Consider the following 57,671-nt stretch of genomic DNA (forward strand, 5'->3'; position numbering starts at 1 on the left):
GACCTCAGGGGCGGCGGGGGCTTCGGGGGCGGAGGGGGTGCGGCTTCGCTCCGCGCGTCCGCGTCTCCGCCCTCGCTGCCCACTGCCCACCGTTCCTGCTTCTCGCGTGCCATCAGGCACCACTTCCCTTCGGCTTGAGGAGAGGCCCGCGATCCCGCACCGGCGCCGGGTGCCGCCGGCCGTCGGCGCTCGCCGTGGGCCCGGCGACGGCCAGGTCCTCGAACAGGGCGCGCGCCTGCACCAGCGCCTCGCGCAGCTCCTCCGTGGAGGCGGACCCGGAACGCGTCGCCCGCTGGATCGTCCGCAGGCCCTCCACGTGGTGCGGATGATGTACCGACAGGGCCGCGAGCTGTTCGTCGCGCCGGTCGGCGTCCGGGAAGCCCCGGGTCGCGGCGACCCGGGTGAGGAGCTGTTCGGCGTCGGCGACGGCCTGCTTCGGCGCGTCGACGAAGCGCTCCTGGAGCGTGGTCCACTGAGCGGTGTACTGCTCGCGGACCGCCGGTTCGAGCGGCAGCGGGCGGATGCGGCCGTATCGCTCCACCCGATCACGCAGGTCGCGGTGGGCGGCTTCGACGTCGCCGCCGTGCCGTTCGAGGCTGCGATCGTATTCGGGGCCGAAACTGCGCTTCAGGGAGCGCGTGCCGCTGCCCGTGCCCGTGCGGGCCCGGATCAGGACACCGGACACCATTACCACCGCGACCAGCGCCACGATGATGAGAACTGTGGTCAGGGTCGACATGACTGCCTTCCTGGACGGGGACTCCTGGCTGGCTGTTCGGGACTGCTTGCTGAGCGCGCCTACGCTTCGGCTTGCCGCTTCTGGCGCTGTCAAACCAGCGGGAGTCTTGGTCTCCTGCCGGGTACGGGGACGTGTCACCGCTCTACTGAACCGGTCTTGCTCTTCACGACGCTCCGACCCGTCACGATTCCGCTGGAGATCGGTACGACGGGATCGACCGGTGCTTGGCTACGTGACCACTCACAAACCGGCGATACGAGCGATGAAGAACGCTGCCACCATCAAGGCGCCCACAACGATGGCGGTGAGCAAGATCTTGGGGTGTTCCCAGAGGCCTCCGTCCGGGCGTTCCTGGTGAGCTTCTGCAGTAGACCCTTCAGCGGGCGGGGTTTCGCCCGGCGGCAGGTGGTGTGCGGATGCGGACATGGTGCTCTCCCAAATTTCCGAGCGTGCTCGTGGCGTGTCACACCCGTTCACGAGCCCACGGAGGGCGACCTGCGAGGGCCACCGGCTTGCGCGGCCACAGCCGTGATTGGACGTGCGACGTGCGCGGGGATCGATCCTCCGTGCAGCCACGGGCTGTGAAGCGTTGGAGCTGCTGTGCCTCCGAAGGGTTGCGCTGACGGTGGCACGGCTTGGAGCACTGGCGCCGCCCTTCACGGCCCCCCCCGAGAACCGTCAAGGCCCAGCGGGATGCGACATGGCCCAGGCTGCTTCAGAAACGCTCCCAACCTGGGTGATTTCCATGCCGCAGCCTGTCATCAGATTCTTCCCGGACGGCGGGCCTCTCGGATGCAGGAACTCCGCATCATCTGAGGGACGCCGCTCGCCGACGCCACCAGTAGATCGCCGTCGGCGGCGCCCTGGCGCTGCCGCCGGCCGGGGTCTGCCATGCCGTCCTGATCAAGCCGACGGCGTACGACGCACCGGCGAACGTGCCCAGCCGCCTGCGCCCTGGTGCACACAACCGCGTACCGACGAACGCACTCAGCCGCGTACGACGTCGTGCACGAAGTGGTGTACCGAAGGGACGGCCACAGCGGCTGTGGGCCAGCGGATCCGGTTCCAGACGATCCGGCATACGAGCAGCCACGCCCACACGCCTTGGCCTTCCGGATCTTCTCCAGCTGTTCCGAATCGACCCCCAGAACCGCGGCGATGGCGACGTCCAGTCGCTCGGTGCCCGTCGTCGATGTCGATGCGATGCGATGCGTGGGCAGGACAGTTTCAAAGTCCTGGTGCTCATGAATCTGCGCAGGTCACGGCAGTACGACGATGGCGTCCCGTTGGGTGGTAGGCCATGAGTATCTACGCAGCGGGTCTGGAGTTGGCTGGGACCGCACGGCTCGATATAAGCGATCGCCACCCGGATCCTGATCGCGTTAGCTGTGGGGCATGCCTGAACTGCGCACCGATCGTCTCCTGCTCCGCCGGTGGCGGGAGTCCGACCTTGAGCCATGGGCGGCGATGAACGCCGATTCCGAAGTCCGAAAACACCTGGGAGAACTGCTGACGCGGGAGCAAAGCGATGCCACGGTGGCAGTCATGCAGGCCGAGTTCGACGACCGAGGATTTGGGTGGTGGGCACTGGAAGCAAGGGAGACCGGTGAGTTCATCGGCCGCGTCGGCTTGGACGAGGTGGACGAGGACATGCCCTTCGCGGGGGTGGATATCGGATGGCGGTTGATGCGTTCGGTGTGGGGTCACGGTTACGCCACCGAGGCCGCCCTGACATGCCTTGCCTTCGCCTTCGACCTCGGGCTGCCGGAGGTGGTTGCTTCGACGACCGTCAACAACCTTCGTTCCCAGGCGGTGATGCGCCGGATCGGCATGACCCGGGACCCGGCCGACGACTTCGAGGATCCGAGCGTGCCTGAAGGGCCGCTACGCCAGTGTGTGCTGTACCGGACCCCCGCAGAGATGCTCACGGCCCACGCCACGCGGCGGGACACCATAAGTACGACGGTGTATCGGTGACCCGCCACGCACGCAACGAAGCTCCAGCCGAAGGAGCGACCTTCCCAAGTCGCCCTGCCCAGCCGGAGCTTCGATGTGCCGTCAGTCTGCCAGTGTCTGTCTGATCAAGTCGCCTTCACGTCAGCACCGCGGACTCGTCGGCTTGCCGACTCGGCTTGGGACGCTGGTGGATCCGCGATGCCGGAGGGGGAAGCGTCACCCGTTCGTGAGCGTGCTGCTGGTGGCCTGCTCGGCCGTGGTGGCCGGTGCCCGGTCCTTCGCGGCGATCGGGCAGTGGGCGCGAACTGCCCCACAAGCCGCCTCGCCCGACTCAGCGCCCGCACCGTTTCGGCATTCGGCGTCCGTCTCGCGCCGAGTACGACGACGATCCGCCGGATCATCAACCAGGTCTGCCCCGGCGGCCTGGCCGACCTGCTGGGATGTGACCCCGGCCGGGGCGGACACCCTGGCGGTGGACGGCAAGAGCGCCCGCGGTTCGCGCCATGGCGACACTCTGGCCGCACATCTGCTCGCGGCGATCACCGGCGCCGGGATGACCGTCACCCAGCTGCGAGTACCGGCCAAGACGAACGAAATCACCTGCTTCGCCGCCCTGTTGGCCCCCTACGACCTGACCGGCGTGGTCGTCACCGCCGACGCCCTACACACCCAGCGCGACCACGCCCGTTTCCTCGTTGAGAACAAGAAGGCGCACTATGCCTTCACCGTCAAGGGCAACCAGAAGGGCCTGCACCACCAGCTGCGCGCCCCGCCCTGGACGAAGGCGAGTGCGAAGTTCTACGACCGCACCGAAGGCCACGGCCGGCTGGAGACCCGGTAGTGCAAGCCCTGACCGCCACCAGCCTCAGCACGGACTTTCCGCACGCTGCCCAGGTCGCGAAGATCACCCGGCATCGCACCAACAGCCAGACCGGCAAGCGCACCCGCGAGACCGTCTACGTCATCACAGACCTGACCAGCCGACAGCCATCCCCCGAACGCCTCGCGACGATCGCCCGCTCGCAGTGGACCATCGAGAACCGGCTGCACATCGTCCGCGACACCACCTTCGCCGAGGACGCCTCCAAAATCCGAACCGAGCACGGCCCGGAGAACATGGCCACCCTGCGCAGCTTCGCCATCAACCTCCTGCGAGCAGCCGGCCACATGAACATCGCCGCCGCCCTCCACGAGATGTCCTACGAGCCGTTCCGCCGTCCACTGGACCTCCTCGGTATCAACTGACCAGCACCGATCCAAGATCAAAAGACTTTGAAACCGCCCTGTATGCGTGGGCTGTGCTGCGCCCTGTACACGTGCGCGAACTGAAGGCGGCCTGTGATGGTGCTGCGCTGAGATGCCTGGGATGTGCTGGGAGCGGTTGTGGCTCACTCGGGGTGTGACTCGCTGTACGTGAGTCCGCCGTTGTCGGCGCTCTGGGGGGACCTGAGGAAGACGTGCCATCTCCGCCTGGAATCCGTGAAGGCGGGCCAGGCGCCGCCTGCCGCGTCGTGCCTGCTCCATCTGCAGACGTTCGCAGAGGAACCGAGCGACGCCAGCCTCTTTGGCGGCCGCATCCATCGCACACATCTACTGCCCCTGCTCCCACGACACCGCCACTGGGGGACTCGCGGCGGGAGGGTGTCAGTGAGGGGGAGTCGTGTCGATCAGGCCGGTTGGCTGTGGGCGGTCCGCTTGGCTGGACGTCGAGAAATGTTGGCGGTAGCGGTCCGGGGTGGTGGCCAGGCGGCGGGAGAAGACGCGGTGGAGGGTCTCGCCGTGTTTGTAGCCGACCGTTCTGGCGATGGCGCCGACGGTCAGGCCGGTCGTTTCGAGCAGGCGGCAGGCAGCTTCGATGCGGAGTCGTTCGACAAGTTCGGCCGGGGTGCTGCCGGTCTCGGCACGGAAGGCGCGGGCGAAGTTGCGCTCGCTCATTCCCGCCCGGCCGGCCAGCGCCGCCACGCTGAGGTCTCGGTCGAGATGGTCGGGCAGCCAGTCCTGAACGGCCCGGACGGCTGGGGTGCGCGCGTTCTGCGCGCGCAGCTGGGCGCTGAACTGCGTCTGGCCGCCGGGCCTACGGGTAAAGACGACGAACCCGCGGGCGATCGACTGCGCCAGCTCGACACCGTGGTCGTTCTCGACGAGAGCCAGTGCGAGGTCCACGCTGGCAGTGACGCCCGCGGAGGTCCACCGATCTCGATCGTGCACGTAGATGCGGTCCGGTTCGACGCGCACCTGTGGGAAGCGTTCGGCGAGGAGCTGGGCCGAGCCCCAGTGCGTCGTGGCGCGGTAGCCGTCGAGCAGTCCGGCCGCCGCCAGCAGTATCGAGCCGGCGCAGACCGCGGCCACCCGCCGTGAACGCCCGGCGAGTGCAGGGAGTTGACGGACGACTTCACTGGACACAGCGGCGTCGAAGACCCCCAAGCCGCCGATCACGATCATCGTGTCGATGTCAGCCTCGCCGTGGATGACGTCCTGGAGCGAGTGCTCGACGTGGATCCTCAGCCCGCCGTGGACGCTGACGGCACCGACCCGCGTCGATGCCGTCACGACCCTGTAGACCGCGCCCCCGACCTCGGTGTTCGCGGCGTTGAAGACGTCCATGGGACCGGCGAGCTCGGTCAGCTGGATGCCGTCGTACACGACGAGTACAACGGTGCGAAGTGGGGGCACGTCCCCATCATCGCCGTGATCAGGAGCCCTCGTCACCCCTCGCGCCGCCCTCACCGGCAGCCGACGCGCCGCTTCTCTTCTGCGCGTGCTCCCGGAGGAAGTCGATGAGCAGTTCCGCGACCTGGCCGCTGGACTGCGCATGCGGGTAGTGCCCGGCGCCGTCCACGACGGCGAGCTGTCCTCGACCCGGGGGCAAGGCCGCGACGATCGCCTCGCCCTCGTCCACAGGGTCCGGGAAGTCCGGGTCCTCCGCGCCCATGACGACCAGGGCGGGGCACCTCACCTTCGCCAGCTGCGCCTCGGCATCGGCCGGAGTGGTTCTGGCGGTCTTCATGAACTCCTCCCACCGCCCGGCCCGCCGCAACGCCGCCATCAGCTCCTCGATCTGCCGACTGTAGTCGTCGGGCTTGCCGGGATAGGCGACGTCAAGGTAACTACGCCACACCGCAGGGGACTTGAGTACCTGGGTCCCCATCAACCGCAGGACGCCGCGACGATAGCGCCGGACAGTGAACAGCGCGCCCACATCCAGCTTCGGGACCCTCGTGAACGGATTGATCTCCACGATCGCGGTCACCAGGTCGGGAGCCAGAGCCGCGGCGATGGTGGCAGCACCGCCGGACATGGAGTGCCCGACGATCGTGGCGGGAGCGCCGAAGTGCCTGATGACCCCCAGCAGATCACCGGCGACATCGGTGCGGCTGATGGCCTGCTTCCCCGTCACCGACGGCCACTCGAGGCTGGACTCGCCGTGTCCCCGCATGTCCGCGTTCACCACCTGGTACCCCGCGGCGACCAGAACGGGCATCAGGTGCCGGAAGTCCTGGCGCCATGTCCCCATGCCGTGCGAGAGCACCACCAGCGGGCCCTCGCCGGCTACGTCGCAGGCGATCCGTCCTCCCTCAACCGCCACGAACTCGGTCATCTCCCACACCCTCCACAGTTCGCCCGTCGACGCGACACCCGCGACAAGCCGATTGAAATCCGTCGGGCCGTCATTGCCGACGGCACCGGCCGGAACGGTCAGACAGGAGGCCGGATCAGTCAGAAACTGACCGGAGGAGCCACGGACTGGTCACGAAGCCTCTGATGGCGTTGCGGGCCGGAGGGAGGCCGACATCGTCGAACCACGAGGTGATGAGGTGGGTGTGGCGCCAGCACGGATCGTGGTCGACGAGGCGCTCAGGTAGCGGCGCTGCGCAGGCGTGAGCTGGGTTCCCCGGCCGTATCCGGAAGGAAATGCAGCGCGAGAAGGGGGCCCCAGTCATCGGGGACAGTGAGGTTCCTGCAGAACGGTATGAACCAGGGCGGCCGGTGGGAGTTCTTCGAAGTCGCTGGTGCGGTCGATGGCCGTGGCCAGAAGGGTGTGGCGTAGACGGCCTTCGATGTGGGGAAGCGGGTGTCCGGCCCAGGGGTCGGGCCCTGGTCGGTTCGAGGAACCAGGAGTCGATGGTGGCCGGGTCGATCAGAGCCTTACAAGGACTCCTGGTGGAGCACGGACATGTCCAGCATGCCCAGCGCTCCCGCTTGAATCTCAGGGTCCTCGTCCAGTAGCTGGGCCAGGCGAATCGGAGTGTCCTGCGCTGGGCCGTAGGCGTGCTCCAGCGCAGCGCTGTCAGGGGGCAGGGCTACGGTACGTCGTCGTGGACATTGGTGATCTTGACTATCGGGTCCGGACGCAGTCCGGCTGTATCCCGCCGGATCTGGTCTCCCGGCTTCTCGAGCTCGGCCATGCCGAGGAGGTGGAGTGGTGGGCCGGTCGTGGGGAGTGGTTCTGCGCGCAGGAGAGGGCGCGGCTGTTGGCAGGCCAGGGCCGCGAGGAGCAGGCGCTGGAGGTGCTCGCCCCCTACGTCGCCACGGGATGGTGGACGGCTGTCCGGACCACGGCGGAACTGCTGGAGAGCCGGGGGCGCGCCGACGAGGCGATTGCGCTGTCCCGATCGCGCATGGAGGCCGGGCACCCGCAGGCCCTGGAATTCCACGCACGGCTGCTCGCCCGTCACGGCCGGGGCGACGAGGCATTCTGCCTGCTGCGGCCACACGTTCAGGACTGGTCCATCGCCGCTGCTCTGGCCGACGTCGCGGACAGCATCGCCCGGAACGACGAAGCGGCAGCGCTGCTCGCCGCCCTGATCCCGGACGGGCATCGGTGCGACGACCCGTGGTGCTGCCGTGGCCTCGACCCCGACATGGTGATCGGACTGCTCGCCACGATCCTCGAACGCCAGGGCCACGTCGACGACGCCATCGACCTGCTTCGCACCCGGACCAACAACTCGCTCAACAACCAGGATCAGCTGGCCGACCTGCTGGCCCGGCAAGGCCGCACCGAGGAACTGCACGCCTACGCGGCAACGGAGCTGTTCGGGAACGCCGCTCGGCGTCTGGCGGAACTGCTGGAGGAACGCGGCGACGTGGAGGGCGCGATCGCCGTGTACCGGCAGGTCGGTGACGTCTCCATCTGCCCGGGAAACGTGGCAGTGGATCTCGCCCGGCTTCTGGCGCGCCACGGCCGGGGCGAGGAGGCGGTCGACGTGATGCGGACACTTGCCGACGCTCCTGGCGGTGCCGAGGACTGGATCGTCCACGTCCTCTGCACCCTCTATGCCGACCAGGGGCGCCACCAGGACGCCCTGGCCTACCTCGACGCTCTGAAGGCACGTCGTGGCCAGGAGGAGTGGGAACTCTTCTGGATTCGGCTCCCGCTGATGGCCGCCTGCGACCGCGTTGACGAAGCGGTCGAGGAGGCCATGGCTCACCCCGAAGGCAACACATGTCACACGGTGTCGCACGTTGCCAGGCTGCTGGCCGGCGCCGGACGTCTCGAGGAGGCCGTGGCCACACTCGAACCTCACTCGCCGGCCAACAGCCGCGATCTGGCTGGGTACCTCATCGGCCTCGGTCGCGTGGAGCAAGCCGTAGCCGTCCTCCAGCAGAACCGGCCCAAGCCGCCCCCACCGTCACCCGGCCCCTGGCACGACACACCGCCGTTCTGAACAAACGTGATGGGCATCGCGGTCTGTCTGGCGACGAAGCCTGCTCCCCGTCGTCGTTCTCGACGGGACTATCCCTCCGGCCAGGCCGCTTTCAACGCCCTTAGGGCGGACCGGAGCTGCTCGTCGAACACCATCTTCCCTGCCCGGTTCACGGCGGTGGCATGGTGATCACCCTTCCCGACATCCAGGCCCGGAGAGACGTCGATGTCAGCCTCGCCCGACATGCGCTTTGCTCCCGCGCTCGCCCGTCCCGGGCCTCACCTGCGGCACCAGCGTGTCGGCATCCACGTTACGAAGAGACTGCCCCAGGGCACTCGTGCCTCTCATCAGTGATCTGCCCATGCCTCCGAAACCGGCGACACCACCGATGAGCCGGGCCACCATGCGCACGGGCGATCTCGTGGCGTGCAGACCACGAAGATCCGCCTGGCGGCCGACAGCTGATGCCGTCCTCTGGCCTTCGTCCCCCCGTCAGGCTGGTAACGCCCCGGCATTACCCGAGGTGATGGCGAGGATCCGGGTGCCCCGGCCGGCCGACTGCCGTGGACTGACCAGGAAGCAGTGCCCCACCCCTTTCCGGCAGGGAGTGGGGCGCAAGTGCGTTCTCTGCCGCATGTCGCCCGACTGCCTTGTCCTCAGAGAGCGTTGATTCCGAGGGTCTGCTGGCTGGCATTGCTGGTGTTGGGCTGTTGATGTTGTTGTTGGTTGTGATGTTGTTGAAGAACGGGAGGACGCCGCTGAGGTTGATGGTCAGGATCGATCCGTCACCCCCGTCGCAGTCGCCGCCGGTGATGGTCGTGGAGTCACTTGCCGCGCTGGAGGGACTTCCGCTGCCGGAAACGGTGGCCGTGTTGATGACCGTGCAGGGAGCGTTGGACGCGACGTCGACGGTCACCGTGCCCGTGTAGGTCACCCCGGGTTGCAGAGCGAGTTCGTTCTCGCAATTGATCGCGCCGGGCTCGGTGAAACAGCCGAATGCCTAGTCGGTCCACTCGACGCCGCTCAGCGTCAGCCCTTCCGGGAGGACGTCCCTGACCTCGACGTTCAGCGCATCTTCGTTGCCGCTGTTGGTCACGGTGATGGTGTAGACCCCTTGCCCGCCTCGGGCGAAGTCTCCTTCGTGGGTCTTCGTGATGTCCAACTCCACCACGGCGTAAGCGGGTGAGGCTCTTACGGCAAACGGCAGCGCGACGCCAAGACTCAGCACGTCGCAAGGGCGGACATTCGCCGCCTCAGTGCGTGTCGTGTCATGTCCGGTCACTCCTGTCTCACGCGTGTGAGCATCGAAAGCGGTCACCGTGGCGGATGCCGGGCTGGCTCTGGCCGCACTGGGGTGGGTGGGTGGTGGCTGTGTATGTGGGGCGAGTGCGGGGGCCTGACGCACCTGCCCGGCGCGGCAACAGGGCGCAGTCAGCCAGCCCGGCCGACCGCAAGGTGCTCTCTGGCAACCGGCTTCGGCGATTTGGAAGGCGGCGGCCGCTATCCGGCTCATCAGGCCCGCGAACGCTTCCTGCCAGCGGGCAGGGTCTACGCTGTGACCTGCGGCCACCGTACGATCGTTTGTCTTCACACACCGATGATCAATGGTTGCCGCTCCCGGCTCCACGGCGCATCAGGGTCGCGCAGCGTCTGCCTGCCGTCCTGTATCTGGAGGACTTGTGCAACGTGGCGAAGTCTGGTGGGTTCAGTTCGACGAGCGGAGGCTGGTCGTACTGCTGTCGGGAGAGGACACCTCCGGGATCCGGGTGATGCAGGTCGTCGCTCCGGCAAGCGTGGACATCAGCGGTCTGGGCATCGAAGTGATGGTGGGCGCCGGTGAAGGGCTGCCGTTCGAAGGGGTGCTGCGGCTCGCGTTCCCGCGTCCCGGCTTCACCCCGTGCACGTGGCTGACCACTGTGTCCCCGGACGACCTGATAGAGCGGCAAGCCGTCCTGTCCTCCGCGAAGCTCAGCGAGATTGACGAAGCTCTCCAACTCGCCGAACAAGCGCAGGAGCGAACCCCGGCAACCTCCGCGAAGCTCAGCGAGATAAGGGACACCCTCCATCTCGGTGAACTCGGGTAGACGAAGAAGAAGCCGACGCCCGCGACGGCGTGGGCGGTCTCGGGCGAGTAGTCCACGCTGGCCACCTGCCGCCTCGGTGCCCCTTCACCACCGAGATCACGATCTACGGGTGAAGTACTAACTGGTGGTTTGACATTGACTAATGAAGGCTGAGTGCAGGCGTGGCTGGGCCTTCGAGAGGGGATGTGGTGCGCCATCGACGGGCTTGCGTCGCAGACGGACACGCGCACGCTGTTCGCCGTGGTGCCGAGACCGCGAGCCTGACCTCAGCGATACGTAGCTGCGGCGCAGCGAGTCGCGGCGCCCCCGGGCAAGCCGGTGGCAGCTGCCTCAGCCGGAGATCCGACCTGTCAGCTGCTGGTGAGCCGGGCTCTGCCCTTACTGCAGCGACACACCCCTGCGGACGATTGATCCCGCGGACGATCCTCACCATGAAACACGCGCAGCTGCCGCCGTAAGCGCGCGCATGCGAGCGGTGCGCATCCTCCGCCGGAGGCTGCCGATGCTGTCTCCAGCGCAGGCCCTCGAGTACGTGAGTGCGTTGCTGCACGCCAGCGCCCCAACCCACCTTGTGGCTGTGGCTGTTGAACAACTCATCGAACCTATGAACCAGTGCTCGTCGGCAAGTAGTTGCTACTATGGAAAGTAGATGCCGGAGCGAAAAGAACCTGCTTCGGCGGTGATGGGAGGGGCGTGCCATGTGGGAACAGGCTGATGCAGCCGCCGCATTGAAGGGGACGGCGCGGATCGAGGCGACCGTGCGGGTGCGAAGCCGCTGGTATGTGGGCTACCTGTGGCTGTTCGCCGTCTGGCAGCTGGTCCTCGTTCCTGCTGTGCTGCTGTGGCGCGGACCGACGGGTGCGCTGGTCAGCGCACTTGCAAATGCCCTCGTGGTGGTGGGGTTGTCTCTGTTCGCCATACGTCAGCCGGTGACTCCGCGTGGTTACGGCGGCCTGCACCTCAAAGTGATTGGTGCTTGGACGGCGGCCTACGTTCCGGCCCTCGTGCTCGGCTTCACGGTCTTCGCGAGCAGTGTCGCCTTCGCCGCCGTGGCTGCTTTCGTATGCGCACTGCCGGCTTCCGCGGCGGCCTGGCGGGAAGCGCGCACCGCATGATGTCGGAAGCCTCGGTCGGCGCGGGGCAGGGCTCTCATCCGCGACACGACCTCGCTCCTCTTCTGGCGTCGGCTGTGCGTCTGTCGATTGTCGCGGCTCTCGCTGCTGTGGAGAAGGCCGAGTTCGCCTACGTGCGGGATCTCGTGGAGATCACCGATTCCGCCTTGTCGAAACAGGTCTCGCGCCTGGAGCAAGCGGGCTGGGTGACAGTCGAGAAGGGGCAGGTCGGACGTCGGCCGCGGACCTGGCTGCGTCTGACCGAGGACGGAGCAGATGCCTACCGGCGCCACCTTGCCGCGCTGGCGGCAATCGCGGGCCCACTCCGACGATAGTGTGGCGACAGCATGATGTGACGCTGTCATCCGCGACGGCGACGGCGACATCGTCACCGTCCGGTCAGGGCGCCATTGGTCTAGGAGACATCGTCGCGACCATGCTGGACGGCGAAGCCACGGTCAAGCGCCTGCGCCGCGAGAACGGCCAGGTCTGACCGCCGATGCCTCACAACACGGCGTACCGACGGCTCCCCTGCGAAGTTGCCACTGTTCTCGGCAAGGTAGTCGCCGTCCTGCGCGCGCTCTGACTCAGAGGGCCCCGCGCCGTCGGCGGGCTGCCCGCCACGATACGGCGCAGGCGCCAGCTCCTTCACGGGTCGACAGGATCGGCACCCAGTACCAGCACGACGACGGTACCCACCTTGACCTGATGCCCGGATCACGTGTGCCTGGACGGACCTGGACGGTCCGTGTCACCGGCCTCGCCGACCACACCATGTCCGTCACCTGCAGCACCGCCGGATGTCAGATGCCGCCCCGCTCGAAGGACACCGCGAGCATGCGCCGTTTCGCCGCAGAGCACGTTAGAGCCCATGGCCGGTCGGCCTCCCCTGCTCCCTCGGTCCTGGTAGCGGGCGGGTCCTCCTTGCCGGAGGCCGCTCCTGATCTCTCACCGGGGCGACGTCGTCCTCACGGTTACCACCGCCCTCGCCGGTCACGAAGCTGATCTGGGCGACGCTCTCGCCAAGCCGGTGCGCAGTGGTCGCCCGGGACCAGCGAGAGGCTGCACGTCCTTCGTACTCCCGGTACTCCGCTGCCTGCACTCCGCCTGCAGCCCTTCCCGCCACGGAGCATCAGGACGGCACGGTCCTGGGAACTTATGGAGGTTCCGTTGCCGCCGATCTTCCTCCGCGGCCGACAGCCGGGCGACCCGGTTACACCACAACGCAGGCCCTCGTTCTGACGGACTGTGGACGGACTCCGGGGGAAGTTCGGCACGGGCGCGCCGCTCGTGCAGAATGTGGCGCATGCCCGACCACCTCGAACTCGAACTCGCCGGCGCCGCGATCCGCGTGGAACTCGCCGGCGTCGGAGAGCCGGCCCCCGCACTCGCGACGGCCGCCCCCTCCGAAGACGCCGCCGACCTGCCGGAAGGCTTCGGCGCAGTCATTCCGGTCGCCCGCGGGCGACGGGCCGCCGTGCTCGCCCAGGACGTGCTCCAGTCCGCCCTGCGGCCGCTCGGCCCGCTGCTCGAAGAGGTCCACACAGCGGTCACCGCCACCGCGCACCCGCCTCAGGAGTTGACGGTCGAGTTCGGCATCCAGATCGGCCAGGACCTCAAGCTCGGAATCGTCGGCGCCAACGGCCAGGCGACCATGACTGTCAGCGCCACCTGGCAGAACCAGGGCACCGGCGACACCTCCGCGGCGTAGCCGATGGGCTGGTTCAGTCGGCCGGCAGCGCCGGTCTCCCACGCCGCGCTGCTTCGCGAAGGCGACAGCAAGGCGGCCGGAGCCGCCGCGCTCCTCTCGCCGAACCACCTGCTGACCTGCGCACACGTCGTCAACGACGCGGTGGGGCGGGACCTGCTCTGCGCCGAACGCCCCACCGGCGAGAAGTCTCTGAGAATCGCTTTCCACGGCTCCGGCAAGACCTCTCGGTACGGCTTGGCCCGGCTGTCGGTCTGGGTGGCGCCCGAGCCACGGTCGGGCGATGTCGTGTGGGACGGCGATCTGGCGGTGCTCGAGCTGGAGGAGACGGCTCCCGAGTGGGCCACCCCCGTGGTGTGGCGGGACATGACCGAGGGGTTGGAGCTCCGCGCCTGGCACGGCGGCGGTGTCGGCATCACCTACGCCGACACCGTGGCCGGCTTCCGGGACGGCCCCGGCTGCTACCTCGACGGCTCCCTGACCGGCGCCGCCATCGGACCCGGCTACAGCGGCGGCCCCCTGCGGGTGAAGTCCGACCGCACCGTCGCCGGACTCGTCATCGCCCAGGTGATGCCCGGCCAGGACCCTTTGCGGGCACAGGAGACCGTCCGGCGCAGCTGGGCCTTGCCCTGGCAGACGGTGCGGGAGCGCCTGACCCGCGCGGGCGCCCACGACATCCTCGCCGGATGTGAGGTCGTCACGCCGGATCACCTCGCCTGTACGGGGCCGGCCGAGGACTCCGTACGCCAGCTGGTCCCGCTGCTGCGGGCCCTGCTGGACGACACGGCGCGCCGTGCCGACCACTGCAGGCACCTCGCCGCCGGCCTCGGTCTGGAGGCGCCCTCGGGTGGCGAGCATTCGGCGCCCACGCTGGACGAGCTGGCCACGCTGTTGCTCACGGAGGAACGAGCACTCGCCACTCTGACGGAGTCGCTGACTCCCGTGGTCGGCGGCCACGGCGGCGACCGCACAAGGCTGAACGGCCTGTTGGCGCTCGGCCGCGTCGAGCCCGCGGTCAGGCTGCTCTCCACCACCGAACACGAGCAGCTGCACACCGCCCTGCTCAAGGTCGCCGTGGACGAGCCGGAGCTGATTCCGCGCGCGGCGCAGGAGGCCCTGCGGCTCCTGGAACTCCCGGAAGCCCTGACGCGCTCTCCCCGCCTGGCTCAGACGGACGTCGACGCCGTCGTACGGGCGCTGGAGGAGTACCCGGACGGTCGCGCCGCCACGGCAGGATCGCTGCCCGTCCCCGCGCTGCTCCGGCTTGCGGAGTTCGTGGCTGCCGCCGTCGCCGACCCGGACCGACGGTGGTGGCTGCGCGCCTGGTGCGAACGTGTCGCCGGACGCCTGGGCATCAGCGTCGCCGCGCTCGCGGAACGCCGCGCGGACGCCGAGGCATGGGCCGCCCGCGTCCCCGCGCCCGTCACGCAGGTCATCGTGCGGCTCCACCGGGCGGGAGACGTCGATCCGGACCGCTTCCTGTGCGAGATCTGGCTCGGCCACAAAGGCGGCGCGCGCACGGCGGTGGCCACCCCGGAAGGCCCTCTGGCGTCGGGGGAGATCGGGCGGCTGATACGTCAGACGGCGGACGGCAGCGAGGCGGAGAGCGGCCGTGCTCCGACGCGCGTCGACGTGGTGGTGAAAGCCGACGGACTGGACATCCCCGTCGACGAGTGGGACACGGGCAACGTACTGGGGGACCTCTTCCCCGAACTCGCCGAACCGGGCAAGCCGCTGGGCGGCCGCTACCAGGTCACGCTGCGCTGCCCCGACTTGACCAGCCGTGTTCCTACGGCGGCGAGCGAAATGCGCAGACGCTGGGCGGTCGGGGGCGAGGGGACACTTGTCGTCGACGAGTCGTGCCACGACATCACGAGCCTGCACGAACTCCTGGACGAGCCCCACCGCGACACCGCGCGGGTCGTCCTCCACGGGCCGCCGGAGCGACGACCGCAGCTCCTCACGGTGTGCCTGGCCATGGGAGTGCCCGTCGTGCTGTGGGACCGAGACGCCGAGTCGCATAAGGACGCGCCCCGGATGGACCCCCTCGACCCCAGCGGCCCCCTCGACAAGCTCCCTCGACGACTTCAGGAGTTCCGAATGTCGCAGTACGCCGCTTCGGCCTCGGACGGGGTGGCGCGACCTGCCCTCATCTGGGAGGAAGGCGAACTGGCGCTGCCAGGACCGCTGCGGCTGGCCGACCCGTCATGACGCACCCACCGAACCCCCGCACCATGGAGAAGGACGGACACCCGATGACGGCCCACGAACCCCACGGGCAGCAGGACACGGCCGACGAGCGGCGGGACGCCGACTGGCGGCTGTTCAAGGGCGACGGCCGCGCCAGGACCATCGCCTTCCCCGAGGCCCCGCCCTGGCGGCGGTTCGGCGGCGACGCGGACGGGGAGACGGACACCTCTCACCGCAACCGGCCCTATCTGATCGGCCCCCAGGAAGCGGACGTCGTCAACGCCGCACTGCTGCTCCGCCGACCGCTCCTCGTCACCGGACACCCCGGGACAGGCAAGTCGTCCCTGGCGTACGCCGTGGCCCACGAGCTGTCCCTCGGTCCCGTCCTGCACTGGCCGGTCAACAGCCGCACCACACTCCAGGACGCGCTGTACCGCTACGACGCCATCGGCAGACTCCGCGAGACCAATATGAGTCGTGAACCCCACGGTGGTGACGGCCCCACGCCGCTGGACCCGGGCATCGGCTCGTACGTGCGGCTCGGCCCGCTCGGCACCGCCCTGGTGGCATCGGAGTCGCCTCGTGTGCTCCTCGTCGACGAACTCGACAAGGGCGACGTCGACCTGCCGAACGATCTGCTGAACGTCTTCGAGGAAGGCGAGTTCGAGATCCCCGAGCTCGCGCGGCTCCCCGAGGAACAGTCCTCGGTACGCGTGATGACTGCCGACTCCGGCAAATGGACCGACATCGTCCGTGGCCGCGTCCGCTGCTCCGAGTTCCCCGTCGTCATCATCACCAGCAACGGCGAACGGGACTTCCCGCCGGCCTTCCTGCGCCGCTGCGTCCGCCTCGACCTCCCGGAACCGGACGAGGACCGACTGCGCGCCATCGTCTCCGCCCACCTCGATCCGAAGGACGGCACCGAATCCCACGGCACGCCCGAGATCGACGACCTGATGCGTGCCTTCCTCGCCCGCAGGGCGCGCGGTGAGCTCGCGACAGACCAGCTCCTCAACGCCGTGTTCCTCCGGCGTGGCGGCGTCGAACTCGACGCGGACGGGCTGCTGGACGCCGTCCTGCACCGGCTCGCACGCACTCTGTGACCGGGCCCATGCTGCACCGGGTGCGCGACGCCCTGTCCGGCGACGGCGACCTCCTCGACGCCGAGGAGCTCCGCGACGCGCTGTGGCTCGCGGCCCGGTTGCCCCCGGCGGCGGCCACGGCGCTGGCCCGGCTGGCCCGGCCCACGGCACCCGCCGCCGAGGCGTCGACCCCGGCCGGGTCCGCCGCCGCGCCGCCCTTCCAGGGCGGGGACGAGCACCGGGACCCGCCCCCGAACGACCGCCGGAACGGGGCGGACCTCGGCGCCACGGCGGTGGGCAACGGCGCGCGTACCCCACAGGAGGAGGGGCTGCACGCAGCCCCCGTGCAGCCGAGTCAGGCCGCCTCCTCCGACCGGTCCGCGATGGCCGTACGCGCCCCGGGAATGAAGACGCTCGACGGTACGGAGCTCCTGATCGGGCGCGCCCTGCGCCCCCTGCGACAGCTCCGTCCCGACGCGTTGCGCACCGAACTCGACGTCGACGCGACAGTCTCCGCCATGGCCGAGACCGGCCTCCCCGACGCCGTGCTCCGCCCCGTGCGGACCCGCTGGCTCGACCTGGCGGTCCTCGTCGACGACGGCGTCTCGATGCTCCTGTGGCAGCGGCTCGCGAGCGAGGTCCGGGCCCTGATGGAGCGGTGCGGCGCCTTCCGGGACGTACGCCTCCACGGCCTCGACAGCCGCTCGCCCGGCGGTCCCCGGCTGACCGGCCGCCCCTACGGCGGGCGCGGCCGGGCGCGTCCGATGTCCACGGTCCTCGACCCCTCCGGCAACACCCTGCTCCTCGTCGTGAGCGACGGCGTCGGACGGGCCTGGCGGGACGGGACGATGCACCGGGAGCTCGACCGCGCCGCGTCGACGGGACCCGTGGCCGTCCTCCACGCGCTCCCGCCACGGCTCTGGGCGGGCTCGGGCATCGACGCGCGGCCCTGGCGCGTGACGACCCGCCGCCGGGGAGCGGCCAACCGCTCCTGGCACGTCGAAGACCCCGTCCTGCCGCCGGAACTGGCCCCCTACGACGGCGTCCCAGTCCCGGTGCTCTCCGCGGAGGGGAGCGACATCGGCACCTGGGCCCAGCTCATCGGCTCCCACGGAGAGACCGTGGTGCTCCCGCTCCTGACCGGTCCGGACACGACTGACCCCGCCGTCGGCGCACGGGCGTTCACCCGGCCCGCCGGGTCCGCCGCGGCCGAGGACGCCGTGCTGCGGTTCAAGACCTCGGCGTCCTCGGAGGCGTACCGCCTCGCGGCACACCTGGCGGCCGTGGCGCCGCTCCCCGTCCCGGCGATGCGGCTCGTCCAGCACGCTCTGCAGCCGTCCGTCGACACGGCCCACCTGGCGGAGGTCTTCCTCGGCGGCCTCATGCACGGCGTCGACGGCTCCGCCGACCTCCCGCACCAGAAGACCTTCGACTTCACCGAGGACATCCGCACGGTTCTGCTCGGCACGGTCCCGCCCTCCGCACTGATCAGGACGGCACGGGAGGTCACGGCCCGTCTCGGCGGACTCCCGAACGCGTCGACGGGATTCCCGGCCTGGCTTCCCCACTCCGAGGGTCCCGAGCGCGTCGGGTCGGGCAGCCGCAGGCCCTTCGGCTGGGTCGACGAGACCCTTCGGCGCAGACTCGGCATCGCACCGCCGGCCCCGCCGGAACCCGAATCCGTACCCGAACCGCTCAGCCCGCATGCCGAGCTGCGGGAGCTCCCGGACGGCTTCGTTCTCGATGAGGAGCTGACAGGATGGCGCCGGCTGTCCGTCGCCGACACCCGCTTCGAAGGTGTGAACGGCCTGCCGTACGAGGTGCTCGCCGAGTACGAGGGGGGCTGGTCGGACATCGGGCTGCTCCTGGCCCACGACGGCGAGGGCCGGGTGCTCGTCATCCGCACACCAGAAGTGCGCCAACCCCGGCACGCCGTCGACCTCGTGACGACCGAAGTGACGGCGCTACAGCGGCTGAACGGTTTCTTCGCGCCGCGGCTCCTGGCCTGGGACGCCCACCGCCTCAGGCCCTGGATCGCCGTCGCATGCGCGCTGGACGATGCCTCGGAACCGGCACCCAACCTGCATGAACTCCTAGAACAGGAGGGCCCCCTGCACCGAGCGCGCCTGCTGGAGGTAGCTCGCCAGCTCGCGGCGAGCCTGGCCAACGCCCACGAGAACGGCCTGGTCCACGGCTCGCTCACTCCCCGTCGCGTGCTGGTGGCCGGGCGCCAGATGCAGATCACCGGGTGGATGACCGCTTCCGTGGACGGCAGGACGAGCCCGCACTGGGACGCGTACGGGCCCCGCCCTCGGCACCGTGCCCCGGAGCTGATCACGCCCGGCGTCGAACCGACCCGCGAGTCCGACGTGTACGCGCTCGGTGTCATCCTCATGGACGCGGCGACGGGGGAGGGACAGGGGGACTATCTCTCCGAAACGTTGGCGCTGCCCGCCGGCTTGCTCTCCATCGAATGGGTGGCGATTCTGGAGGCGTGCACGCGGACGGAACCGGCGCACCGGCCGTCTGCGGCCAGACTGCAGCGTGCCCTCGACTTCCTCGAGTTCCAGAGGTCCGGGGGCAGCCCGCCGATGCGGGTCTCCCTCGGGTTTGATCCCGGTCTGGATCCGGTGGGGCTGGACCTGGAGAGCGAACATCGCGGCGGCCAGGGCCCCCACCTCGTGCTCTGCGGGCGTCCGGCCGAAATCCGAAGGAGCGTCCTGCGCCGCGTGCTGGATCAGCTGACGCGGCAGAACCCGACAGGTCTCGAACTGATTTGCGCTGACTACGAAGGACGCAGCGGACTCACCCGCTTCGAGGACGTCGTGCGGGGTGCCTCGTTCCTCCGCCTGCGCGGCGACGACCCGGCGCATGCCCTCTCGTTCTGCGAGAAGCTTCGACAGGAAGTTGCGAAACGCTGGAACATGCTCGGGAGGAACGTCAACGACTCGGACTTCGGGGCGCTCGCACAGGACGCGGACGAGTACGGCATTCCACACGTTCTGCGGCGCCTCGTCGTCGTCGTGGACGACTTCCAGAAGGTGGCACTGGCGCGGGAAGTGGTCACGGTGCTGGGACAGGTTGCGGTGGAAGGGCCACGGCTCGGCATGCATATCATCGTCAGCACTGACGGCACGGCCGAAACCACGATCGCGCGGGTATTCGGGGGACGGCAGCCGGCGCGCATCGATCTGCGGGACCAGCGATGGGGGCACGAGCCCCTGACCGAGTCTTTGAAGGTGGAGGCGACCCTGCAGGTTCCGTCGGCGGACGGGCCGGTGTTCTTCCCCGCGGGAGTGGAGGACGGCTTCGCACCGCCGCCAGGAAACTGATGCCGAACGTAAGACAGTCGATGATCGACCACAAGAGCCCATCCTCGTCCTTGACGCTCGGTCCTGTGCCGGGCCCGGGCCGCAGTTCGCTGTCGGGGCTGTGTGCTCAGCGTGCTCTGTTCGCGCCGGGCCTGGGCCGCGTGTCGCCCCGGACGGCCGGGGCCCGTCCGCCGGCTGCTGTCCGGGTGTAGGGCCGCCAGTGCGTGGCCGCTTGTTAGGCGTGGGGCGCCGCGACGGTAGCCGCTGGGCTGCCGGCCCAGGGCCGTTGCCGTGGCGCTGGAGTTCGGGAGTGGCAGCGGGGGCGCGGATGGGCAGCCCGGATCCGGTGAGGCCGACGGGAGGGAGCGGACGCTGGGGTCCAGTTCCTGGCGATGAAGTGACGGCTGGGCCCCTCGGCGTGGAGTGCGCGGACCTGCTTTCGCATTTCGTCAGTCATGGGTTGGGCGGCCACGGCTCACCTCCTCGCCGAGGACGGGCCGTTAGGCGGTCTTGCAGAACGTTGCGCCGAGCGTCGCGTTGATGGCCTTTGCCTCGACGGTGGTTACTTCGTGGCTGCCGGTGCTGAACCTCTGCTGCGCGAGGGAGTCGACATTGTCCCCGCCGCCGTTGATCGCCGAGCACTGATTGCGCGCGTTGTCGATGGCGTTGTCGGGGTCCTCTGCGAGCGCGGGGTTGATGGTGCGCAGTGCGCCGAGGAGGGCCTCGCGCTCGGCTCCCTCGGGCTTCGGCGGGATACCGGCCGGGCGGGTGTCAAAGGACGCGGTCGCGGTCGCCGTGGACGCCTCGGCGCCGTCCTTGTATGAGGGCGTCGCGGGCGGGTTGTCGACCGTGCACGCGGTGAGGGCGAGCAGGGCGGCGGCGGTCGTGGCGATGGTGGTGGCGGTGCGGTTCACGGGTTGATCCCCCTGGGCGGCGTACGGATAGGTCACCGTGTGTGACTCGTGGGACGTCCGAACGGTTGCACGCGAACGCACCGCCACTGAGGCCCCCATGTCTCTGGTCAAGGTGGCTGGGGCGGTGTCGGGTGGGTCTGGCAGGGTGGCTGTCGTGTGAGATGACGTGTCTGTCCGGGGGCCGGCTGGTGAGGGCATCCGTCCGTGCGACTTCTGTGGTCATCCGGTCGTGATCGACCCGATCGACGAGTGTGGCTGCCCTGCGTGTGCCGAGGAGGCCGAGGTTCAGCCCGACGTGGCCGGCAGACACGATCCGCAAATGATCGTCACGCAGACACCCGGCGCACACCGCGAGAACGTCTTGCAGGTGCTCCGTCAGGTCCACACGAACGCCATGAACCTGGCGAACTACCACCAGTCGACAGGGACCTGCTGCAGAGAGGTCCGCTCCTCGGCCGCGTAGTCGGCCTTCGGGCACGCGAGACGACGGGGTCGTTCGACTCGAAGCCAGGGGGCTGCTTCTCCGCGGACCGGAGCCGACCCTTGACCAAGTTCCGGGTGGCCGGTGCGGGACCGGCGTAGCCGGCGAGGTGGCCGGCGGTATGGCCGGCCTCTAGCCATCACCCTCGCCGCCCTCGGCGGCCGGCGCCCCTCGGCGGTTCTGGCGGGTGGGGGCCGATACGTGTTTGAAACATGGTTGTGGGGCGCTGGAAGCGGTGCCTGGGTCGGCCGGAAGTGTGGCCGCGTGATCGTGTGTCCGTACCCGATGTCCGGTGTACGCGATGCCGGAGGTTGTTGCCATGCCGAGTACTCCCCACCGCCCCGATGCCGCCGTCCACGCGGCGCCTGCCGTTCAGGCGGGGCCGGCCGTCCACACGGGACCCACCGGCCATGCCGAACCCACCGGCCATGCGGGACCCGCTGCCAGGACGGGATCCGCCGTCCCGGCGGGCTCTGTCGACCCCAAGGCGGGGCCGTCTGACCCGGCTGATCCGCCTGGGGGCGATGCACGGTCGCGTCGTGCGGGCTGGATCCCTGCGGGGCGTAGCGACCGGTTGATCGCCGTGTCGGCGCTGTGGGGTGCGTTGCTGATGTGGCTGCACGCTCAGGTCCCGAACGGGTTCGGCCTGGGCAGTTTGCTTGAGACGTTTCTGCCATGGGCTGGGTTGGGTGTCCCCGTGCTGCTCGCGTTCGCGGTGGTTCGGCGTTCCCGGTTCGCGGCGGTGGCCGTGGTCGTCCCCGCGGTCGCGTGGGTGTCTCTCTTCGGCGGTGTGGTCGTCGACAAGACCTCCGCCGGCGGAGACCTGGTCGTGGTCACGCACAACGTGGGCGAGGCCAACCGTGAGCCTGGGCGGACTGCGCGTGCTCTGGCCTTGTCCGGGGCGGATGTGCTTGCTTTGGAAGAGCTGTCGTCGAAGACGGCGCCTGTGTACGAGCGTGAGCTGGCCGCGAACTTCCCGTATCACTCGGTGCACCAGGGTGTCGGGCTGTGGAGTACGTATCCGCTGCGCGACGTGGAACCGGTGCCGATCATGCCGTGGACGCGTGCGGTGCGGGCCACGGTGCACACTCCGAAAGGGCCCGTCGCTGTGTTCGCCGCTCATCTCGCGTCGGTACGAGTTTCCCCGGCCGGGGGGTTTGCCACTGCCCGCCGCAATGAGGCGGGAAGGAACCTCGCTGAGGTCGTGCGGGCGGAGCGGCTGCCCCGGGTCGTGGTGGTGGGTGACTTCAACGGTACGGGCGAGGACACTGCGCTGAGGCCGCTGACGTCGCAGTTGCGTTCCGCGCAGGGGGAGGCGGGCGCCGGATTCGGATTCACCTGGCCGGCGTCGTTTCCGCTGGTCCGCATCGATCAGATCTTCGTCAGGGGAGTGAGTCCCGTCTCTTCCTGGTCGCTGCCGGCCACGGGCAGTGACCACCTCCCCGTCGCGGCCTCGCTGCGGCTGTGACCAGTCGGCCCGGTTTGCCGGCGGCACCGTCCGGGCCGGCTGACTGCGCTGCCGCCGGCCGGCTGTACCGCAGGGCCGGCTGACCACACCGCCGGGCCGGCTGTTTACCATGACAGCTCAACATTTGCCCGCCCATAAGTAGATAGGTGACATGTCGGACATCCGTGTACCCGGCTCCGTCAGTGTTCTCGTTGTCGAGGACGATGCCGCCATCCGCCGCTCCGTCCAGCTTTTCCTGGAGCGCTACGGTTACGTGGTCGCGGTGGCGGAGGATGGACTGGCCGGCCTGGAGGCGTTCCGGGCCGGCGCCCATGATCTGCTGATTCTGGACGTCATGCTGCCCGAGCTCGACGGCATCGGGCTGTGTCAGCGGATCCGGGAAGAGAGCCTGGTCCCGATCTTGATGATGTCCGCGCGTGGTGATGCCCTCGATGTCGTCGCGGGCCTGGAGGCAGGTGCCGACGACTACGTCGTCAAACCCGTCGACACCGCTGTCCTCGTCGCCCGTATCCGTATGCTGCTGCGCCGTGCGAGCTTCCAGCGACCCGAACAAGCACAGAAGCCTGCCATCCGCCCACCGGACACCGGCGCACGCGCCGACCAAGCCGGTGCGGCGACCTCGAACCAAGCCGGTGCAGTGCCCCCGGGCCAGGCCGGAGCGGCGCCCCCCAAGCTGCTGGTCTTCGGCGACGTGACCGTGAACACCATCGGTCTGGAAGTGCACCGCGACGGCCATCCCGTCCCGCTGACCCCCACCGAACTACGCCTCCTCCTTCAGTTCGCCGCGGCACCCGGCATCGTGTTGGATCGCCGGCGGCTGCTCCGTGATGTCTGGGACTACGGGTGGGAGGGCGACACCCGGGTCGTGGACCTGTGCGTCCTGCGCCTCCGCAAGAAGATCGGAACCGGCCGGATCGAGACGGTCCGCGGGTTCGGCTACAAACTCGTCCGTGACTGAGAGACGACCACGGCCCATGGCACTCTTCAACCCACGCGCCCTGCGTTGGAAGATCGCGGCCCTGACCGCGGCCGCCTGCTGCGCGGTTGCCGGGGTCATCGGCGTGCTCGTCCACCAGGCGATGTCCGAACGTGGCGACCGTACCGGCGAACAACGCGTCGCCGCCCGCCTGACCGCGGCGGAGCGCGAGTACTCCCGCACCGGCACCGCGCCTCTCGACGTCGAGATCCGCACGCCCGGACAACTGGACGCGCCCCTGGCACGCGCGCTGGCGGCGAAGGATCCGAGGGGTCTGTACGCGACCTGGTACGACAAGAAGCCCCCCAACTGGTACTGGCTGTGGGCGGTCATGCCCGTCGAGGGGAACCGCGTACTGGTCGCCCGGACGGACATGAGTTCCGAGGTCCGGAGCCTCCAGCTCCTGGACCGCAGCATCATCAAAGCCGTGCTGGCCGCCCTCGCGGTCATCGTGCCGCTCGCCGCCCTGGCCACCGAGCCGATCAACCGTCGGCTGCGTCACGGTTCCCGCACCGCCCGCGCCATCGCCGACGGCGACCTCGACGCCCGGATCGGCCGCCGTGGCCGGGCCCGTGACGAGATCACCGAGATGTCGGCCGCCATGGACGTGATGGCCGAGACCCTGCAGCGCAAGCTGGAGAACGAGAGGCGTTTCACCGCGGACGTCGCCCATGAACTGCGCACCCCGCTGATGGGCCTGTCCACCGCCGCCGAACTGCTCCCGCGCGACGACGAAGCGGCTGAACTCGTACGCGGCCGGGCCCTGGCACTGAACGCTCTGGTCGAGGACCTCCTGGAGATCTCCCGGCTCGACGCCGGGGTTGAACGGGCGCGGACTGATGTGGTGCCGTTGGGGGAGCTGGTGGCCGACGTCGTACGCCGGACCGGCTCGCAGACCCTCGTCACCCTCAGAGACGCCGCTGAGGTGGATACCGACCCGCGGAGGGTGGAACGGATCGTGGTCAACCTGGTGACCAACGCTCACCGTCACGGAGCAGTCCCCGTGGAGGTCACCGTCACGGGCGGGCGGATCGTGGTGCGGGACCACGGGCCCGGTATGCCCACGGCGCTTCTTGAGGAAGGGCCGCAGCGTTTCCGTACGGGGACTTCTGCGCGGGGACGCGGTCACGGCCTGGGACTCACCATCGCGCTGGGGCAGGCCGGCGTCCTCGGAGCCCGGCTGACCTTCGCCAACGACCCCGGTGCAGGTGCGACCGCCACCCTCGACCTGTCTCCGTCCCCGTCTGAAACGTAACCGCAACAAGACCCCGTGGCGACGGAAACGGGGGCGCGCTCGGTCGGAAGTACGAGCCCTCGAAGGTGAGTTCAGGTGCCGATTCGCACCCGTCCCGCCTTTGGAGGTCTCCCATGCCTGCTCCCATGTCCGCCGGCCCCCGCCGTTGCCGCGCCCTTCTGCGCCTGCCTGCCGTCGTGTGCCTGTCCGCCGCCCTCCTCGTGAGCAGCGCGGCCGGCTGGTACACCTTCGCCGGGAATGAACTCTCCGGCTCAGGGCTTCCCGGCCCCGGCGCCGCGGGCCCCGAAACGGGCCCCGTCCCGAGCTGGGCGGCGGACCTGCCGTGGCCGGCGGAAGGGCAGTCGAGCGCGGAAGTCGACGGCATCGGCAGCCTGGGGACCAGGGGCGAGCAGACACCGGTGCCGATCGCCAGCATCACCAAGGTCATGACCGCCTACGTGATCCTCACCGATCACCCGATGTCCGCGGAAGAGCAGGGCATCAAGGTGACCGCCGACCAGCAGGCCGCCGACGAGTCGTACTCCGCAACGGAGTCGACGGCACCTCTCGTGGCCGGCCGGGACTACACGCAGCGTCAGCTTCTGGAGCTCATGATGCTGCCTTCCGGTAACAACGTGGCCAGGCTTCTGGCCCGCTGGGACGCGGGAAGCCAGGAGGAGTTCACCAGGAAGATGAACGAGGCTGCCTCGAAACTCGGCATGGACCACACGGTCTACACGGGCGCTTCGGGCATCGAGTCCAGTACGAAAAGCACTGCGAGGGACCAGCTGACACTCGCCCGCGCCGTCATGAAGAACGAAGCCTTCCGCAGGATCGTCGCCACGCCCGCCGTCACGGCTCCCGGTACCGGTGTGCAGATCCGCAACAGCAACAGGCTCCTCGGCCAGGACGGGGTGATCGGTCTGAAGACCGGTTCCTCGACCCCGGCCGGCGGCAACCTCATGTGGGCCGCCACCAAGAACATCGAGGGAACCCCCCGTCTCATCCTCGGCGTCGTCCTCCACCAGCAGGCCGGTACGCACCCCGCCCAGGCCATGACCGCCGCCTTCAGTACCAGCCGAACCCTCATCACCGCCATCCGCGATGCCCTCCCGCAGGCCTTCGCGGGGCAGTAGAGGGCCTTCGCGACCAGGCGGAAGGCGTCGGCGTTCTCCGGGGACCCGCTGCTGGAGCGGGCCGGCGTTCCGATGACGTGGGAGACCAGGTCGCGCGCCATCAGCAGCTCGTGGTGCACGTCTCCGCCGGTGACGTCGAGCACCGCGTCGGCGGCCTCGGGCCCGAAGACCGCGGCCATCCGCGCCCGAGGCCTGCCGGCGGGTGATCTCATCGTTTGCTGCGGCAGAAGGAGGAGTGACGCGCGCCGCAGCCTCATGGAAGGCGCGCCACCCGCTGGGGCGCCCGGAGTCCTCCCCGGACCGGTCAGGGCCTGGACGGCGGCAGAATGACCGGGCGTTCCCCGGTCCCTGCAGGTGCTGCCCACCGTTACAGAAGCGGAGGCTCTGTCCCACTGGCACGCCTACGAGCTGCCGGTGACCGTCGTGCGGCCGTTCAACACCTACGGGCCCGCCATTCGGCCCGGGCCGTCATCCCCACGATCCTCGCCCAACTGCACTCTGGGGCACGGGAGATCCGTCTCGGTTCGCTGACCCCGACCCGCGACTTCACCTACGTCACCGACATCGCGGCCGGGTTCCTGGCGCTGGCGGGCTGCGACCGGGCGCTGGGAACGCGCGTCAACCTCGGTACAGGCCGGGATATTTCGATCGGGGACCTCGCACAGGCCCTCGTCACCGCCTCCGGCCGGGACGCCGAGATCGTCGTGGACCCGGCGCGGCTGGGGCCCTCCCGCAGCGAGGTGCACCGGCTGCTCTCGGACAACACACGGGCCCGCAGGGCCTGTGCGGACGGGGGGAGGTCAACCGTGCCATGACGAATCTCCATGCCCATGACCGCGCCCAGCTTGTGGTTCTTGCCTACGGATCCGGGCCGGTCGTCCCACGCACGCCCTGACTGCCTCGGTCCCTCGTTCCTTGCGGGCCTACGGAGCGCCGACTGTCGGTGGCGTGTGTTGTCGACGAGGTGGTGAACCGGAAGGCGTCGGCCCGGGTGGAATCCGGATGACGCTCGCGAAGGCGGAGGGTAGGCGGCGGCCCGATCGAACTCACATGCGGTGGATGCGGGGCATCGGCCCGAGCGGGTCCGTGGCGACTCGATAACCCCCCGAGGGGGGCACTCCCGTCCCCGCGCGCCGTACGGGTCCGATCTGGACATTCCTCGTTCGGCGCGGTCGACAGCACACGCCGTTGGCCTGCTTCGGCGTCGGAGGGACGAACCGGATCCGGCCGGGGCACTCCGGAGTGCGCCCCCCGTGCACCCGGTGCTGTGTTCCGCCCGGTGCGGCAAGGGCAGAGGGGTGGGGTGGCCGCTCGCGTCGTGCACCCCTGGCACGACGGAGGATCGAAGGGGTGGGAATGATACGAGTGACGGTGGTCTACGAGGCGCAGCTTCTGCGGACCGCGCTGGTCGAACTGCTGAGGTCGGGCGGGGTCATGGTGGTCTCCTCGCTGCCCCGATGGCCGCACGGCCCGGCGACGGGGATGTCCGAACCCGACGTGTACGTGGCGGACGCCGAGTGTCTGCCGCCCTCGGCGATGCGGCCCGTGGGCGCTACCGCACCGCCGTCGGGGGAGGGCTCGGGTGGCCGCCCGGCCCTGCTGGCCCTCGTCCCCGGGCCGCGGCCGGGGGTACTGCGACGGGCCCATTCCGCGGGGGCGGCCGGCTTCGTCGACCAGAACGCCCCGAAGGGGCGATTACTGGAGGCCGTGCACCGTCTGGCCAACGGGGAGCGCTTCATCGACGACACGCTCGCCCTCGGATTCCTCCAGGCTGCGGAGATGCCCCTGACCCGGCGTGAGCTGAGTGTCCTCTCGCTGGCCGCCGACGGAGCGCCGGTCGCCGAGATCGCCGCGACGCTGTTCCTGACCAAGGGCACCGTCCGCAACTACATGGCGAGCGTCATCCGCAAGGTCGGCGCACGGAACCGCGTGGACGCCATCCGGATCGCCCAGGGCGCCGGGTGGACCTGAGCACCGCCCCGCGGCGTCCTGGCGGGCACGGTCCGCTCACCCTTGGACCTGGCTCCAGTGCCCCACCAGATCGCGGTAGAGAGCGGAACGCGCGAGCAGCTCGTCGTGCGTTCCGTAATGAGCCCGGGTGCCGTCGAGGACGAGGATCCTGTCGGCTCGGAGTGCCGACGACAACCGGTGGGCGACCACGATCAGGGTTCCCGGCCGCGCGCTCAGAGCCCGCTCGGCCGTGGCCTCCGCGACAGGGTCCAGGTGACAGGTGGCCTCGTCGAGCAGCAGGAGCGGGGCGGGGGCCAGATGGGCGCGCCCCAGCGCGATCAGCTGGCGTTCGCCGAGAGACAGGGCGTCGGGCGCCAGCGTACGGTCGAGCCCGCCTACCCGGTCGACGAGCGGTTCCAGGGCGAGCGCGCCCACGGTCCGGTCGACGGCGGACCGATCGGCGCCGGGCCACAGGTACCGCAGGTTGTCCCGCAGGGTGCCCGTGAAAACGTACGCCTCCTGGGGAACCAGCACGCGCAGGGCGGTGAGCTCCGAGGGCGGACAGGCCGCGACGGCGCGGCCGAAGAGCCGTACGTCGCCCCGATCGGGGGTGAGCATGCCCGCCGCGACGTGCAGCAGGGTCGACTTGCCGATGCCGCTCGGGCCGACCACGGCGATGTGTTCCCCCTGTTCGACGGTCAGTTCCAGCGCGTCCAGCACGGGGCGCGCCCCGGGGCCGTACGCGGTGTGCACGTGGCGCAGCTCCAGTGCCGTGGCCGCCCGGCCCGTACGGCGCGGGCCGGGCGGGGCGGCGGCGAGGGGAGGGGCCGGGGGCAGCGGCTGGGTGAGCCGGTCGAGAACGACGAAAAGCCGCGCGCCCGCGGCACCCAGGACGGTCATCATTGTGTGCAGAGCGGGGAGCAGCGACTGGAGGACGTAGGTGAGCGCACCCACCACGGCCCCGGCCGTGACGCCCTGGCGGAGAAGCCACGGCGCCGCGGCGAGCAGCAGGAGGACCGGCAGCTGCCCGGCCGTCGCCACCGAGAACGTGCGTACGGACGCCCAGCGGGCCAGGGCGCGCTGGGCGGCGGCCGCCTCGTCGACGGCACGGCGGTTCTGCGCGGCGGTAGCCTCCTGGGCACCGCAGGCCACGGTGTCCCGCAGAGCGGTGCGGGTGATCTCGGCACGCCGGCCGACGGCCTCGTCCGCGTCGAGGTACCGGTGCTGGGCCCGCGCCATGGGCCGCAGGGAGGCCGTGAACAGGGCGAGGCCCAGGACCAGGGGGGGAAGCACGACGATGAGGAACTGCGGCGCGAGCGACAGCAGGCCGACGAGGGCCCCCACGGCGACGAAGACGAAGGAGCGGGTGGCGAGCACCAGTCCGGCGAAGCTGTCCCGGGCGATCTCGGTCTGACTCGTCAGCCGGGACACCGCGGTGGCGTCCACGCCCCCGCCCGTGCTCGTGGCGGTGCGTAGGGCGCGTACCACCGCCCCCCGTACGAGCTGGTCGCGCAGCGGTTCCGTGAGGTGGGGGAGCTGGGCGAAGACGCCCCGGACGACGGGAGCGCCGAGCAGGATGGCCACGGCGGCCCCCGCCAGCCACAGGAGCCCGGTCGAGGGCGCGCCCCTCAGGAACCCGTCGTCGAGGGAGCGGGCCACGCAGAACCCGCCGAGGAACGTCTGCGCGGATTCGGCGGCCGACCAGGCCGCCAGCTTCGCCATGACCCCTTTGCGGCGCATGAGGAGGGACCAGAGCGAGGCCGTGACGCGTCGGGCCGCGTCCGTCTCACCGGAGGCGGCAGCCGGTGCCGGACGGTCAGGCGTCTTCGGCTTCGTCGATACGTTCGCCCGCCCTGGGCGCGGAGCGGGCGTCACTCGCCCGCCCCCGTCCCCGGGACGGCCGACGGCGGAGCGCCGGAGCTGACGGACTCCGGGGGACCGCCCGGCCCGGTCGACCGGCTCGGGGCCTCCGCAGGCTGGGCCTCCGCGGTGAACACCGCGCGGTACTCCGGTTCCTCCCAGAGCAGGCTGTGCGGTCCGGACCTCCGCACGCGGCCCGCCTCCATCCAGACGACCTGGTCCGCCCGGGCGGCCGTGGACACCCGGTGGGCCACGATCAGCCTCGTGCACGCCCGTGACGGCGTGGCGAGGGCGGCCTCCACCTGACGTTCGGTGGCCGTGTCGAGGCTCGACGTCGCGTCGTCGAGGATCATCAGACGGCCTCGGCCGATGAACGCCCTTGCCAGCCCCAGGCGTTGGGCCTCACCACCGGAGAGCGGGGCGTCGTCCACCGGCGTGTCGTAACCCAGCGGCAGCAGTCGGACGAAGGTGTCGGCGCAGGCGGCCGTCGCGGCGTCCCGGACGCTCGTCGGCGTGGCTGGGCTCCTGGCGGGCCCGGTCCCGGCAGCCAACGCGGTGCCGATCGTGGGGGTGGCCCCGCCGTCGAAGACGGGACGCGCGAAGGCGTACGCAGTCGCCCCGCGCAGCTCCGAGCGGGACAGTTCCGCCAGGTCGACGCCGTCCAGGAGGACGCTCCCGGCGTCGGGGTCGGTCAGCCGGCCCGCGGCGGCGGCCAGGGTCGACTTGCCCGCTCCGGAGCGGCCCACGACGGCGACCGTCGATCCGCCGCCGATCGAGAGCGTCACGTCCTTGATCAGGGGGACGCCGCCGCGCGTCACCCGCACTCCCCGCAGTTGCAGGTCCCCGGGCGCGTCGGGTGGCAGGACCGCGGAGCCGTGCGACATCGGCGCCAGATCGGCGAGTTCGGCGGTGCGGCGTGCCGCACTGCGGGCTCGGATCAGGGTGCCGAGCGGTGCCGCGATGCCGCCGATCCCTGCGGCGAGCGCCGCGTACCGCGAGGCGGCGAGCAGACCGCCCATGCTGACCTCGCCTGCGGCGAGACCGACCCCCGCTACCGCGACGACGGCCGTGGTGAGCAGCGGCAGGAGGACGCCGCTGCGCGCCACCGCGCGGCCGTGGACGTGCCACATGCGGGTGCCGTGCCGTGCCATCTCCGGCAGCGGCACGAGGACCCGCTCCTCCTCGTGCCGCGCCGTGTCGGCGGCGGCGATGGTACGGGCGCCGCCCAGCGCTTCGGCCAGCCGAGCGGCGATGGCGCCCTGCGCCCGCTGGTAGCGGCCGACCGAGTCGGAGGACTGGACGGCGAACGTGCGGAGCAGCAGCAGGAGCAGGGGCAGACCGGCCACGAAGACGGCGGCGGTCCAGGGGTGGATGAGCGCCAGGGCCACGAGTGCGCCGATCGGTACGAGCACGGCCGACACGGACGTCGCGAGCGCCGCCGGGGCCGTGCCGCTGTCGGTGGCGTTGACGCACAGCCGGGTGGCGACGTCGCCACCCGGGTGGGGTGCTGCCCGGTGGGGCGCGGTGCCGAGGAGACCGCTCAGGGCACGCAGCCGGATCCAGGCGGTGGCGCGGGCGTTGGCGAGCTGCGTCAGAAGCACCGAGCCGGACTCCAGGAGCACTTCGGCCGCAAGCAGTACGGCGGTCCACAGCAACCATGTCCCCGCACCGGGCTGGTGACGTAGCAGCAGGTCCAGGGTTCCGCCGGCGAGCGCGGGTACGGCGAGCGAGCAGGCCGCGCCGGCGACAGAGCAGAGCAGCAGCGCCGCCGTGGTGCCCGCCGTATGCCGTACGGCGCCGCGGAGCAGCCGGTCGGAACCGGTCGGCGAGGCCATCCGACCTCCTCTCTTCCCCTCCGGGAGCGACGTTTCCGCCGGGCCGCCGGTGTCCGGCCCCGACGGCCGGAGCCCCGGGAGCAGCGCTCCCGGGGCCCCGTGACTCCTCACCGGCGCTCGGGGCGCCGTGCGGGAAGCCGGATCGGGTCAGTTACAGGTGGTGATGCTGAGGCTGCTGTCACCGCAGAGCAGGAGGCTCGCGCGGCTGCCGGTCTCGACATCGCCGATGGCCTCGTCCTTGGGGGTCTCCAGAGACTGAAGGTCGAAGAGATTCATGATCGTTTCCTTTCGTAGTGGACGGGTGGTGCGGGGCGACCCCCGTCACGGGGCCGGTTCGTGGGGCCGTGGAAGCGGCGGAAGGAACGGCAGGTGGGCCGGGCGGTCGCCCAGGGCCGCGGAGAGGGCGAGCAGGACGCCCGCGGTGCCGGTGGACAGGTCCATGGAGAGGCGCATCATCTGCTCGCCGGGGAAGGCGAGACGGCCCTGGTAGGACATGGCGTGCCAGCTCAGGCAACCGACCTGGCGACGTACGTCCTCCGGTGTCGTGCCGGGCCCGCCGACGTTCGTACGGGCGAGGTGGAGCACCATCCCGGCAACGCCCCGGAAGAGACCGGGCTGGGCGTAGAAGGTGGCCTGCGCAGCCCGCACGATCTCGCGGCGCGCCCGGTCCAGGGCGTCGTCGCGCCGGTGGAGGAGGTAGTCGTCGATCACCATGCCGATGCCCACGCTGCCCGCGCCGAGGTACGGCATCGTGCGCCAGCCCTCGTCGACCTGCAGGGTCCAGGAGGCGCCGCGGACGCAGCGGCTCAGGTCGTCGTGGAGCGCCTCGGCGGCGAGGTCGAGGAGGGCGGTGTCCCGGGTGCGTTCGTAGAGCCGTACGAACAACAGGGCCCGTCCGGCGGAGCCGTGCAGGAGCCCCGTGCGCACCTTGCCCGCCGCTCCCGCGGGCCGGGCGGGTGCCCGGAGCGGGCGGGCGGAGAGTTCGGCGCAGCGCAGGGCCGCCGCGTGGAGGCCGCGCTCACCGGTGGCGGTGGCCAGGGCGTCCAGGGCGAGTCCGACACCGGCCGTCCCTCCGTACAGGTCGGGGGAGAGGCCCTCGTGGTCCTGTTCGGCGACGAGTGAGGCCAGTTCGAGCGCGGCAGCCGTGTGCCCGAGCCGTTCGAGGGTCCACGCGACACCGGCGAGCCCGTCGTAGAAGCCGAGCGGTGTGCCGGAGTCGGGTTGCTTGGCGTGCCGCAGGAGCCCGTCCTCGGCCTCCGGACATCGGGGAGCCCCGCTCTCCCGCAGGGCGTGGAGCACTCCGGCGGTGCCGTGTCCGACGGTCATGCCCCCGCCGGCCGTGGCGAACTGCGCGATGTCCCCGGGGAAGAAACGATCCTCCCTTTCGGGTGTCGCCGACGCGAGGATCGCGCCCACCATGGAGTCACGGCTGTCCGGCCAGTCGCCCGGCTCCGTGGGCAGGAACCGGGAGGGGGCCGCCGGACGGTCGGGCGCCCGCGAGCTCCCGCCGGACCGGCCGCCGGCCGGGCCGCGCGTGATCTCCCGAACCGCCTCGTCCAGGAAACCGGGGGGCAGCGGGAACCGCGCGGCGGCGGCCTCCGCCAGGTGCGCGGCCTTTCCCCGGTCCACCGCCAGCAGACTCGTGAGCGGGATGAACAGCGCGATCCGGAGGCACGCGAGGGCGTACCGGTCCACGTCGAAGCCGCGTCGGTCTGCGGGCGCCACGAACGCCGGGTTGGCGACGGTCTGGCGACCGCCCTCCGAGGCGGGCTGGGCCGCCTCGAAGTCCAGCAGCACCACCGAGGACTCGTCCTCGGACACCATGATGTTGAACAGATGCAGGTCGTTGAAGACGATTCCGCGTGCGTGCACCTCGGCCACGGCCCGCTCGACGAGCCCGTGGATCCGCAGCGCCCACGCCGTGTACTGGGCGAGCCGCTCCGCCGGCGGATCCGACTCCATCAGCGGATGCCTCCGAGCGAAGAAGGTGTTGAGCGGCTTGCCCTCCACGAACTCCAGGGCCAGGAAGTGGTGGTCGCCCACCGTGAAGCTGTCGAGGACCTCCGGCGTGCAGTCGAGCCCCGAAAGCCGTTCCAGCGCCTCGCGTTCGCGGTGCAGCCGCGTCACGGCGTCCGCGCCGTCGGCGGCGAGACCGGCGTACGGCCGCGCCTCCTTCAGGACGACCCGCCGCCCGGTCCGCCGGTCCCGGGCCTCGTACACTCCACCGCCGTTGGAGAAGTGCAGGGCCTTCTCGATGTCGTACGGCATGTCCTGGACGGTCACCGAGGCCCTGGCCTCCAGGTGCGGACGCAGGAAGACGGGGGGAGTCACCCAGGCGGGCACGTGGAAGACGGGATCGCGCCGGTCGGGTACGAGCGTGCCGGACCCGTCCTCGACGGCCGGCCGCAGCTCCCCGTGCTCGTCGTAGCAGTGGCGGAGGGCGAAGCTGCCGTACCGCAGGTGCACGGGGCCCCGGCCCCAGCGCAGATCGCTGAGGATGTACGGACCCGGTCGGCCCTCCAGCAGCCCCGCCAGATCGGTGGCCACCCGCTCGCACTGCTCGTCGTCCGCCGGGTACACGGTGATGAACTTGCCACTCGCCGAGCGGTCCGCGTACTTGGCGTTGCGCTGGTGCAGCAGATAGCGGCTGGGGACGAACTTGAAGGCCACGCCCTGTTCCAGACAGTACGCGCGGACCGTGGCGAGGATCGCCTCCGCGTTGTCGAGACAGGCCGAGACGTGGATCTTCCAGCCCTGCGTCGGGAGCGGGTGGTCCAGGGGGCGCAGGGCGAGCCAGTCGCCCGTACGGTGAGACGTCCAGCCCTCGGGTACGGGGAGGGTGGCCGCCCGGTAGAGGGAGCCGCCCGCTCCCTCGGCGAAGACCAGACGGTGCGGCGCGTCGTAGAAGTGACGGTCGGCGTCGCAGAACACCGCGTACCCCTTGTTCACTGCGCACTCCCTCGATCGGTGACGGACAGGACGCTGTCACGTCCTCCGAGGGCCCCGAAAGTCGCCGCTGTCACCTTCCACCCATGCGGAACGCACAGGTAACAACAGCCCCGCGCATGCCTCCGGTCCGCACGACCGGCCCCGCCCCCGGCGGCCCGACGGCGGGTGCCTCCTCGGCGCAGGGTGACGTGCGACGGTCCGTCAAACGGCGGGCGGTGGCCCGTCGACCGGTGCCCGCGCCGCGGCGTACTCCTCGCGGGCAGCCTGTTCCGCGAGGTCCGGATGGCCGTACGCGTCGGCGCCGACCGGGATGCGCAGGGGCGTGGGGCCTGGTGCGACCAGGATCTCCAGCGGTTCCCGGAGTTCGGCGTCGGAGACCTCCTCGATCGCGCCGAACAGACCGTCGCCGGCGTTGTCGACGAGGACATCGATGCCTCCGAGGCGGTCGACGGCCGTCCGGACGCCTCCTGGCAGGAGGCCGGGTCCCGCAGCTCCAGCGGGGCCGGGACGATCCGTCCGGGCCAGGCGGCGGTGAGGTCCTCCAGGTCCGCGGTTTTGCGGGCGGTGGCCACGAGTTCGTGCCCCGCCCGTGCTGCCGCGACGGCCTATGCCCTTCCGAGGCCCGAAGAGCACCCTGTGATCAACCAGCGCCGGCCCATGGATCCCCCCGGTATGGATCGCCGAAGTGGTGACGCGCGAACGGTCCTGCCCTCTCGCGCCGCCGGACGCGCACCGTCCCGTCCATGCCGGGCGGGACGGGACGCGCTTCACCGTGGAGGCGAGATCCGGTCACGGCCATTCCCCTCACGCAAGGGGCGCGCGGACGCACGGACAGGCGTATCGGCGCCCGCTCCCCGCCCCCTCCGAAACCGAGAACCACCGGCGTCGGGGCGGAGAGTGCACGCCGTCTCCCCGAGAGCATCCGGAAAGTGTTCCTCCAACGCACGTACGCGGCCGATGGCCCGCGTCGGCCGAATGCACGGTCGTCGCAGGGATGTCCCAGGGCATCCGGGGCAGCCGTACCCGGAGGTTCGCACGTGGCGGCGGCACGGCCGTGACGTTCGGAGGCGATCACCGCCCCGGGCCGGAAGGCCCGCACCGGGCGGGGGCGGAGGGCGGCACACCGCCCGCCGACGAGAAGGCGGACGGCAGCAGGCGGCAACGGAAGACAGGGAGCACCGAGATGCAGGTCCGTCCTTGGCGCGTCCAACCCGACTCCCGGCTGACGGCTCACGCGGTCGCCGGCCGGTACCGGCTCGACGGCCTGCTGGGGAGAGGGGGAGCGGCCGACGTCTACGAAGCCGTGGACCTCCGGCTGCGCAGGCCCGTCGCGGTGAAGGTCTTCCGCCGCGGCGACACCCGGACGGAGAAGTACTCCGACAACGAGGGGCGTCTCCTGGCCCAGCTGCAGCATCCCGGCCTGGTGACCCTCTTCGACTCCGGTCGCGACGAAGGCCGTCCTTTCCTGGTGATGGAGCTCGTCCGAGGGACGACCCTACGCCGGCGCCTCGCCCGCTCCGCGCTCTCGGTGACCGAGACCTGCCGCATGGGGGTCGTGCTGTCCTCCGCACTCGCCCATGTGCACGGATCGGGAATAGTTCACCGTGACGTCAAGCCGTCGAACATCCTCCTGGACGCGACCGACGCCCCGCGCCTGACAGACTTCGGGATCTCCCGCCGCTTCGCCACCACCGACGACCCTGCGGCCGAGCCCGACGACGCCGCGCCCAGCGCGGCCGCCCCGGCGACCGACGGCGAGGACATCCTCATCGGGACGGCCTGCTACATGGCACCGGAACAGGCGCTCGGCCGGACGACGGGTCCGCGGGCCGACGTCTACAGCCTCGGACTCGTGCTCCTGGAGGCCCTCAAGGGCGAACGGGAGTACGGCGGCCGGCCCCTGGAAGCGGCGCTCGCGCGGCTGCACCGCCCGCCGGTGCTGCCCGATGGACTCCCCCCGGGACTCGGCGAGCTGTTGAAGGCCATGACGGCGCACGAGGCGTCCAGCCGCCCCGACGCCCGCACCTGCCAGAAGGCACTGGCCGCGCTGTCGATCCCCGACGCGCGCGACGCCTGGCACGCTGCACAGCCGGCGTCGGCGGGCGGGGGCCCCGCGTGCCCGTCCGGAGTCCACCGCTCGCCCGGTACGCTCGCGAGCGGGCGGACCACGCCCACGAAGGCGGAGTCGATGACCAGGTCGCCCCGCCACCCGGGGCGACTGCTCGCCAAGAGCGCTGCCCTGGCCGCCCTCGGCGTCACGCTGACAGGCTCGGTCGGCGCCGCCCCCGTCGGGAGCCGGAGCGCCGCGGACCCGCTGTCCCACAGCGTGACCGCCCCACAGCTACCGGACGCGGCGCAGGCGATGGCGGTCGACTGACCCGAGCCGTGTGAAGCCGCTTTTCGAGAACACGCAACGGCAGGAGAGTAAGACGGCCACCGGCCGCATGGGAGGGGTCTGCCCGACTCGCCAGGTCGTCCCCGGTTTCGGGGCTGCGACGAGCGGTCCTTGCCTTCTGCACAAGGCCGGGCCCGACGAGGCGACGGTCGTGGCGGGCGGTCGTCAACGACCTTTTGGTTCAGACCTCTTGACGATTGGTCTAGTCCTTTCTAGGGTCGCGGGAACACTGCGGTGGGTGCCGAGGAGGGACACCACGCACTCAGGGACACGCAGGGTTGACAGGCCAGGGGACAGCCCTGCCCGCCGAACCTCACGCGAGGAGTTTCCTTGAGCACCCCAACGCGGCGGCGCCGCACCAGATCGGCCCAGAGCATCATCCCGAACAAGCGGTCCAAGGCCCTCGCGGGTGCCACCGCGCTACTCATCCCGATGGCCGCCATGGTCGGCCTCGCCGCCCCCGCAGAAGCCGCCGCCTCGGCCACCGCCACCTACGCCAAGGCCTCCGACTGGGGCTCGGGCTTCGAGGGCAAGTGGACGGTGAAGAACACCGGTACCACCACGCTCACCTCCTGGACCGTCGAGTGGGACTTCCCCGCGAGCACCAAGGTCACCTCGGCCTGGGACGCCACCGTCACCAACTCCGCGGACCACTGGACCGCCAAGAACCTCGGCTGGAACGGCACCCTCGCCCCCGGCGCATCCGTCTCCTTCGGCTTCAACGGCAGCGGCACTGGAGCCCCCACCGGCTGCAAGCTCAACGGCGCCGCCTGCGACGGCAGCACCACCCCTGGGGACAGCGCCCCCTCCGCCCCGGGCGCGCCCACCGCGAGCGACCTCACCGACACCTCGGTGAAGCTGTCCTGGACGGCCGCCACGGACGACAACGGCGTCAAGAACTACGACGTCAAGCGGGACGGCACCACCGTCGCCACCGTCACCGGCACCACTTACACCAACACCGGCCTGACCGCCGGCACCGACTACAGCTACACCGTGGTCGCCCGCGACACCGCCGACCAGACCGGACCGGCCTCCGCCGCCACGGCGGTCCGCACCACCGGCGGCGGTGGCGGCGAGAACCCCGGCGGCAGCGGCAAGATCAACCTGGGCTACTTCACCAACTGGGGCTCCTACACGGTGAAGAACCTGGTGACTTCGGGATCCGCCTCGAAGATCACGCACATCAATTACGCCTTCGGTAACGTGCAGAACGGCAAGTGCACCGTCGGCGATCCCTACGAGGACTACCAGAAGTCCTACACCGCCGCCCAGTCCGTCGACGGCGTCGCCGACACCTGGGACCAGCCGCTGAGTGGTCACTTCAACCAGCTGCGCAAGCTCAAGGCGCAGTACCCGCACATCAAGGTCCTCTGGTCCTTCGGCGGCTGGACCTGGTCCGGTGGCTTCGGCCAGGCCGTGCAGAACCCCGCCGCCTTCGCCCAGTCCTGCTACGACCTGGTCGAGGACCCGCGCTGGGCCGACGTCTTCGACGGCATCGACCTGGACTGGGAGTACCCCAACTCCTGCGGTCTCACCTGCGACACCAGCGGCCCGGCCTCGATCAAGAACATGATGCAGGCCATGCGCGCCAAGTTCGGTCCGAACAACCTGCTCACCGCGGCCATCACCGCCGACGGCTCCAGCGGCGGCCGGCTCGACGCGGCCGACTACGGCGGCGCGGCGCAGTACATCAACTGGTACGACGTGATGACGTACGACTACTTCGGCACCTGGGCCGCGCAGGGTCCGACGGCCCCGCACTCCCCGCTGACCTCGTACCCCGGCATTCCCGCGCAGGGCTTCAACTCGGCGGACGCGATCGCCAAGCTGAAGGCCAAGGGCGTCCCGGCCTCCAAGCTGCTGCTCGGCATCGGCTTCTACGGCCGCGGCTGGACCGGCGTCACCCAGTCCGCCCCCGGCGGCACCGCGACCGGCCCGGCGGCCGGCGTCGAGCCGGGCAACCAGTACTACAAGGTCCTGAAGACCACCTGCCCGGCCACCGGCACGGTCGCGGGCACGGCATACGCGCACTGCGGCACCGACTGGTGGAGCTACGACACCCCCGCGACCGTCGGCACCAAGATGGCGTGGGCCAAGAACCAGGGTCTGGGCGGCGCGTTCTTCTGGGAGTTCAACGGCGACACCGTCAACGGCGAACTCGTGAACGCGATCAGCAACGGCCTGAAGTAACCCCGGGGACGACCACGGGTGTGACCACGCAGCCTGCCCGCCCCGACCAGGGGCGGGCAGGCCGCGTCCCGGCTGCCGGGGACGCCACCACGTCCCACATCCGGGGAGGGGAGGGGGAAGTGTCCGCGGATCGAAGACGCTCTGGGCGGTGCCCAGTGAATACCCGCATACAGACCGCTTCCTCGGCGAGTTCAGGGAACTGCAGCAGGAAGATCCCGATGGCCCCTCGCTGATCGCTGATCGCTGCCGTGCGCAGTGCAAGCGCCCCGCACGAAGAAGACCTCGTGCGATATCTGAGTGCTGGCAGCGTGGTCGCAGCGACTGCACGACTCCTTCGACCTCGCCGCCACAATCATCACCATGCGCAGCCTGATCCGGCGGTCTTCGACGACTCACCGCTGGGACGAATGCCCGAACGGCCGACCGTGATCTTCGGCCCCGCCCCCGTCACTTCGGCAGATCGGTGGCGAGGAAGGGGGCAAGGAGCGCGAACAGTGCGTCGGGACGGTCGAGGGGGATGATGTGGCCGCAGTCCTGGAGATGGTGTCCGACCAGGTCATCGGCGATGGGACGGAGTTGGCGTTCGAGCCCGGTGCCGACGGGGTGAGAGCCGATTGCCATCGTGGGCATGGTCAACCGAGCCCTCGCGACGGCGTCCTGGATCTGCTGCGCGCTGGTGGGCAGGGCCCGGTAGTAGGAGAACGCGCAGCGAAGGGCCTCGCTCCCGGTGTAAGCCTGAACGAAGGCCGCACGGATGTCGTCGGGTACTCCTCGCCCGAGCGTGCCCGAGTCGAGGAACCAGTCGATGTATGGGGCCTCGTTGCCGGCCAGGACGGTCTCAGCGAGGCCGGGGACGGCGTGGAAACCGAACCACCACGGGGCACCGCCCGCGATGACGTGCTCTGCTCCGGGCAGGCGGCCGAGCAGCGCTTCCATCACGACCAGGCGCCGGACAAGGCCGGGCCGGCGCAGCGCGAGTAGGACGGCGGGGGCGCTGCCCGCGTCGATGCCGACCACTGCTGCCGAGGGTTCGCCGAGTGCGTGGAGCAGCCCTTCGGCGTCAGCGGCGAGGGTGCCTGCGTCGTAACCGTCCACGGCACGTGTGCTGGCCCCGAAGCCCCGCAGGTCCGGAGCGATGACCCGGTACTGCCCCGCCAGTCGGCCCATGATGCCGCTCCAGAGTTGCCAGGTGTGCGGGAATCCGTGCAGCAGGAGAACCGCAGGTCCCTCCCCGGCGATGGCGACGTTGAGCTGGACACGGTTCGTCGTGACGCGACGCAGGTGGTGTGCGGTGGCGACGGGCATGGTAGCTCCCCCGGCTGGTTACCATCGGTGACCATGGAACGATAGGTAACTGTTCGACCGCTGCCTAGACGGCACTTTCAGGGAAGGTGGTGAGCCACAGGTGACCACCCGAGGCGCCCGGGCCGCCGGTCGCGGGGTGCTTGGCGATCTGTTCGATCCCCAGTGCCCGACGCGGCAGTTGCTGGACCGCATCGGCACGAAGTGGACGTCCATGGCCGTCAAGACGCTCGCCGATGCCGCACCGGACGAGGTGCGTTTTGCGGAGCTGAGACGCAGGATGCCCGGCGTATCGCAGAAGATGCTGTCCGTGACACTGCGAAGCCTGACCCGCGACGGGCTGGTGTCGCGCCGGGTCGAACCGACCGTGCCGCCGCGGGTCTTCTACCGACTCACCGGACTCGGGCTGTCCCTGGAAGCCGTGCTTGCGGGGCTGCGGACCTGGGCGGAGGAGCATATGGCCGAGATCGATCGTGCCAACGAAGTCAACGACCACGAGGCCGATGAGGGATAGGCGAGGCGGTTCCACGCTCGGTACTGGTGGCTCGGGTACTCGATGCAGCCGGCGTCGCGGTCCTGCTACCCGTAGGAGAAGGGATGTCATTCGCGCAGTGGCAGGTGACGAAGGGAGCTCACGTGGCGATCTCGCGTGCTGCGGGGCCGTAGGTGCTGAGGCGGGCGCATCCGTCAGGACGCCCAGCTGAGCCGGCCGTCTACGAAGGCCGGCAGAGACGTGGGCATCTCGTCGGTGACCCGCCCTCCGCCGCTTTCCTCCAATTCCGCGGCCACACCCATATCGGGGGCAAAGCCCCTCTACGTCCGTACCTGAAGCCCCACCAGTCACACCTCGCGGAGCTCCAGGTCTATTGTCCCGAGCGAATGCGGAGGTTGGCGGCGTAAGTGGCGGGCTTACGCCTCGCCCGCCCCGGCGATGCGTCGAGCCGCATCATCTGCCACCTCGCTCCACACGGTCAAACCCTCCGATTCGAATGCCTCCAAGAGAGCCTTTCGGACTTCATTCAGAGGGTGACCCGTGTGGGTTCGGCGCACATCCGCAACGGCTCTCTGAAACTTCTCCAGGTGCTCTTCGACGCGAGGCATGTCCTTATCGTATTCGACGGGATCAGTCATTCACATCACCACCAATCGGAGTCAGTGCTCTACGGCGATCAAAAATCTCTGCGGTAAATCTGCTCCAAGTGCTTCATGGCCTCTGGACCAAAGATGTGCTCGACTCTCCCGCTTACCTCGTCGGTGACGCGAGTGGTTATATGCCCTTCCGTGAGCAGACTTTCGTAGGTGCACTTACACATGTTGAAGATCAGGATGGATGGACGATCGCCGGGAGCCGTGCGGCTCCCGCCAAACGTTGCCGCAGCGCTGAGGGTGTCCGAGTCGCCGGGGCTCACCTGGTATGTGAACAGATTTCCCGGCTGTCCCACGGATCCGCCGGCAGAATTCTCCCGAGCCGCCGCACCGCTCAACCCGTTGGTCTCGATGTTGTCGGCATGAGATGAACTCGTCCCATGCACGAAGTCCATCGACTCCTTGCAGTTGTGCACGAGGACCGGCGCAGTCCCCGCCAGCACATAGTACGTGTGCAGGTCATCGACTGTGAGGTTGTGGACCCGCTTGTGCTGGGTCCACGCGCGCACGGCGCCCACCTGCGTGTAGGAGCCGTTACCGGTCTGCAGCAGCATTCCGGGGACGATTTCCTTGGCGTAGAGCCACTTGCCGAGTTCGGGCGCCCAGAACGGGTGATTGTCCGTCGCGACGACCTTGCCCGGATTTCCGCCGGGGTTGGTGACGGTGATCTCGACCAGCTTCTTCTCGCCCTCACCGGTGATCAGCGCGGTGACTGTGCGCGGCCCGGTTTCGCCGGTCACCGGGTCGGTGGCGGTGACGCTGTCTCCGACGCGTACCTGTTCGATGGCCTTGTGGTTGCCGTCGGCCATCATGACCATGGTGTCCGGCGTGAAACTGTTGCCGGTGCCGCAGCCGCTCGATCCGTTGTCGGCGGCTTTGGGGGCGGGTCCGCTGTCGGCCGGTTTTGGTGCGGGCGGGCTGTCCGCTGCTTTCGGTACGGGTGCGGTGTCGGCTGCTTTGGCCGTGGTCGCCGCATCGGCGGCGTTGTTGGCGGTCTTGGCGGCCTGGGCGGCGTCGAGTGCCTTGTTGCCGTACTTGGCTGCGTTCGCCGCGTAGCCCGCGCCCGGGATGGCCGAGGCGGCGGAGAGGCCGGCGTTGACGTAGTCGCCTTCCGCTGCGTACCAGCCCGCGTTGGCCAGGTCGCCGACCTCGCCGACGACCGGGACCATGCCGACGACGTCGAGGGTGGTGTGGCCGATCGTCTTCCAGGACGGCATCTTCGGCCACTTGCCGGTCGGGTCGGTGAGCTTGACCGGGTTGTTGTGGGTGTAGGTGTAGGCGGCGAGGTTGCGCGGCTCGGCGATGCCGCCGGCCATGCTCCCATCGAGATAGTCGGGCAGCACCGGGTCGGTACTCGCCCAGAGCTGGGTCCGCGGGTTGTAGTAGCGGGCTCCGTAGTAGTAGAGCCCGGTCTCCACGTCGAGTTCCTTGCCGGTGAACTGGTAGGGCGTGTCCGCCTGTCCTGTCCGTTCTTCCACCCAGGTTTCGCCGTACGGGAAGTACTCGAGGTGCTCGGTGACCTTGCCCTGCTTGTCGGTGACAAAGCCGGAGGAGCCGATGTGGTCGGCGTGGAAGAACTGCTGAGAGTCCTCGGGGCCGGTGGTCTCGACGGTCTTGGTCGTGACGCGGCTGTCGCCGACGAAGACGTGCTTGTAGCCGGTGGTGTCGCGTTCGCTGTAGTAGCGGTTCGGGTACAGCGAGAGTCCGTCATCGCTCCGTTTGACGAGGCGGTCGCCCTTGTCGTCGTAGACGTACGAGACGGTGGCACCGGCACAGCCGCTCGGGTCCTGTGTGAGGGTGCCGGTCGCTGTGTCCTGGTTGCAGACGAGGCGATTCTCCTCGTCCCACACGTACTGCCGGCGCTTGTCGGCGACGGCCGTGTTGATCGTGCTCGTCAGATTGCCGTTGGCGTCGTAGGCATGGTCGATCGGACCGACTTCGGTCGGGGCATGCGGCCTGGCTCCGTCGTATGCGTACGTGTAGTCGTAGGTGGTGCTGTCCTGGACGTCGTTCGGGTTGGACGGGTCCTCGACCGGTTCGATGGGCCCGGTTCCGCCGCCCGGGGAGGTCGGGAAGGCCGGCGTGCCACCGGTGACCTCGTGGGTCTGCGACTTGCGCGTCGTGTTGTGGATCGAGTCGTAGACCAGGCTCAGGGTGTACTTGTTGACCGCGTTGTTCTTGTCCGTGTACTGGCCGGACGCGGAGGTGAGCCGGTACTGGTCGTCGTATCCGTAGGTCTGGCTGCTCGGGCCGCCGATGTCCCCGCCCTGCGGCGCGTTGTTCGCCAGCGAGGTGATGTTGCCGATCTTGTCGTACGTGTAGCCCAGGTTCTGGAACGCGGTCTCGCCCGGCGCCACGGACTTCAGCGCTCCGAGTCGGCGGTCCTCGGTGTCGTAGGTGTACGTCGTGCGGACCCCATTGCCGGTCTGCTGGAGAATCTTCTGACCGAACTTGTCGTAGTCGACCCGGTCCAGGTACGTGTAGCCGGTGCCGCCCTTCGATCCGGTGGCCCGGCTGACTTGGCCACCCGAGTCGTAGTCGTAGGTCAAGACCTCGCCGTCGGGATAGGTCATCTGCAGCACACGGTTGAAAGCGTCGTAGCGCCAGGAGGTGGAGTAGGTGCGCGGAGCGTCGCGGACCGCGGTGATCGTGCGGGTCTCCTCGACCACCTCGCCCAGTGGCCCATAGGCGCGCTTCACAGTTCCCGCCGCGTCGTTGACCTCGGTGACGCGCGAGGCCGCGTTGTCCGGCGCGCCGGGGGCTCCGTACTCGTAGGAGACGTCGTTCTGCGGGAACGTCGGGTAGCGGATGGCCTTCAGCCGCGAGTACTCGTAGTCGTACTCGACGGCCTTCGCCGCTGCCCGAAGGTTCGCGGTGATCTTCGCCGTGACGTTCCCGGCGAGGTCGTAGCGGGTCTCGGAGCGCCCAGCGTCCGGGCTGTCGAACGAAACGCGGCGTCCGAGTGCGTCGTAGCCCGCGCGCGTGACGTTGTTCAGGTCGTCGGTGATCGTCGTGACCTGACCCATGGCGTCGTACGCGTAGCTGGTCCAGATCTGCGAGGAGCCGTTGAACTCCTTCACCGAGGTGGTGGCGCCTCGGACGTCGGTGTAGGTACGGCGCTCCTTGCCGTTGCCGTCGGTCACCGTCCGCTCGAAGCGGGTCGTGCCCGCCCGGTCCTCGCCGAAGCCGTAGACGGTGCTGGTAGTGACGCCGTCCGGTTGCACGGTCCTCACCGAGCGGTCCAGGACGTCGAAGGTCTCCTTCGTGGGTGCCACGGAGTCGAATGAGGCGTCGAACGTGGTGTTCGCGGCTCCCTTGTCCTCGGTCACCGGGTAGTACTTCTCGACGGCGCGGCCGAGGTGGTCGAACTTCAGCCGGCCCGAGACCGTCATCACCTGGGTGGGCGCGGCCCCGGGCGAGGCGGACACCGAGGCGTCCTTCTTGGTCTGCAGGACACGCCCCAGGCCGTCGGTGAAGGTGACGGTGTCGATGGTGTCGTCGCGTACGCCTGAGGAGGCACGGTCGAGGTGCTTGGTCGTGGCGTACGGGACGGTGGCCTCGGGGTGGTAGCCGAAGGCGATCGTTGCCCGGTCGCCGTCCTTCTCATAAGGCCCGGTCACCTTCTCGAGTCGGCCGACGCTGTCGTAGGACATCCGGACTGGCTGGCCGTTGTGGTCGGTGTTCCGCTCGGGCCGGCCGTACTTGAGGTCGTACGCCGTGAAGGAGCGGTAGCCGAAGCTGTCCTCGACGGACTCGACGTGTACGCCGACCGTGATGTCGTAGCCGTACTCCAGTTTGTAGCGCTGCCCCTTCGCGTTCGCAGGACCGGTCACCGACTTCAGGTTGCCGTCCGGGTGGTACGTCAGGTCGGAGACGGCCGGGGTGTCGTCGTCGAGGTACTCGCGTACCTGGCTCACTGCGCCGGTCGCGCAGTCGACGGTGGCTTCGCGGTGGCGCAGGAGTATGCCGGTGGCCGCGGCCTTCTGCCGTATCGCGTTGGCGGTGCCGACGAGGTGACGGTCCCGGCACCGGGTGTCGGACCCGCTGTACGCGTAGAGGGTTTCCACGTCGTCCGCTGCGCCCTCGTCGCCCACGTCGAAGGCGCGGGTGACGTTGCCGTACTCGTCGTAGGAAAGGTCGGTGAAGGTGGACTTACCCTCTGCGGCCTCGCCTTCGAAGGACTTGCCCTCGACGCGGGTGAGCTGCGCGAAGACAGAGGCGGTCCGGCTCTTCGGGTCGGCTTCGTCGCCCGTGGAGGTGTCGAGCAGCCGGTAGGTGTTGAGTGTCTCGCGGTACGGGCGGCCGGCGCCGTCCTCGGTCAGCGTACGGGTGAGCAGGCCGCGACTCACGTATCCGTCGGTGCGGAACTCGTCGGTCACCGTGCGCCGGACGGCGTCGTCCGTACCGGGGTCGCGGTCCTCGGTGACCACGCGGCCGAAGCCGAGGAACTCGCGCTCCAGTCGGTCGTAGCGGCCCTGCTCGTAGCGGAAGGTGGTCAGCCGCGTGTCGGTGCCGTCACCCGCGAGCCCGTCGAACACCGAGGTGCGGGACAGCACCCAGCGGCTCTCCGGCATGGCGGTGGTGTTTCCCGTCCGGGTGTAGTCCAGGTCGATACGGGCGCCCATCGGCCGGCTGACGGAGCGCAGCAGGTTGGTCCGACCGGTCTTGTTGACCGCGACGAGGAGTTCATTGTCCCGGGTCGACTTGACGTGGTCCGCACGGCCGTCGCCATTGACGTCGCGCAGGCTGGTCTCGGCCCGGCTGATGCCGGTGGACGCGTTGGCACCGGGGTTGAAGACGAAGACGCCGACGGGAGTGGGCAGGCCGACGGTGAAGTAGACGCCCCCGCCGAGACTGGCGTTCTTGTCCACGGCGATCTCGGGGTAGCTGCCGCGGAAGGGGGTGGGCGCGGTGAAGCCGGTGCCGGTGTTGACCGCGACCTTGATCGCGTTGGCTCCGTCGGTGAAGACCCGGTCGGTGAGGCCGTCGCCGTTGACGTCCGTCATGCTCGCGTTGGTGAACGAGGTTCCCAGCTCGGCGGAGACACCGCCGGCGAAGCCGTAGCGGTCGACGTTGAACCCGAGGTTGACGCCGACGTTGCGGGTGGAGGCGTCGTTGATCGGTCCGCCCGACCAGGGTTCGCGGGCGGCGAAGGAGTAGCCGAGGTTCAGCTGCGCGTCCCCGTTGCCGAACACCTTGTCCGGCAGCCCGTCCCCGTTGATGTCGATCAGGTCGACGCGGACGTCGGTCTCACCGCCGCCGAGGCTGCCGCCGATGCCGAGCGACGGCTGGACCGCGCCGGTGGTGGCGGTGTTGGCGCTCATGCCCGCGTCGGGCGCGGCCATGCCCCGTGCGCTGGCAATGGTGGCGGACTCGCTGCCCGCGGAGTACGACACGTTGCCAGAGACGTTGTCCGCCTCGCGGACGTTGCCGCCGAGAGAGCCTCGCGTGGTGCCGAGCGCGCCTGTCATGTCGGAGAACTGGATCTCTTTGGCGCCCACGACGTCGGGGTAGCCGTCGCCGTTGAGGTCGAGGTAGTCGACGGAACCCGCGGTGATCCCGCCGACCGCGGTGCCGCCGAACGGGCCCGCCGCGAGGGTGGCCGACACCTGGCCGGTGACGCCGCGGCGCATCACCGTCCGGTCGCCCGCCACGTCGGCGTCGGTGACGATGTCGATGGTGTCTGCGCCGAGACGGGAACTGGTCGCCATCGCGGAGGTGACCCAGGAGGACTCGTCCTGAGCGGCCCAGCCGCCCTTGGCGGGAACGGGGGCGAACACTGCCAGCCGCGGCATGGTGAGCCGGGGATTCGCGGCGAAAGGCGCGACGTCCGCTTCCTTGGGCTCCTTCGGAAGCGCGTCCTTGAAGCTCTGGTCCAGCGTGAGTTCGGCCTGCTTGAGCGGTTGGGTGGCGCGGTCGCGGTTGCCTTGGTAGCCGATCACACCCCAGCCGCGGTAGGGCTGGGCGAAGGCTCCCTGTCCGACGGAGGCGTGCATGGCGCTGGGTGCCGGGGTGAAGGTCGGCCAGCTCGAGGTCACGTCGTAGGTGACCGACGCGGATTGCTCGACGAGCAGTCCGAGCAGTCCGGTCTCCGTCGTGGAGTAGTCGATGTAGAGCTCGTCGCCGGCGGTGACCGGCACGGTCAGGTCCAGGTTCGGGCCACCGAAGGGGGAGGTGTCCTTGGCCTGGAAGATCCGCTTGCCGAGCAGCTGCCCGCCGCGCTTCTTCACCGTCAAGGCGATCTTGGCGTCACCGAGGAGATTGAAGTTGAAGGAGACCTTCGGCCGCACCTTCAACTGGCCGGTCTTGGTCGCCTTGTAGGACTGCTGCGGCGCAGTGAGGGTGTCCGCCGGGAACATCGCCATGTCGTACGGCGGGTTGATCACCAGCGTGGGATCGCCCTTGGCGTCGACAACCGACTCGACCCCCTGCGCGGCCGTGTAGTGCGCCTTCGGCGCCCAGCTCACCGCAGAGGCGTCGATCGGGGAGTCGGTCTTCAGCCTCCACGACATCTTCTCGAACGTGGTGACCGGAATGCTGAGGTCGATCGCGGTGGTGCCCGTCGACGCGGCGGGCAGGACCTTGCGGAACACCTCCGTGGGGGAGTGGACGCCGTTGCCCTTCTCGATCACGACGGTCACGTCGTCCGAGGTCGCCTTGGACTTGACCACGTCACCGGTCAGCCGCAGTGTGCCGTTCACCGGCACGGTCACCAGGGACGGCCTCCCGCCGTAGGTGAAGTCGGACGACGCGCGGAACACGGTGTTCGCCAAGCCGTTCGCGTCCGTGCCGGCCGGCAGGTTGGTGTAGGTGATCGCCGGGTCCCACGCCACAGTGTCGTACGTGCCGTCCAGAATGGACTGTGTGCGGAAGTAGAGCGCGTCGCCCTTCTTCACCGGGATCGAAGCGACATTGCCCGGAGTGAACTGGCTGTGGTCGTCGGGGCCGATCCGCTGCGCCCAGAGTTCGGCGTCCTTGTGCTGGATGGTGACCCGCACGCCGTCGGCCTTGGTGTAGGCCGCGCGGGCCTGAGAGGGGTCCTGTGTCAGCTGCACGCTGCCTTCCACACGGACGTTGCCGTCGAACGGCGCGACCCAGCGGCGCACGGTGTCCAGGAGAGGCGAGTTGTCGACCTGCTGGTTGAACTGCGCGGTCTGGTCGCCGACGATCTGGCCGGTCACCTCGCCGCTGCCGATCGGCACCGGGGTGCGGGTGGATTCCGCGCTGTAGGCGGGTTGCCCGTTCGCGTCGAGGTAGCCGAACAGCACGCCGCCGTTGTTCACCAGGTCGGCGATGCCGTCGCCGTTGACGTCGCTGAAGAACCGGTCCGAGGTGGTCGTGGTGCCCACGAAGTCCAGTTGGGCCGAGGTGGTGAGGACGTACGACTCGATGCCGATGGTGCCGGACAGCGTGCGCTCGGTCGAGATTCCCGGGAGGTTGGTGAGCTTGATCGGTGTGTCGCCGAACTTCGGCTCACCGTCTGGGGTGGCCAGATTCGGCCGGTAGAACACGTCCTTGTTCTTGCGGAACACCTTGTCCGGCAGGTTGTCGCCGTTCACGTCGACCAGCGCCGACAGGCCGTCGTTCTGGCCCGCGCTGAACCCGACCTTCAGCCCGACGGAACCCTCCTTGGTCGTCAGCCCCTGCACGTTGTAGCCCGCGAACAGGTGCGCGCCGAAGCCGACCGACGTGTTCGCCGAGATCGCGCTGGCCTCGCCTTCGCGGATGTTCACCCCGAGGTCGTCGTCCGGTACCGACCAACCCGTGGCGTCGGCGAAGGCGTTGTAGTGGCCCGACTGGTCGCGCACGTCGTCGAAGTAGTCGAACGTGTGGGTGTTGAACAGCTGGTTGTTCTCGCTGAACTGCGACACCGAGGTGAGCAGCGTCTTGGCGAACGCGCCGGTCCGGTAGTTCAGTTCGTAGGCACGGATCAGCTGGTCGTCGAGCTTGACCTCGACGCGCCTCAGCAGGTCGGCGGTGACTTTCTTGAAGCCGTACTTGGCGTCGATCCGCACGTCCGGCCGACGGGACTCGCCGCGCTCGCGGTCCCGGATGAACGTGACCGAGTACCTGCCGTCGGTGTCACCGCGGCCGGTGTAGGTGATCTTCTGCGGGTACAGGTCGCTGCCGGCAACGGTGGAGCCCGCGGTGCCGCCGTCGGCCACCTTGGCGTACCGGTAGCGCATGACGTTGTCGTTGCCGTCGCGGATCTCCCGCGCCGCCCAGGTGGCGACGCGCCCCTTGCCGTCGGCCAGGGTGCTGTCAGCCGTACCGCCGAAGAGCGTGCGGACACCCTGCTTGTCGGTGACCTCCCACCAGTAGTTCGTGGGGCTGTCGCCGTGGCGCACGATCCGGTCGAACGAGCCCTCCACCCGGGAGTGGAACACCTTCTCCGAAGTGCGCGCCTGTAACACGCTCCGGTGCGCTACCGGGGTCAGCTGCTCGCCGTTGAGCAGGTAGGTCTCGGTCTCAAGGCCGGCGTCGTAGCGCGGCACCCCCCACCGTGTGTCGACCGTGACCATCGGGGTGGCGAGGTCCCACCCGACGCCGAGCCACCCGTTCGTCCCCGAGGAGTTGTAGGTGACGGCCAGACTCGGCTCCAGACCCGCGCGACCCTTCGGCACCTCCAGCGGGTACGACAACCGCGCGTCACCGTTGTTGTTCGCCGAGGGTGCCCGGATCAGGTTCACCCCGGAGCCGGGGTCGGCCGCCTTGATGTCCTTGATCTGGTTCGGGTTGAACGACGTCCCCTCCGGCCCCTCCGGCCCGGTGACCGCCGACCCGGCGTCCGGCACCGTCGCGGTGGCGCTGCGGAGTAACTCGGGGGATGTCAGCCCGGTCATGGTGAGCACCATGGCCAGGATGACGGTCACGCCCGTCCGGCCTCGGACCACGCGCTGGACAGTCATCAAAGAGCCCCCGTACCGCCGGACATCCCCGAAGCACGGGTCATCCGACGACCCCCGCCCCCTGTATTACCGAACGGTAGATTGCGAGCCGGGTTGTTCGTACAGGCTTTCTGGACAAGGGCAGCCCATGTGGTAACGATCCGGCAACGGGGGTCTGGTCGGTCCGAGGGGGGCGGTGGTCCCGGCCGTACCTCGACCGGGGTGCCCGGCGGGCTGGACTTGGCTGCGTTGTCCAGCAGGTTCGACAGCAGCCGGGCGAGCCGTGCCCGGACTCCCGGCCGGACCGCGTACGCCTTCGGGCCCCGGTCAGAAGTCGGGCAGTGGCGGTCTGGACGGCCTTCCCGCAAGCAGGGTGCTCAGGCCTGGCCGAAGGCGATCAGCATGCCGTCCTGGGCGGGACCAAGCGATCTCGCGTGCGTGCGCTGTCCCGGCAGCGGCATGGGCCCGTGACCCGGTTGAGGCGCGTGCCGGGTCCGCAGACTCGTCCCGGGTCAGGGATGTGGTGGGTGGGAGCGGCGTTGGTCGCTTTCGTCACGGAGGTCTTCGGTGCGGCGGGTCAGGTCGGCGACGCGCTTGGCCAGGTCGGGGCGGGGGGTGAGGTGGGGATGGGTGCGTGCGAGTGGTTCGAGGAGCTGGGTGGGGTCGCTGTGGGCGAGCGCTGCGGAGAGGTCGGCCCGCGTGTCTGGGGGCAGGGTGTCGAGGGCGGTGATCTGTCCGGCGAGTTGGCGCAGATCGGCGGCGCTTGAGCGGGCCCAGGACGTGACGGTGCGGTCGGCGGCGCGGCGGTCACGGGTGGTCTGGACGCGTTGTTCTCCGGTGGTTCCGGGGTTGCCGGGGCGTACGCGGAGGTAGCGGCGTTCGGCGGCTTGGCGGCTGGTGACGCCGAGAGGGTGGGCGAGATCGGCCCAGCTCGCGCCGGCGTCGCGGGCGGCCTCGATGAATCGGGGTTCCCATGCGGCGAGCTGTTCGCGCAGCCCACGCAGGAGGAGGAGGGCGGCGAGTGCTTCCTCCGGGGAGTCGTGAGGTGGCGTGTCGGGGGTGGTCGCGGACCTTGCTGCCCGTACGGCTTCGTCGATCGCGGCCAGGGCGGCGAGGGCTGCGGGGAAGGTGATCGGTCGGTCGGCTCCTGTCACAGCATCACGCCCTCTTCGTCGTGTCGTCCATTCGTTGACATCTCACTTGTCGTCGTTCGGATGACATGTTACAACGGAGGCAGATGCAGCGCATTGGCAGTCACTGCCTGATCCCACTGGAGGTGTTTCGCGATGTTGATGCGCACTGACCCGTTCCGCGAGCTCGACCGCCTCACCCAGCAGATGCTGGGTGCGACCGGCACCTGGTCACGGCCTTCCGCGGTACCGATGGACGCCTACCGTGAGGGTGACGTCTACGTCATCGCCCTCGACCTGCCCGGCGTCGCGCTGGACGCGATCGACATCGACGTCGAGCGGAACATGCTGACGGTCAAGGCCGAGCGCCGCCCCGTCGCGAAGGCCGACGACGTCCAGATGGAGCTGTCCGAGCGTCCCCTCGGCGTCTTCTCCCGGCAGCTGATGCTGGCCGACACCCTCGACACCGAGAAGATCACGGCCGACTACGAGGCGGGCGTGCTCACGCTGCGCATCCCGATCGCCGAGCGCGCCAAGCCCCGCAAGATCACGATCGGCCGGGGTGACGACCGCAAGCAGATCAGCGGCTGAACCGTAGGAAAGACCGGGAGCGGAGGGCGGAAGCCTTTCCCCCTCCTCCGTCCTCCGCTCCCCGCATCCACGTATGCGACAGGGGGTCGTGATGAGACTGCGCTGGCAGACATTCCTCGACAAGGTCCAAGAGCGCGGCGACTACAGCTCGCCGCAGGAGGCCGAACGCGCCGCCCGCACCGTGCTGGCGCTGCTCGGCGCCCATCTGGTCGGTGACGTGCGGGCCGCACTGGCCGCCCGACTGCCGGAGACCTTTGCCCTGGTGCTCCTCAACCCGCTCCAGGCCACCGAGCCTCTCTCACCAGAGCGCTTCGTACGCGCGACGGCCGCCTGGATCGAAGGAGCCACTGAACGGACAGCGGCCTGGGACGTCAGCGCCGTCCTCAGCGTCGCCGCCGACGCGGCCGGCGAGGAACTGACCGCCCAGATACTCCTACAGCTCCCACCCGGCTACGACCTCCTCTTCGGCCGGCCGCTCCACCCACGGTGAGCCGGCAGCCCCTCAACGTGTTCGCTCCCCCGGTCCCACGGGCCGGGCCCGAAGAGAACGGCGATCTCCACCGGCATGACTCTTCAGACCGAGACCGCGACAACACCCGCCCACGGCGGCATCACCACCGAGGCGCCCTACTCCCGGATGCTCGAGCGTGTGCGCTACGAAGGCGCCTACCCCACCCTCGAACGCGCCGACGAAGCCGTCCACCACGTACTCGCCGCGCTGGGACGACAGCTCGTCGGCGACGAACGCGTCGACCTCGCCGCACGCCTCCCCGTCGAGGCCGCCCTCGTGCTCACCGCCCAGGTCCCCGCCGTCACACCCCTCACCGGATGGGAGTTCGTCAAGGACCTTGCCGAGCGCACCGGCAGCACGCCCGCCGGCGCCCGCTGGAACGTCGGCGCCGTCCTCGCCGCCGTATCCCAACTCGCAGGACCCGAACTCCTCGACCGCATCATCAACCAACTCCCCTCCGGCTACGCCCTCCTCTTCGGCAGAGCCGAACTCCAGCAGTCACGGCGCAGGACCGCCTCTTTCTGAACCGTCCCCCGCATGAGCACCTCGACCTCGACCGCGCCACCGGAGCTTCGGCCGGCCCCTGGCAGGCCGGCCGTCATAGCGACCTTGGTCACGCGGCGTGCTTCTCTGGTGGGAAGACGGTGACGGCCCTTCTCGCCGAGTGGGACGACCGGTTGAGGCGACAGGGTGACCCGTGAATAGGTTCGGCTCTCATGTCGAAGACGGCCGGCCGGTGATGACGTCGCCACGCTGGTGGAGTCCGGGCAGAGCAATCAGATGTCCCTGACGGTGGTAACCGGGGGCGCTGTCATCACCGGCCGGCTGGGCGGAGGCGGTCGCGGCGGTGGCCCAGGTGTCGGCGATACCGATGCGGGTGACCACGCCGTACTCGCCGGAGAAGCGGATCAGGCGGCGGCGCAGGGTCGTGATGCCCGTGACCCCGAGGGTGTGGGGGTGGGCGAGTTCCTCGTACGTCCGGGGCCGTCCCTCCCGGGTGGTGACCAGGTGTGACTGAGCGCCGGACTTGGCTCGGTGGGACGACTCCAATGCTCAACCTGCGGCGCACGTCAGAAGGTTGGCTCAAAGAGATGTGTCCTCACCCACGCGCTGATCCTGATCTTTCTGGACTTGCTGACTTCGCGGCTCGCTCCTCGGCGACCGTGGGGTTCGTCGGGCCGGCCTTGTCCGATCAGAAGGACTCCCGGTCCCGGAGAGCCGCAGGGTCCGATCGGGCTTCCTGAAGGACGAGGGCTCGACGGCAGCTCAAAAACGCGCGCCCCTCGGGGCTCACTGCCCGTGCAGGCCCCACTTGTCGAGCCCCGAGTACACAAGTGCCACGCGGCGCACGCGGCCGGAGAGGCATTCCGCCTCGCCGTTGTGCAGCGCCACCAGCGAGTCCGAGCCCCGCCACCATGTGTCGACGATGCCCTGTACCTCTTCCACCGGCTCGAAGTCGTCCAGCGAGAGGCCCTCGACCTCGTCGCCGTGCAGTCTGGTGACCTGCTTGGCCCACTGGGAGGCGTGGTGGGTGAGCGCAAGCGATTCCACCCAGCCCTCGACAGATGCGTGCAGCGGAGCCCACGTGTCGCCCCACAGGCCGAACTCGCCGTTCGGGCCGATCATGAAGGAGAAGGCGACCGACGCCCGCGGTTCGCCGCCCACGAACCACCACCCGCCCCCGTGGGAGGGCTCGGGCACATCGGCGTAGAGGTAGCGGGGACCGCACTCGTACACCGGCGCCGGAGGGAGGACCAGGCCGCCCCAGCGCTCCTGGTACGCCACTGCCCGGTCGATGACCTCCCCAGGCACTCCCAGCGCGAGCCACCGCTCTCGGTACGGCTCCAGGGGCGTGGCGTCCGCCCTGACACCGTGGCTCGCGACGAAGGACCGCGCGCGCCGGGATAGTCCCTCGGGTATGGCGTCGCCGTGCAGGTGCAGGTTCATGATCACGACGTTACCCCCGTAGGACTGAGCGTTTTCCGCGCTCAAGGCACTGTGGCCGCCGGCGGCGGCTGCCACTGAGCACGACCCTGATACGGCCGGACAGCTCCCGTGCCCATTGGACGGATCCGGTGCTGAGCGACACCGATGGTGGCCGTGCACCGTACCCGACACCGGTGGATGACTCTTCGGCACAAGCACGAGCTGCATGGCCGAGGACCGAGACCGGTCGCTTGTCGCTCAGAGTGAGGAGGTGCAGGGGTGGTCGCACGGTTCGGGCTCGTCGGGTGGGCATGCGGCGAACGCAGCGCAGGAGTCCCGGTTCATCGGATCCGGCGGCGGCGGTCCTCCAGGGCAGGGCGTCCATGGCGTGCGCGCGTTCGTCGGTGGTGAAGGTGCCGATGGTCTGGTGGAGGTCCTCGGGGGCGGGTTCGTCCGGTGAGGCAGAGCCAGCCGATCGCTGCGGTCAGACGGACGTCGGGGGCCTGTGTCCCGTCTACCCATATCACCCAGTCCACCTGGGCCTGAGCACCCGGAACGTCCTCGAACCGCCGGTGCAGACCCGTCGGTGCAGACCCGCCACTGCGCCCGGGCTGATGCCCAGCCCCTCCGCGATCTGAGGGGGTCGGGACTCCTGAAGATAGAGCTTCACCTGCTGGTAGTTGATCGTGGCTCCGTAGTCCTGGGCCAGGCGCTCGTGGATCACTCTTCCCTTGAGCAGGATCTCGGACCTGAGCATGCGTCGATCAGCGGCGCGATCTGGCTCACCACCCGTCGAGGTTGCTGACCCGCTACTTCTCCCTCGGCGGCGCGACCGAAGCGAGGTCCTGGAGGTACTTGTCGACCGGCCGGCGGTTCAGCCCGGTCACCTTCGTGATCTCCCGCAGGCTCATTGCACCGGACTTGTACAGCGATCGGAACCGCCTCAACTCCAGTCAGCGCTGCGGATCCAAGACCACCGTCAGCCGCCCTGCTGCCACCCCGAACCGCGGAAAGCAGCCACGCGGCCCCCACCCCATCACCCCACCGAAACGGTGCGCTTTCATCCGTACGAGGTGGTGCCGTCACCCTGTACGCCGGCACGTGCACCTCGGAGCCCTCCCAGAGCGACATGAGGAGCTCGACCGCATCCGTGTCCGGCTGGACACGGTCCTGGCTGATCGTCCCGCAGGCCACGTCCAACTGGTCCGTCCCTCCGCGCACTGGCACCTGCTACGGCGAGCCCGACGACGCGCCGCCCAGCGACGCCGCCCGGCGGAGCCGGGCTCGTTTCCCCGTACCCGTGTCCTGGTGGCTCTGGAGTTCCTCGTCTGCCTGGACGAGCACAGCCTCGACCTGGGCGGACTTCGGCAAGACGGCCTCGAGCGCTGGCTGGACGCGGGCAACACTCGCACCTATGCGATCCGCGACTTTCTGTCCTGGACCACCAGCCGCGGCATCATCAAGGCTTCTCCACCAGCTGGCGGAAGCACCCCACACCGGGTTGCCCTCACCCGCACCAACCGCGGCGAACCATGGCTCCTCCCCGGCCGGCCGACCTGTCAGCTCGCACCTCACCGCGACCAACTCAATCGCCGCGACGGCAACAGCTAGCGTGGCGTGCGGAGCAGTGCGGCTAGAGCCGTGGAGAGTTCCACCGGTTCCACGGGCAGGGTGATCACGGCGTCGGCGTGGCTCCATGTGGCCAGCCAGGCGTCTTGCGGCCGTCCGATCAGCAGCAGGACCGGCGGGCAGCGGAAGACCTCGTTCTTGATCTGCCAGCACACACCCATGCCGCCGATGGGGACGGCCTCGCCGTCCAGCACGCACGCGTCGATACGACTTGTTTCCAATGCCAGCAGGACCGCGGGGAGCGTCGCGCATTCGATGAACGCGACCGGCGGAACATCGGACGCGGGGCGGCGTCCAGCGGCCAGGCGGACCTGGTCCCGGGTGCGGGTGTTGCTGCTGTAGAGGAGGACCGAGACGCTTGAGGGCATCGCTTCTCCGGCTGCGCATTGGCTGGGGCGGCGGGCCCGCCCGAGAGCTGACGAAACTCAGATGTTCAAAGTTTCATAAATCGGGTATTCACGCATGTTCGGAACTAAACGGACTCCTGCTCCGTCTGTGCGGGCGGGAAGGTGAAGCGTCACGGCGGTGAGAACCCGATGACTCAGTGCAAGACCCCCGACTACCGCACCGGCCATCGCGGCCGGCACTGGACACACGCCCTGCGCTGCGCGCAGAAGGCCGGAGCCGTCGTCGTCACCGACGACACCGAAGAACCGGTGGCCTACGCCCACGAAAGCTCCGGACCCGGCCGCTTCCGTCCCTGGATCACCGAGACAGGATCCCGCTACGACAGCCACGACGTACACCCCGAGTGGTAGTAGCGAGCCGGCCCGGCCGCCTGAGAGACGTGAAGGTGCGGCAGAGCCCGTGTGCCCAATCTTGCCGTCCTGCGCGCCGCGGCATCGCCCTCGCCTGACGCACCTGGGCGACACCTGCCCCGAATTGAGCTCGGACACAAGCGCGCAGAGTTCGATGCGGAGGTGCCGGCCGACGCCGATGGTGCGCTCAGGCGGGCCCGCAGCCGGTGCCCAAGCTGCGGCGCAGCAGCCTCGGATCTTGGAGCTGCTGCGCGCACAGGAGGCTTCCGTGGAAGAGCTTTTCGACGCGCTGTTGGACGAGCCGGGCTTCCCTGAAGCCGTCCACTCCGCACCGCAGCCCGTCCGTCCGTTCCGGAAACGGCCCCGACCGGGCCCGGGCACGCTTTGTCGGCCGACTGTCGCTTCTGCTTCCCTCTGCGCCGGGGTGGCGGCCTCGCGGGCCGTGAGGCTGCGGTGGTGGCGACGCAGGAGGAGCAGGGCCGTGGCCACGAGGCCGGTGAGGAGGCCGAGCCAGACGTCGGTGGTGTCGAGGCCGGTGAGGCGGCCGAAGATCCAGGCGGGGGCAGCGC

General features: G+C 69.8%; 44 protein-coding genes and 4 pseudogenes. 30 read left to right on the top strand and 18 right to left on the bottom strand.

The annotated features are described in order from the left end of the window. Positions 1-112: 112 nt before the first annotated feature. Together IF00_RS0134755 and IF00_RS44260 are read right to left on the bottom strand one after the other, a co-directional pair. Positions 113-739 (bottom strand): hypothetical protein, encoded by a 627-nt coding sequence (locus IF00_RS0134755; protein ID WP_030325102.1) that lies wholly within the window; start codon positions 737-739, stop codon positions 113-115. 240 nt (positions 740-979) lie between these two features. Then, a complete protein-coding gene (locus IF00_RS44260; RefSeq protein WP_078944968.1) occupies positions 980-1,165 on the bottom strand; it encodes a DUF6480 family protein in 186 nt (61 codons plus the stop codon). A 969-nt stretch (positions 1,166-2,134) separates the two neighbouring features. Between IF00_RS44260 and IF00_RS0134760 the strand changes: the two genes are divergently transcribed. The 3 genes from IF00_RS0134760 to IF00_RS47735 all read left to right on the top strand — a co-directional run bounded on the left by IF00_RS0134760 (position 2,135) and on the right by IF00_RS47735 (position 3,940). Then, complete coding sequence (locus IF00_RS0134760) at positions 2,135-2,716, top strand: GNAT family N-acetyltransferase (protein ID WP_078944969.1); 582 nt, start codon at positions 2,135-2,137, stop codon at positions 2,714-2,716. Positions 2,717-2,789: 73 nt separating this feature from the next. After that, entirely contained in the window at positions 2,790-3,536 is a 747-nt protein-coding gene (locus IF00_RS47730) for an ISAs1 family transposase (protein WP_280922636.1), read from the top strand. Then, positions 3,536-3,940 carry an ISAs1 family transposase gene (locus tag IF00_RS47735; protein ID WP_209439832.1) on the top strand — a complete coding sequence of 135 codons (405 nt, stop codon included), beginning with the start codon at positions 3,536-3,538 and terminating at the stop codon, positions 3,938-3,940. The genes IF00_RS47730 and IF00_RS47735 overlap by 1 nt, the downstream gene beginning before the upstream one ends. Before the next feature lie 399 nt (positions 3,941-4,339). Here IF00_RS47735 and IF00_RS0134770 read toward each other — a convergent pair whose 3' ends face one another. Together IF00_RS0134770 and IF00_RS0134775 are read right to left on the bottom strand one after the other, a co-directional pair. Beyond that, complete coding sequence (locus IF00_RS0134770; protein ID WP_051820770.1) at positions 4,340-5,368, bottom strand: GlxA family transcriptional regulator; 1,029 nt, start codon at positions 5,366-5,368, stop codon at positions 4,340-4,342. A gap of 19 nt (positions 5,369-5,387) precedes the next feature. After that, positions 5,388-6,293, bottom strand: coding sequence for an alpha/beta fold hydrolase (locus tag IF00_RS0134775; protein ID WP_051820771.1), 906 nt, complete (start codon positions 6,291-6,293; stop codon positions 5,388-5,390). 718 nt (positions 6,294-7,011) lie between these two features. Between IF00_RS0134775 and IF00_RS0134780 the strand changes: the two genes are divergently transcribed. After that, positions 7,012-8,364, top strand: a complete 1,353-nt coding sequence (locus IF00_RS0134780) for a tetratricopeptide repeat protein (protein WP_030325109.1) — start codon at positions 7,012-7,014, stop codon at positions 8,362-8,364. 629 nt (positions 8,365-8,993) lie between these two features. Beyond that, positions 8,994-9,272 (top strand): hypothetical protein, encoded by a 279-nt coding sequence (locus IF00_RS0134790; RefSeq protein WP_158710550.1) that lies wholly within the window; start codon positions 8,994-8,996, stop codon positions 9,270-9,272. A gap of 71 nt (positions 9,273-9,343) precedes the next feature. Here the strand turns inward: IF00_RS0134790 and IF00_RS46550 are convergent, their stop codons facing one another. Next, on the bottom strand, positions 9,344-9,625 hold the full coding sequence (locus IF00_RS46550; RefSeq protein WP_158710551.1) for a DUF11 domain-containing protein: 282 nt from the start codon (positions 9,623-9,625) through the stop codon (positions 9,344-9,346). 397 nt (positions 9,626-10,022) lie between these two features. Between IF00_RS46550 and IF00_RS0134800 the strand changes: the two genes are divergently transcribed. The 8 genes and pseudogenes from IF00_RS0134800 to IF00_RS0134835 all read left to right on the top strand — a co-directional run bounded on the left by IF00_RS0134800 (position 10,023) and on the right by IF00_RS0134835 (position 19,851). After that, positions 10,023-10,427: an mRNA interferase PemK gene (locus tag IF00_RS0134800; protein WP_030325113.1), complete on the top strand. Its 405-nt coding sequence runs from the start codon at positions 10,023-10,025 to the stop codon at positions 10,425-10,427. A gap of 698 nt (positions 10,428-11,125) precedes the next feature. Then, positions 11,126-11,542 (top strand): hypothetical protein, encoded by a 417-nt coding sequence (locus IF00_RS0134810; RefSeq protein ID WP_030325115.1) that lies wholly within the window; start codon positions 11,126-11,128, stop codon positions 11,540-11,542. Further along, positions 11,539-11,874, top strand: a complete 336-nt coding sequence (locus tag IF00_RS0134815; protein WP_030325117.1) for a winged helix-turn-helix domain-containing protein — start codon at positions 11,539-11,541, stop codon at positions 11,872-11,874. The genes IF00_RS0134810 and IF00_RS0134815 overlap by 4 nt, the downstream gene beginning before the upstream one ends. Before the next feature lie 40 nt (positions 11,875-11,914). Next, positions 11,915-12,125: pseudogene (locus tag IF00_RS47265) on the top strand (LexA family protein); the annotation flags it as partial. A 720-nt stretch (positions 12,126-12,845) separates the two neighbouring features. After that, on the top strand, positions 12,846-13,250 hold the full coding sequence (locus IF00_RS0134820; protein ID WP_037639785.1) for a CU044_2847 family protein: 405 nt from the start codon (positions 12,846-12,848) through the stop codon (positions 13,248-13,250). A 3-nt stretch (positions 13,251-13,253) separates the two neighbouring features. Continuing rightward, positions 13,254-15,458: a VMAP-C domain-containing protein gene (locus IF00_RS0134825; protein WP_030325121.1), complete on the top strand. Its 2,205-nt coding sequence runs from the start codon at positions 13,254-13,256 to the stop codon at positions 15,456-15,458. A gap of 44 nt (positions 15,459-15,502) precedes the next feature. Beyond that, positions 15,503-16,540, top strand: a complete 1,038-nt coding sequence (locus IF00_RS0134830; protein WP_030325123.1) for an AAA family ATPase — start codon at positions 15,503-15,505, stop codon at positions 16,538-16,540. Between the two features lie 20 nt (positions 16,541-16,560). Continuing rightward, entirely contained in the window at positions 16,561-19,851 is a 3,291-nt protein-coding gene (locus IF00_RS0134835) for an SAV_2336 N-terminal domain-related protein (protein ID WP_158710553.1), read from the top strand. A 479-nt stretch (positions 19,852-20,330) separates the two neighbouring features. On the opposite strand, the gene IF00_RS0134840 is transcribed toward IF00_RS0134835, so the two are convergent. Next, on the bottom strand, positions 20,331-20,744 hold the full coding sequence (locus IF00_RS0134840) for a hypothetical protein (protein ID WP_030325127.1): 414 nt from the start codon (positions 20,742-20,744) through the stop codon (positions 20,331-20,333). Between the two features lie 319 nt (positions 20,745-21,063). On the opposite strand from IF00_RS0134840, the gene IF00_RS45845 reads away from it, so the two are divergent. The 8 genes and pseudogenes from IF00_RS45845 (at position 21,064) to IF00_RS0134880 (ending at position 28,010) form a co-directional block, all read left to right on the top strand. Further along, positions 21,064-21,207 (top strand): hypothetical protein, encoded by a 144-nt coding sequence (locus IF00_RS45845; protein WP_158710554.1) that lies wholly within the window; start codon positions 21,064-21,066, stop codon positions 21,205-21,207. A 337-nt stretch (positions 21,208-21,544) separates the two neighbouring features. Further along, complete coding sequence (locus IF00_RS0134850; RefSeq protein WP_078944978.1) at positions 21,545-22,693, top strand: endonuclease/exonuclease/phosphatase family protein; 1,149 nt, start codon at positions 21,545-21,547, stop codon at positions 22,691-22,693. 151 nt (positions 22,694-22,844) lie between these two features. Continuing rightward, positions 22,845-23,651, top strand: coding sequence for a response regulator transcription factor (locus tag IF00_RS0134855; RefSeq protein WP_030325133.1), 807 nt, complete (start codon positions 22,845-22,847; stop codon positions 23,649-23,651). Positions 23,652-23,667: 16 nt separating this feature from the next. Beyond that, entirely contained in the window at positions 23,668-24,924 is a 1,257-nt protein-coding gene (locus tag IF00_RS0134860) for a sensor histidine kinase (protein ID WP_030325135.1), read from the top strand. 113 nt (positions 24,925-25,037) lie between these two features. Beyond that, complete coding sequence (locus IF00_RS0134865) at positions 25,038-26,039, top strand: D-alanyl-D-alanine carboxypeptidase family protein (RefSeq protein WP_245234713.1); 1,002 nt, start codon at positions 25,038-25,040, stop codon at positions 26,037-26,039. 381 nt (positions 26,040-26,420) lie between these two features. After that, positions 26,421-26,815 (top strand): annotated as a pseudogene (locus IF00_RS44270) (NAD-dependent epimerase/dehydratase family protein); the annotation flags it as partial. Positions 26,816-26,835: 20 nt separating this feature from the next. Then, positions 26,836-26,934, top strand: a pseudogene (locus tag IF00_RS47270) (DNA-binding response regulator); the annotation flags it as partial. Positions 26,935-27,395: 461 nt separating this feature from the next. Beyond that, positions 27,396-28,010, top strand: a complete 615-nt coding sequence (locus tag IF00_RS0134880; protein ID WP_030325141.1) for a helix-turn-helix transcriptional regulator — start codon at positions 27,396-27,398, stop codon at positions 28,008-28,010. Positions 28,011-28,046: 36 nt separating this feature from the next. Here the strand turns inward: IF00_RS0134880 and IF00_RS0134885 are convergent, their stop codons facing one another. The 5 genes from IF00_RS0134885 to IF00_RS0134905 all read right to left on the bottom strand — a co-directional run bounded on the left by IF00_RS0134885 (position 28,047) and on the right by IF00_RS0134905 (position 35,266). Beyond that, positions 28,047-29,711 carry an ATP-binding cassette domain-containing protein gene (locus tag IF00_RS0134885; protein WP_245234714.1) on the bottom strand — a complete coding sequence of 555 codons (1,665 nt, stop codon included), beginning with the start codon at positions 29,709-29,711 and terminating at the stop codon, positions 28,047-28,049. 149 nt (positions 29,712-29,860) lie between these two features. Next, entirely contained in the window at positions 29,861-31,684 is a 1,824-nt protein-coding gene (locus IF00_RS0134890; RefSeq protein ID WP_030325148.1) for an ABC transporter ATP-binding protein, read from the bottom strand. A gap of 147 nt (positions 31,685-31,831) precedes the next feature. Further along, on the bottom strand, positions 31,832-31,960 hold the full coding sequence (gene ramS / locus IF00_RS0134895) for a mycelium formation morphogenetic lantipeptide SapB (RefSeq protein ID WP_030325150.1): 129 nt from the start codon (positions 31,958-31,960) through the stop codon (positions 31,832-31,834). Between the two features lie 45 nt (positions 31,961-32,005). Further along, positions 32,006-34,633 (bottom strand): class III lanthionine synthetase LanKC, encoded by a 2,628-nt coding sequence (gene lanKC, locus IF00_RS0134900; protein ID WP_030325152.1) that lies wholly within the window; start codon positions 34,631-34,633, stop codon positions 32,006-32,008. A 201-nt stretch (positions 34,634-34,834) separates the two neighbouring features. Then, on the bottom strand, positions 34,835-35,266 hold the full coding sequence (locus IF00_RS0134905) for a hypothetical protein (RefSeq protein ID WP_030325154.1): 432 nt from the start codon (positions 35,264-35,266) through the stop codon (positions 34,835-34,837). A 550-nt stretch (positions 35,267-35,816) separates the two neighbouring features. On the opposite strand from IF00_RS0134905, the gene IF00_RS41770 reads away from it, so the two are divergent. From IF00_RS41770 to IF00_RS48130, 3 genes and pseudogenes are all read left to right on the top strand, one after another. Beyond that, positions 35,817-37,010 (top strand): serine/threonine-protein kinase, encoded by a 1,194-nt coding sequence (locus IF00_RS41770; protein WP_030325161.1) that lies wholly within the window; start codon positions 35,817-35,819, stop codon positions 37,008-37,010. Between the two features lie 348 nt (positions 37,011-37,358). Continuing rightward, on the top strand, positions 37,359-39,221 hold the full coding sequence (locus IF00_RS0134915; protein ID WP_030325162.1) for a glycoside hydrolase family 18 chitinase: 1,863 nt from the start codon (positions 37,359-37,361) through the stop codon (positions 39,219-39,221). 333 nt (positions 39,222-39,554) lie between these two features. Further along, positions 39,555-39,650: pseudogene (locus tag IF00_RS48130) on the top strand (IS5/IS1182 family transposase); the annotation flags it as partial. An 18-nt stretch (positions 39,651-39,668) separates the two neighbouring features. Here IF00_RS48130 and IF00_RS0134920 read toward each other — a convergent pair. After that, entirely contained in the window at positions 39,669-40,526 is an 858-nt protein-coding gene (locus IF00_RS0134920; protein ID WP_030325165.1) for an alpha/beta fold hydrolase, read from the bottom strand. 100 nt (positions 40,527-40,626) lie between these two features. Here IF00_RS0134920 and IF00_RS0134925 point away from each other — a divergent pair, with 100 nt between their 5' ends. After that, complete coding sequence (locus IF00_RS0134925; RefSeq protein ID WP_030325166.1) at positions 40,627-41,037, top strand: winged helix-turn-helix transcriptional regulator; 411 nt, start codon at positions 40,627-40,629, stop codon at positions 41,035-41,037. A 655-nt stretch (positions 41,038-41,692) separates the two neighbouring features. Here the strand turns inward: IF00_RS0134925 and IF00_RS0134935 are convergent. After that, the gene (locus tag IF00_RS0134935) at positions 41,693-50,578 is read right to left on the bottom strand and encodes a SpvB/TcaC N-terminal domain-containing protein (RefSeq protein WP_245234715.1); all 8,886 of its coding nucleotides are present in this window, start codon (positions 50,576-50,578) and stop codon (positions 41,693-41,695) included. A 491-nt stretch (positions 50,579-51,069) separates the two neighbouring features. After that, a complete protein-coding gene (locus IF00_RS0134940; RefSeq protein ID WP_030325170.1) occupies positions 51,070-51,711 on the bottom strand; it encodes a hypothetical protein in 642 nt (213 codons plus the stop codon). A gap of 132 nt (positions 51,712-51,843) precedes the next feature. Between IF00_RS0134940 and IF00_RS0134945 the strand changes: the two genes are divergently transcribed. The 3 genes from IF00_RS0134945 (at position 51,844) to IF00_RS0134955 (ending at position 53,314) form a co-directional block, all read left to right on the top strand. Beyond that, on the top strand, positions 51,844-52,278 hold the full coding sequence (locus IF00_RS0134945) for an Hsp20/alpha crystallin family protein (RefSeq protein WP_030325171.1): 435 nt from the start codon (positions 51,844-51,846) through the stop codon (positions 52,276-52,278). A 91-nt stretch (positions 52,279-52,369) separates the two neighbouring features. Next, positions 52,370-52,768, top strand: a complete 399-nt coding sequence (locus tag IF00_RS0134950) for a DUF2267 domain-containing protein (protein ID WP_030325172.1) — start codon at positions 52,370-52,372, stop codon at positions 52,766-52,768. A 75-nt stretch (positions 52,769-52,843) separates the two neighbouring features. Next, a complete protein-coding gene (locus IF00_RS0134955) occupies positions 52,844-53,314 on the top strand; it encodes a DUF2267 domain-containing protein (RefSeq protein ID WP_078944973.1) in 471 nt (156 codons plus the stop codon). Positions 53,315-53,503: 189 nt separating this feature from the next. On the opposite strand, the gene IF00_RS45850 is transcribed toward IF00_RS0134955, so the two are convergent. The 3 genes from IF00_RS45850 to IF00_RS47890 form a co-directional block, all read right to left on the bottom strand. Beyond that, positions 53,504-53,839, bottom strand: a complete 336-nt coding sequence (locus tag IF00_RS45850; protein WP_030325177.1) for a hypothetical protein — start codon at positions 53,837-53,839, stop codon at positions 53,504-53,506. 240 nt (positions 53,840-54,079) lie between these two features. After that, positions 54,080-54,736, bottom strand: coding sequence for a hypothetical protein (locus IF00_RS0134965; protein WP_030325179.1), 657 nt, complete (start codon positions 54,734-54,736; stop codon positions 54,080-54,082). A 502-nt stretch (positions 54,737-55,238) separates the two neighbouring features. Then, on the bottom strand, positions 55,239-55,472 hold the full coding sequence (locus IF00_RS47890) for a hypothetical protein (protein WP_063740710.1): 234 nt from the start codon (positions 55,470-55,472) through the stop codon (positions 55,239-55,241). Between the two features lie 551 nt (positions 55,473-56,023). On the opposite strand from IF00_RS47890, the gene IF00_RS45855 reads away from it, so the two are divergent. Then, on the top strand, positions 56,024-56,326 hold the full coding sequence (locus IF00_RS45855) for a hypothetical protein (protein ID WP_158710556.1): 303 nt from the start codon (positions 56,024-56,026) through the stop codon (positions 56,324-56,326). Here IF00_RS45855 and IF00_RS0134975 read toward each other — a convergent pair. Next, a complete protein-coding gene (locus tag IF00_RS0134975; RefSeq protein WP_030325181.1) occupies positions 56,323-56,712 on the bottom strand; it encodes a response regulator transcription factor in 390 nt (129 codons plus the stop codon). The genes IF00_RS45855 and IF00_RS0134975 overlap by 4 nt on opposite strands. Before the next feature lie 168 nt (positions 56,713-56,880). Between IF00_RS0134975 and IF00_RS0134980 the strand changes: the two genes are divergently transcribed. After that, positions 56,881-57,102 (top strand): hypothetical protein, encoded by a 222-nt coding sequence (locus IF00_RS0134980; RefSeq protein ID WP_030325183.1) that lies wholly within the window; start codon positions 56,881-56,883, stop codon positions 57,100-57,102. Positions 57,103-57,671: the final 569 nt, after the last annotated feature.

The sequence above is a fragment of the Streptomyces flavochromogenes genome (assembly GCF_000717595.1).
Taxonomy (GTDB): domain Bacteria; phylum Actinomycetota; class Actinomycetes; order Streptomycetales; family Streptomycetaceae; genus Streptomyces; species Streptomyces flavochromogenes.

What these genes read in the sequence shown, in the direction of transcription:
- IF00_RS0134945 (WP_030325171.1), top strand. Translation starts at nt 51,844, where the DNA reads ATGTTGATGCGCACTGACCCGTTCCGCGAGCTCGACCGCCTCACCCAG.
- IF00_RS41770 (WP_030325161.1), top strand. Translation starts at nt 35,817, where the DNA reads ATGCAGGTCCGTCCTTGGCGCGTCCAACCCGACTCCCGGCTGACGGCT.
- IF00_RS0134810 (WP_030325115.1), top strand. Translation starts at nt 11,126, where the DNA reads ATGTGGGAACAGGCTGATGCAGCCGCCGCATTGAAGGGGACGGCGCGG.
- ramS (WP_030325150.1), bottom strand. Translation starts at nt 31,960, where the DNA reads ATGAATCTCTTCGACCTTCAGTCTCTGGAGACCCCCAAGGACGAGGCC.
- IF00_RS0134880 (WP_030325141.1), top strand. Translation starts at nt 27,396, where the DNA reads ATGATACGAGTGACGGTGGTCTACGAGGCGCAGCTTCTGCGGACCGCG.
- IF00_RS47730 (WP_280922636.1), top strand. Translation starts at nt 2,790, where the DNA reads ATGTGCCGTCAGTCTGCCAGTGTCTGTCTGATCAAGTCGCCTTCACGT.
- IF00_RS0134950 (WP_030325172.1), top strand. Translation starts at nt 52,370, where the DNA reads ATGAGACTGCGCTGGCAGACATTCCTCGACAAGGTCCAAGAGCGCGGC.
- IF00_RS0134935 (WP_245234715.1), bottom strand. Translation starts at nt 50,578, where the DNA reads ATGACTGTCCAGCGCGTGGTCCGAGGCCGGACGGGCGTGACCGTCATC.
- IF00_RS0134965 (WP_030325179.1), bottom strand. Translation starts at nt 54,736, where the DNA reads ATGAACCTGCACCTGCACGGCGACGCCATACCCGAGGGACTATCCCGG.
- IF00_RS47890 (WP_063740710.1), bottom strand. Translation starts at nt 55,472, where the DNA reads ATGCTCAGGTCCGAGATCCTGCTCAAGGGAAGAGTGATCCACGAGCGC.
- IF00_RS0134855 (WP_030325133.1), top strand. Translation starts at nt 22,845, where the DNA reads ATGTCGGACATCCGTGTACCCGGCTCCGTCAGTGTTCTCGTTGTCGAG.
- IF00_RS0134975 (WP_030325181.1), bottom strand. Translation starts at nt 56,712, where the DNA reads ATGCCCTCAAGCGTCTCGGTCCTCCTCTACAGCAGCAACACCCGCACC.
- IF00_RS0134980 (WP_030325183.1), top strand. Translation starts at nt 56,881, where the DNA reads ATGACTCAGTGCAAGACCCCCGACTACCGCACCGGCCATCGCGGCCGG.
- IF00_RS0134820 (WP_037639785.1), top strand. Translation starts at nt 12,846, where the DNA reads ATGCCCGACCACCTCGAACTCGAACTCGCCGGCGCCGCGATCCGCGTG.
- IF00_RS0134815 (WP_030325117.1), top strand. Translation starts at nt 11,539, where the DNA reads ATGATGTCGGAAGCCTCGGTCGGCGCGGGGCAGGGCTCTCATCCGCGA.
- IF00_RS0134955 (WP_078944973.1), top strand. Translation starts at nt 52,844, where the DNA reads ATGACTCTTCAGACCGAGACCGCGACAACACCCGCCCACGGCGGCATC.
- IF00_RS0134885 (WP_245234714.1), bottom strand. Translation starts at nt 29,711, where the DNA reads ATGGCGAAGCTGGCGGCCTGGTCGGCCGCCGAATCCGCGCAGACGTTC.
- IF00_RS0134830 (WP_030325123.1), top strand. Translation starts at nt 15,503, where the DNA reads ATGACGGCCCACGAACCCCACGGGCAGCAGGACACGGCCGACGAGCGG.
- IF00_RS0134860 (WP_030325135.1), top strand. Translation starts at nt 23,668, where the DNA reads ATGGCACTCTTCAACCCACGCGCCCTGCGTTGGAAGATCGCGGCCCTG.
- IF00_RS0134755 (WP_030325102.1), bottom strand. Translation starts at nt 739, where the DNA reads ATGTCGACCCTGACCACAGTTCTCATCATCGTGGCGCTGGTCGCGGTG.
- IF00_RS45845 (WP_158710554.1), top strand. Translation starts at nt 21,064, where the DNA reads ATGATCGTCACGCAGACACCCGGCGCACACCGCGAGAACGTCTTGCAG.
- IF00_RS0134825 (WP_030325121.1), top strand. Translation starts at nt 13,254, where the DNA reads ATGGGCTGGTTCAGTCGGCCGGCAGCGCCGGTCTCCCACGCCGCGCTG.
- IF00_RS0134760 (WP_078944969.1), top strand. Translation starts at nt 2,135, where the DNA reads ATGCCTGAACTGCGCACCGATCGTCTCCTGCTCCGCCGGTGGCGGGAG.
- IF00_RS0134865 (WP_245234713.1), top strand. Translation starts at nt 25,038, where the DNA reads ATGCCTGCTCCCATGTCCGCCGGCCCCCGCCGTTGCCGCGCCCTTCTG.
- IF00_RS0134850 (WP_078944978.1), top strand. Translation starts at nt 21,545, where the DNA reads ATGCCGAGTACTCCCCACCGCCCCGATGCCGCCGTCCACGCGGCGCCT.
- IF00_RS44260 (WP_078944968.1), bottom strand. Translation starts at nt 1,165, where the DNA reads ATGTCCGCATCCGCACACCACCTGCCGCCGGGCGAAACCCCGCCCGCT.
- IF00_RS0134775 (WP_051820771.1), bottom strand. Translation starts at nt 6,293, where the DNA reads ATGACCGAGTTCGTGGCGGTTGAGGGAGGACGGATCGCCTGCGACGTA.
- IF00_RS0134890 (WP_030325148.1), bottom strand. Translation starts at nt 31,684, where the DNA reads ATGGCCTCGCCGACCGGTTCCGACCGGCTGCTCCGCGGCGCCGTACGG.
- IF00_RS0134920 (WP_030325165.1), bottom strand. Translation starts at nt 40,526, where the DNA reads ATGCCCGTCGCCACCGCACACCACCTGCGTCGCGTCACGACGAACCGT.